Source organism: Pseudomonas fluorescens (assembly GCF_902497785.1).
Lineage (GTDB): Bacteria > Pseudomonadota > Gammaproteobacteria > Pseudomonadales > Pseudomonadaceae > Aquipseudomonas > Aquipseudomonas fluorescens_BO.
This window is the reverse complement of record NZ_CABVHK010000020.1, coordinates 1-57,671: the sequence shown is the minus strand read 5'-3', so window position 1 is coordinate 57,671 and position 57,671 is coordinate 1. Positions and strand designations below refer to the sequence as shown.

General features: G+C 58.8%; 42 protein-coding genes, 3 tRNA genes and 2 pseudogenes. 36 read left to right on the top strand and 11 right to left on the bottom strand.

Annotated elements, in window-relative coordinates; translation table 11 throughout:
- Positions 1–37 precede the first annotated feature (37 nt).
- From dnaK to F8N62_RS25845, 7 genes are all read left to right on the top strand, one after another.
- Positions 38–1,954: a molecular chaperone DnaK gene (gene dnaK, locus F8N62_RS25875; RefSeq protein ID WP_150713333.1), complete on the top strand. Its 1,917-nt coding sequence runs from the start codon at positions 38–40 to the stop codon at positions 1,952–1,954.
- Between the two features lie 297 nt (positions 1,955–2,251).
- The gene (dnaJ, locus tag F8N62_RS25870) at positions 2,252–3,376 is read left to right on the top strand and encodes a molecular chaperone DnaJ (protein ID WP_019651071.1); all 1,125 of its coding nucleotides are present in this window, start codon (positions 2,252–2,254) and stop codon (positions 3,374–3,376) included.
- Positions 3,377–3,385: 9 nt separating this feature from the next.
- Complete coding sequence (gene dapB / locus F8N62_RS25865) at positions 3,386–4,192, top strand: 4-hydroxy-tetrahydrodipicolinate reductase (RefSeq protein ID WP_150713332.1); 807 nt, start codon at positions 3,386–3,388, stop codon at positions 4,190–4,192.
- Positions 4,193–4,450: 258 nt separating this feature from the next.
- The gene (gene carA / locus F8N62_RS25860) at positions 4,451–5,587 is read left to right on the top strand and encodes a glutamine-hydrolyzing carbamoyl-phosphate synthase small subunit (RefSeq protein ID WP_150713331.1); all 1,137 of its coding nucleotides are present in this window, start codon (positions 4,451–4,453) and stop codon (positions 5,585–5,587) included.
- Positions 5,588–5,705: 118 nt separating this feature from the next.
- Positions 5,706–8,927 (top strand): carbamoyl-phosphate synthase large subunit, encoded by a 3,222-nt coding sequence (carB, locus tag F8N62_RS25855; protein WP_045060049.1) that lies wholly within the window; start codon positions 5,706–5,708, stop codon positions 8,925–8,927.
- Positions 8,924–9,400, top strand: coding sequence for a transcription elongation factor GreA (gene greA / locus F8N62_RS25850; RefSeq protein ID WP_150713330.1), 477 nt, complete (start codon positions 8,924–8,926; stop codon positions 9,398–9,400). The genes carB and greA overlap by 4 nt, the downstream gene beginning before the upstream one ends.
- 28 nt (positions 9,401–9,428) lie before the next feature.
- Entirely contained in the window at positions 9,429–9,833 is a 405-nt protein-coding gene (locus F8N62_RS25845; protein WP_150713329.1) for an MFS transporter, read from the top strand.
- Positions 9,834–9,842: 9 nt separating this feature from the next.
- Here the strand turns inward: F8N62_RS25845 and F8N62_RS25840 are convergent, their stop codons facing one another.
- The gene (locus F8N62_RS25840; protein ID WP_059403182.1) at positions 9,843–10,151 is read right to left on the bottom strand and encodes a YhbY family RNA-binding protein; all 309 of its coding nucleotides are present in this window, start codon (positions 10,149–10,151) and stop codon (positions 9,843–9,845) included.
- Between the two features lie 101 nt (positions 10,152–10,252).
- Between F8N62_RS25840 and rlmE the strand changes: the two genes are divergently transcribed.
- The 17 genes from rlmE to F8N62_RS25755 all read left to right on the top strand — a co-directional run bounded on the left by rlmE (position 10,253) and on the right by F8N62_RS25755 (position 26,315).
- Positions 10,253–10,882 carry a 23S rRNA (uridine(2552)-2'-O)-methyltransferase RlmE gene (gene rlmE / locus F8N62_RS25835; RefSeq protein ID WP_007900501.1) on the top strand — a complete coding sequence of 210 codons (630 nt, stop codon included), beginning with the start codon at positions 10,253–10,255 and terminating at the stop codon, positions 10,880–10,882.
- A 203-nt stretch (positions 10,883–11,085) separates the two neighbouring features.
- Positions 11,086–12,996, top strand: a complete 1,911-nt coding sequence (gene ftsH, locus F8N62_RS25830) for an ATP-dependent zinc metalloprotease FtsH (protein WP_150713328.1) — start codon at positions 11,086–11,088, stop codon at positions 12,994–12,996.
- A gap of 8 nt (positions 12,997–13,004) precedes the next feature.
- Positions 13,005–13,856, top strand: coding sequence for a dihydropteroate synthase (gene folP / locus F8N62_RS25825; protein ID WP_150713327.1), 852 nt, complete (start codon positions 13,005–13,007; stop codon positions 13,854–13,856).
- Positions 13,857–13,872: 16 nt separating this feature from the next.
- Positions 13,873–15,210 (top strand): phosphoglucosamine mutase, encoded by a 1,338-nt coding sequence (glmM, locus tag F8N62_RS25820; protein WP_150713326.1) that lies wholly within the window; start codon positions 13,873–13,875, stop codon positions 15,208–15,210.
- Positions 15,211–15,276: 66 nt separating this feature from the next.
- Positions 15,277–16,032 (top strand): triose-phosphate isomerase, encoded by a 756-nt coding sequence (gene tpiA, locus F8N62_RS25815; RefSeq protein ID WP_150713325.1) that lies wholly within the window; start codon positions 15,277–15,279, stop codon positions 16,030–16,032.
- 4 nt (positions 16,033–16,036) lie between these two features.
- Entirely contained in the window at positions 16,037–16,420 is a 384-nt protein-coding gene (gene secG, locus F8N62_RS25810; protein WP_017336473.1) for a preprotein translocase subunit SecG, read from the top strand.
- Positions 16,421–16,442: 22 nt separating this feature from the next.
- Positions 16,443–16,528 (top strand) — tRNA-Leu (locus F8N62_RS25805).
- 96 nt (positions 16,529–16,624) lie between these two features.
- Positions 16,625–16,701, top strand: a tRNA-Met gene (locus F8N62_RS25800).
- Positions 16,702–16,839: 138 nt separating this feature from the next.
- Positions 16,840–17,298, top strand: a complete 459-nt coding sequence (gene rimP / locus F8N62_RS25795; RefSeq protein WP_010463487.1) for a ribosome maturation factor RimP — start codon at positions 16,840–16,842, stop codon at positions 17,296–17,298.
- 59 nt (positions 17,299–17,357) lie between these two features.
- The gene (nusA, locus tag F8N62_RS25790) at positions 17,358–18,839 is read left to right on the top strand and encodes a transcription termination factor NusA (RefSeq protein WP_045060041.1); all 1,482 of its coding nucleotides are present in this window, start codon (positions 17,358–17,360) and stop codon (positions 18,837–18,839) included.
- A 27-nt stretch (positions 18,840–18,866) separates the two neighbouring features.
- Positions 18,867–21,398, top strand: coding sequence for a translation initiation factor IF-2 (gene infB, locus F8N62_RS25785; protein ID WP_150713324.1), 2,532 nt, complete (start codon positions 18,867–18,869; stop codon positions 21,396–21,398).
- Positions 21,399–21,557: 159 nt separating this feature from the next.
- Positions 21,558–21,959: a 30S ribosome-binding factor RbfA gene (gene rbfA / locus F8N62_RS25780; protein ID WP_034148332.1), complete on the top strand. Its 402-nt coding sequence runs from the start codon at positions 21,558–21,560 to the stop codon at positions 21,957–21,959.
- A gap of 3 nt (positions 21,960–21,962) precedes the next feature.
- The gene (truB, locus tag F8N62_RS25775) at positions 21,963–22,880 is read left to right on the top strand and encodes a tRNA pseudouridine(55) synthase TruB (protein ID WP_150713323.1); all 918 of its coding nucleotides are present in this window, start codon (positions 21,963–21,965) and stop codon (positions 22,878–22,880) included.
- A 117-nt stretch (positions 22,881–22,997) separates the two neighbouring features.
- Complete coding sequence (gene rpsO / locus F8N62_RS25770; RefSeq protein ID WP_003176135.1) at positions 22,998–23,267, top strand: 30S ribosomal protein S15; 270 nt, start codon at positions 22,998–23,000, stop codon at positions 23,265–23,267.
- Between the two features lie 195 nt (positions 23,268–23,462).
- On the top strand, positions 23,463–25,568 hold the full coding sequence (gene pnp, locus F8N62_RS25765) for a polyribonucleotide nucleotidyltransferase (protein WP_095169459.1): 2,106 nt from the start codon (positions 23,463–23,465) through the stop codon (positions 25,566–25,568).
- Between the two features lie 230 nt (positions 25,569–25,798).
- Positions 25,799–25,871, top strand: a tRNA-Thr gene (locus F8N62_RS25760).
- A gap of 138 nt (positions 25,872–26,009) precedes the next feature.
- Positions 26,010–26,315, top strand: coding sequence for a DUF6388 family protein (locus tag F8N62_RS25755; RefSeq protein WP_150713322.1), 306 nt, complete (start codon positions 26,010–26,012; stop codon positions 26,313–26,315).
- Between the two features lie 118 nt (positions 26,316–26,433).
- Here F8N62_RS25755 and nadC read toward each other — a convergent pair whose 3' ends face one another.
- The gene (gene nadC / locus F8N62_RS25750; protein WP_150713321.1) at positions 26,434–27,282 is read right to left on the bottom strand and encodes a carboxylating nicotinate-nucleotide diphosphorylase; all 849 of its coding nucleotides are present in this window, start codon (positions 27,280–27,282) and stop codon (positions 26,434–26,436) included.
- A gap of 346 nt (positions 27,283–27,628) precedes the next feature.
- Between nadC and F8N62_RS25745 the strand changes: the two genes are divergently transcribed.
- The 5 genes and pseudogenes from F8N62_RS25745 to F8N62_RS32340 all read left to right on the top strand — a co-directional run bounded on the left by F8N62_RS25745 (position 27,629) and on the right by F8N62_RS32340 (position 33,534).
- Positions 27,629–29,839 (top strand): DUF1631 domain-containing protein, encoded by a 2,211-nt coding sequence (locus F8N62_RS25745; RefSeq protein ID WP_150713320.1) that lies wholly within the window; start codon positions 27,629–27,631, stop codon positions 29,837–29,839.
- Positions 29,840–29,904: 65 nt separating this feature from the next.
- Positions 29,905–30,465: a 1,6-anhydro-N-acetylmuramyl-L-alanine amidase AmpD gene (ampD, locus tag F8N62_RS25740; protein WP_150713319.1), complete on the top strand. Its 561-nt coding sequence runs from the start codon at positions 29,905–29,907 to the stop codon at positions 30,463–30,465.
- The gene (gene ampE / locus F8N62_RS25735; protein WP_150713318.1) at positions 30,462–31,298 is read left to right on the top strand and encodes a regulatory signaling modulator protein AmpE; all 837 of its coding nucleotides are present in this window, start codon (positions 30,462–30,464) and stop codon (positions 31,296–31,298) included. The genes ampD and ampE overlap by 4 nt, the downstream gene beginning before the upstream one ends.
- A 238-nt stretch (positions 31,299–31,536) precedes the next feature.
- Positions 31,537–32,628 (top strand): annotated as a pseudogene (locus F8N62_RS32345) (methyl-accepting chemotaxis protein); the annotation flags it as partial.
- Positions 32,605–33,534, top strand: coding sequence for a methyl-accepting chemotaxis protein (locus tag F8N62_RS32340; RefSeq protein WP_412071986.1), 930 nt, complete (start codon positions 32,605–32,607; stop codon positions 33,532–33,534). The pseudogene F8N62_RS32345 and the gene F8N62_RS32340, both read left to right, overlap by 24 nt.
- A gap of 126 nt (positions 33,535–33,660) precedes the next feature.
- On the opposite strand, the gene F8N62_RS25725 is transcribed toward F8N62_RS32340, so the two are convergent.
- Together F8N62_RS25725 and cra are read right to left on the bottom strand one after the other, a co-directional pair.
- Positions 33,661–34,437 (bottom strand): TatD family hydrolase, encoded by a 777-nt coding sequence (locus tag F8N62_RS25725; protein ID WP_150713316.1) that lies wholly within the window; start codon positions 34,435–34,437, stop codon positions 33,661–33,663.
- A 3-nt stretch (positions 34,438–34,440) separates the two neighbouring features.
- The gene (gene cra / locus F8N62_RS25720) at positions 34,441–35,436 is read right to left on the bottom strand and encodes a catabolite repressor/activator (protein WP_150713401.1); all 996 of its coding nucleotides are present in this window, start codon (positions 35,434–35,436) and stop codon (positions 34,441–34,443) included.
- Between the two features lie 281 nt (positions 35,437–35,717).
- Between cra and ptsP the strand changes: the two genes are divergently transcribed.
- From ptsP to F8N62_RS25705, 3 genes are read left to right on the top strand one after another with little or no spacing between them, the layout of a single operon-like run.
- Entirely contained in the window at positions 35,718–38,579 is a 2,862-nt protein-coding gene (gene ptsP / locus F8N62_RS25715; protein ID WP_150713315.1) for a phosphoenolpyruvate--protein phosphotransferase, read from the top strand.
- Positions 38,579–39,520 carry a 1-phosphofructokinase gene (gene pfkB / locus F8N62_RS25710; protein ID WP_150713314.1) on the top strand — a complete coding sequence of 314 codons (942 nt, stop codon included), beginning with the start codon at positions 38,579–38,581 and terminating at the stop codon, positions 39,518–39,520. The genes ptsP and pfkB overlap by 1 nt, the downstream gene beginning before the upstream one ends.
- Before the next feature lie 11 nt (positions 39,521–39,531).
- Positions 39,532–41,271, top strand: coding sequence for a PTS fructose-like transporter subunit IIB (locus F8N62_RS25705; protein WP_150713313.1), 1,740 nt, complete (start codon positions 39,532–39,534; stop codon positions 41,269–41,271).
- Between the two features lie 187 nt (positions 41,272–41,458).
- Here the strand turns inward: F8N62_RS25705 and F8N62_RS25700 are convergent, their stop codons facing one another.
- The 4 genes and pseudogenes from F8N62_RS25700 to F8N62_RS25680 all read right to left on the bottom strand — a co-directional run bounded on the left by F8N62_RS25700 (position 41,459) and on the right by F8N62_RS25680 (position 49,073).
- The gene (locus tag F8N62_RS25700; RefSeq protein ID WP_150713312.1) at positions 41,459–41,758 is read right to left on the bottom strand and encodes a hypothetical protein; all 300 of its coding nucleotides are present in this window, start codon (positions 41,756–41,758) and stop codon (positions 41,459–41,461) included.
- A gap of 844 nt (positions 41,759–42,602) precedes the next feature.
- Positions 42,603–42,904 (bottom strand): annotated as a pseudogene (locus F8N62_RS25690) (hypothetical protein).
- Between the two features lie 1,174 nt (positions 42,905–44,078).
- Positions 44,079–46,607, bottom strand: a complete 2,529-nt coding sequence (locus F8N62_RS25685) for a PepSY domain-containing protein (RefSeq protein WP_150713310.1) — start codon at positions 46,605–46,607, stop codon at positions 44,079–44,081.
- A 207-nt stretch (positions 46,608–46,814) separates the two neighbouring features.
- Complete coding sequence (locus F8N62_RS25680; RefSeq protein WP_150713309.1) at positions 46,815–49,073, bottom strand: TonB-dependent receptor; 2,259 nt, start codon at positions 49,071–49,073, stop codon at positions 46,815–46,817.
- Between the two features lie 205 nt (positions 49,074–49,278).
- Here F8N62_RS25680 and F8N62_RS25675 point away from each other — a divergent pair, with 205 nt between their 5' ends.
- The 4 genes from F8N62_RS25675 to F8N62_RS25660 all read left to right on the top strand — a co-directional run bounded on the left by F8N62_RS25675 (position 49,279) and on the right by F8N62_RS25660 (position 54,165).
- Positions 49,279–49,959, top strand: coding sequence for a Fe2+-dependent dioxygenase (locus F8N62_RS25675; protein WP_150713308.1), 681 nt, complete (start codon positions 49,279–49,281; stop codon positions 49,957–49,959).
- Positions 49,956–50,714, top strand: coding sequence for a tetratricopeptide repeat protein (locus F8N62_RS25670; protein ID WP_150713307.1), 759 nt, complete (start codon positions 49,956–49,958; stop codon positions 50,712–50,714). Before F8N62_RS25675 ends, F8N62_RS25670 begins: the two co-directional genes overlap by 4 nt.
- A 183-nt stretch (positions 50,715–50,897) precedes the next feature.
- On the top strand, positions 50,898–53,156 hold the full coding sequence (locus F8N62_RS25665; RefSeq protein ID WP_150713306.1) for an alpha-xenorhabdolysin family binary toxin subunit A: 2,259 nt from the start codon (positions 50,898–50,900) through the stop codon (positions 53,154–53,156).
- Between the two features lie 109 nt (positions 53,157–53,265).
- A complete protein-coding gene (locus tag F8N62_RS25660; protein ID WP_150713305.1) occupies positions 53,266–54,165 on the top strand; it encodes a hypothetical protein in 900 nt (299 codons plus the stop codon).
- Between the two features lie 52 nt (positions 54,166–54,217).
- Here F8N62_RS25660 and F8N62_RS25655 read toward each other — a convergent pair whose 3' ends face one another.
- From F8N62_RS25655 to F8N62_RS25645, 3 genes are all read right to left on the bottom strand, one after another.
- On the bottom strand, positions 54,218–55,381 hold the full coding sequence (locus F8N62_RS25655) for a type III PLP-dependent enzyme (RefSeq protein WP_150713304.1): 1,164 nt from the start codon (positions 55,379–55,381) through the stop codon (positions 54,218–54,220).
- A gap of 507 nt (positions 55,382–55,888) precedes the next feature.
- A complete protein-coding gene (locus F8N62_RS25650; protein ID WP_150710259.1) occupies positions 55,889–57,046 on the bottom strand; it encodes a betaine/proline/choline family ABC transporter ATP-binding protein in 1,158 nt (385 codons plus the stop codon).
- Positions 57,043–57,671: ABC transporter permease (locus F8N62_RS25645; protein WP_224791414.1), on the bottom strand; the 629-nt coding region annotated here is incomplete at its 5' end. The genes F8N62_RS25650 and F8N62_RS25645, both read right to left, overlap by 4 nt.

The window sequence follows — 57,671 nt, the reverse complement described above, 5'->3', positions numbered from 1 at the left end:
CTGCGGCAACCAAATCCAAAGTTTCGGGAGAGTTAACATGGGCAAAATCATCGGTATCGACCTGGGGACTACCAACTCCTGCGTCTCCGTCATGGAAAATGGCGCACCTAAAGTTATTGAGAACGCCGAAGGCGCGCGTACCACGCCATCGATCATCGCGTATGCCAACGACGGCGAAATCCTCGTCGGCCAATCGGCCAAGCGTCAGGCTGTGACCAATCCGCACAACACCCTGTATGCGGTGAAGCGTCTGATCGGTCGTAAGTTCGACGAAGAAGTCGTGCAGAAAGACATCAAGATGGTCCCTTACAAAATCGCCAAGGCTGACAACGGCGACGCGTGGGTAGAAGTGAACGGCCAGAAAATGTCGCCGCCACAGATCTCGGCTGAGATTCTGAAGAAGATGAAGAAGACCGCCGAAGACTACCTCGGCGAGCCAGTGACTGAAGCGGTGATCACCGTTCCGGCCTACTTCAACGACAGCCAGCGTCAAGCCACCAAAGACGCCGGCCGTATTGCTGGTCTGGACGTAAAACGCATCATCAACGAACCCACCGCGGCCGCTCTGGCTTACGGCATGGACAAGGCGAAGGGCGATCACACCGTGATCGTTTACGACTTGGGCGGCGGTACTTTCGACGTTTCCGTGATCGAAATCGCTGAAGTCGATGGCGAGCACCAGTTCGAAGTATTGGCCACCAACGGTGACACGTTCCTGGGCGGTGAAGACTTTGACATTCGTCTGATCGACTACCTCGTCGACGAATTCAAGAAAGAAAGCGGCATGAACCTCAAAGGTGACCCGCTGGCGATGCAGCGCCTGAAAGAAGCCGCTGAAAAAGCCAAGATCGAGCTGTCCTCGAGCATGTCGACCGACGTAAACCTGCCGTACATTACTGCAGACGCCACCGGTCCTAAGCACTTGAACGTGAAAATCTCCCGCGCCAAGCTCGAAGCGCTGGTAGAAGACCTGGTTCAGCGCACCATCGAACCTTGCCGCATCGCTCTGAAAGACTCCGGCATCGACGTTGGCGCTATCAACGACGTGATCCTGGTCGGCGGTCAGACCCGTATGCCACTGGTTCAGAAGCTGGTGACCGAGTTCTTCGGTAAAGAACCTCGTAAAGACGTGAACCCGGATGAAGCCGTTGCCGTGGGTGCTGCGATCCAGGGTGCCGTACTGGCCGGTGACGTGAAAGACGTCTTGCTGCTCGACGTCAGCCCGCTGACCCTGGGTATCGAAACCATGGGTGGCGTGATGACTGCGCTGATCGAGAAAAACACCACGATTCCTACCAAGAAATCGCAAGTGTTCTCGACGGCCGACGACAACCAGGGCGCTGTGACCATTCACGTCCTGCAAGGTGAGCGTAAGCAAGCGGCCCAGAACAAGTCCCTGGGCAAGTTCGACCTGGCCGAGATTCCACCAGCACCACGTGGCGTGCCACAAATCGAAGTGACCTTCGACATCGACGCCAACGGCATCCTGCACGTAGGCGCCAAAGACAAGGCCACCGGCAAGACTCAGTCGATCGTGATCAAGGCCAACTCCGGTCTGTCCGAGGAAGAAATTCAGCAGATGATTCGCGATGCTGAAGCCAACGCCGAGGAAGACAGCAAGTTCGCAGAGCTGGCAGCAGCCCGTAACCAGGGTGATGCACTGGTTCACTCGACGCGCAAAATGGTCGCAGACGCTGGCGATAAAGTGACCGCTGAAGAGAAGACTGCAATCGAAGCTGCTGTTGTAGCCCTGGAAGCCGCTGTCAAAGGCGACGACAAGGATGCCATCGAAGCCAAGGTTGAAGAGCTGTCGAAAGTCTCCGCTCCAGTGGCGCAGAAGATGTACGCCGAACAGGCCCAGCCTGCTGAAGGCGCTGCACCGCAAGGCGAATCGGCTGAGAAGGCTGACGACGTTGTCGATGCCGAGTTCGAAGAAGTCAAAGACCACAAGTAAGTTAGTGGTCGCCCGGTTGACTGCCTCAAGGCGGTGACTGGTAGGATGTCGCCGCGCGGGAGCTTGCTCCCGCGTTGGCGTGTCTGGAGCAAGTGAATTTTTACAGCATGCGACAACGCTCGAATGCTGGTGGTATGGCCGAAGATGCTCCTGCTTTTCGAGCCGAAAGTACCGCAATGAATCAAAGACCAGGATCGTTGAATTGACGTGAGTTGGGTCCGGGCCTGTATTGGGGCTCAACGAGTTTGGCGAGGCTCAGGAGAGGTTTGCCGAACGTCCTCAAGAGTGCAAAGACTTATGGCAAAGCGTGACTATTACGAAGTATTGGGTGTTGAGCGTGGCTCAAGCGAAGCAGACCTGAAAAAGGCCTACCGTCGCCTGGCGATGAAGCACCACCCGGACCGTAATCCCGATGACAAAGCGTCGGAAGAGATGTTCAAGGAGGCCAACGAGGCCTACGAAGTGCTGTCCGATTCCAGCAAGCGCGCGGCGTACGACCAATACGGTCATGCCGGTGTCGACCCGAGCATGGGTGGCGGCGGTGCCGGGTTTGGCGGTCAGAACTTCTCCGACATTTTCGGCGATGTCTTCAGTGACTTCTTCGGTGGCGGCCGTGGCGGTTCCCGTGGCGGCGCTCAGCGCGGCAGTGACCTGCGCTACACCCTGGAGCTGAATCTGGAAGAAGCGGTGCGCGGCACGACCGTGAATATCCGCGTTCCGACACTGGTCAATTGCAAGCCGTGCGATGGTTCGGGTGCCAAGAAAGGCTCCTCGCCGGTGACGTGCCCGACGTGTGGCGGTATCGGTCAGGTGCGCATGCAGCAAGGCTTCTTCTCGGTGCAGCAAACCTGCCCGCGTTGCCATGGACAAGGCAAGATCATTTCCGATCCGTGCGATTCCTGCCACGGTGAAGGTCGTGTCGAAGAGTACAAAACCCTTTCCGTGAAAGTGCCGGCCGGCGTCGATACCGGTGACCGCATTCGTCTGTCTGGCGAAGGCGAGGCGGGTGCTCAGGGTGGGCCGACTGGCGACCTGTACGTGGTGATCAACGTGCGCGAGCATGCGATCTTCCAGCGTGACGGCAAACACCTGTTCTGCGAAGTGCCGATCAGCTTTGTCGATGCGGCGCTGGGTGGCGAGCTGGAGATTCCGACGCTTGATGGGCGGGTCAAGCTGAAAATCCCCGAGGGGACGCAGACTGGCAAGCAATTCCGTGTTCGCGGCAAGGGTGTCGCGCCCGTGCGCGGCGGCGGTGCCGGCGACTTGATGTGCCGCGTGGCGGTGGAAACCCCGGTCAATCTGGGTCGTCGTCAGCGCGAATTGCTCGAGGAGTTCCGTAGTTCACTGGCGGACGACAACAGCCATTCGCCGAAAACCACCGGTTGGTTCGAAGGCGTGAAGCGTTTCTTCGGCGATCTGTAAGGAGTGAGCATGCGACGTATAGCTGTGATGGGCGCCGCTGGCCGCATGGGCAAGATTCTGGTTGAGGCGGTGCAGCAACGCGCACCGCTGACCGGTCTGACCGCCGCCATCGTGCGCCCCGGCAGCACGCTGATCGGTGTGGATGCCGGTGAGCTGGCTTCGCTCGGGCGAATTGGCGTGCCGCTGTCCGGTCATGTGGAAGCGGTGGCTGATGAGTTCGACGTGCTGATCGACTTCACGCTCCCGGAAGTCATGCTGAAAAACCTGGCGTTCTGCCGCAAGGCGGGCAAAGCCATGGTGATCGGCACGACGGGGCTCGATGCCGCGCAGAAGCAGTTGCTGGCCGAGGCGGGCAAGGACATTCCAATCGTGTTCGCCGCCAATTTCAGTGTCGGCGTGAACCTGTCGCTGAAGTTGCTCGACATGGCGGCGCGGGTGTTGGGTGATGATGCGGATATCGAGATCATCGAGGCTCATCATCGGCACAAGATCGACGCGCCTTCAGGCACGGCCCTGCGTATGGGTGAAGTGATTGCCAGTGCGCTGGATCGTGATCTGCAGAAAGTTGCGGTCTATGGGCGCGAAGGCCATACCGGTGCGCGTGAGCGTGAAACGATCGGGTTTGCCACGGTGCGCGGCGGTGATGTGGTCGGTGATCACACGGTGCTGTTTGCCTGTGAAGGCGAGCGCCTGGAGATCACCCATAAAGCCTCCAGTCGCATGACGTTTGCCAAGGGCGCGGTGCGGGCGGCGTTGTGGCTGGACGGTCGTGACCCTGGCCTTTACGACATGCAAGACGTGCTCGACCTGCATTAAGATGCAGCCGAAACCGGGTTTGGACACAGCGTTCGGGCCCGGTTTTATTACGCCAAGCGACGTCCTGTCGCATTCTCCGGCCTTTAGGGCTCATTGGCGGTAGACCAAAAAAGCCTTTTTCTGTAAGCTACAGCTTTAGTGTGTTCACTAAAAGCGCGCAGAATAATTCAGTGAATGAGCGGGGTGACGTGTCCATACGTCACTCCGCTTTTTTACACCTGCGATCGCCCTTTCAGGCTTTACTTACGGGAGGTCTTCTTGACTAAGCCAGCCATACTCGCCCTTGCTGATGGCAGCATTTTTCGCGGCGAAGCCATTGGAGCCGACGGTCAAACCGTTGGAGAGGTGGTGTTCAACACCGCCATGACCGGCTATCAGGAAATCCTTACCGATCCTTCCTACGCCCAACAGATCGTTACCCTGACGTACCCGCACATCGGCAACACCGGCACCACGCCGGAAGATGCCGAGTCCGACCGCGTCTGGTCCGCTGGCCTGGTCATCCGTGACCTGCCACTGGTTGCGAGCAACTGGCGTAACACGATGTCCCTGTCCGATTACCTGAAAGCCAACAACGTTGTGGCTATCGCGGGTATCGACACCCGCCGCCTGACGCGCATCCTGCGTGAGAAAGGCGCGCAGAACGGCTGCATCGTGGCCGGTGACAACATTTCCGAAGAAGCCGCCATCGCCGCCGCCCAGGGTTTCCCTGGCCTCAAGGGCATGGACCTGGCAAAAGTCGTCAGCACCAAAGAACAGTACGAATGGCGCTCGACGGTCTGGGACTTGAAAACCGACAGCCACGCGACGATCGACGCTTGCGACTTGCCGTACCACGTTGTTGCCTACGACTACGGCGTCAAGCTGAACATCCTGCGCATGCTGGTCGAGCGCGGTTGCCGCGTTACCGTAGTGCCGGCTCAAACACCTGCCGCCGACGTGCTGGCGATGAAGCCGGACGGCGTGTTCCTGTCCAACGGCCCGGGTGATCCGGAGCCTTGCGACTACGCGATCCAGGCGATCAAGGACGTGCTGGAAACCGAAATTCCGGTATTCGGCATCTGCCTCGGCCACCAACTGCTGGCCCTGGCTTCCGGCGCCAAGACCCTGAAAATGGGTCACGGTCACCACGGTGCCAACCACCCGGTTCAGGATCTGGACAGCGGTGTGGTGATGATCACCAGCCAGAACCACGGTTTTGCGGTCGACGAAGCGACCTTGCCAGCCAACGTGCGCGCGATTCACAAATCGCTGTTCGACGGCACCCTGCAAGGCATCGAGCGTACCGACAAGAGCGCCTTCAGCTTCCAGGGTCACCCGGAAGCCAGCCCTGGCCCGAACGACGTAGCGCCATTGTTCGATCGCTTCATCAACGAAATGGCCAAGCGACGCTGATCGCTCGCCTTGATGCAGCAAAGCTTGAGGGTGGTCCCGCAACCGGCGACCCCCTCAAGGCTTCACAGATTGAACAAGACGGCTTGCCGACTGACCTGCGGATTTGAGTGACAAACCCATGCCAAAACGTACAGACATAAAAAGCATCCTGATTCTCGGCGCTGGCCCGATCGTTATCGGCCAGGCCTGCGAATTCGACTACTCCGGCGCCCAGGCCTGCAAAGCCCTGCGCGAAGAGGGTTACCGCGTCATCCTGGTGAACTCCAACCCGGCGACCATCATGACCGACCCGGACATGGCCGACGCCACCTACATCGAGCCGATCAAATGGCAGACCGTTGCCAAGATCATCGAGAAGGAGCGTCCGGACGCGCTGCTGCCAACGATGGGTGGCCAGACCGCTCTGAACTGCGCACTGGACCTGGAGCGCGAAGGCGTTCTGGAGAAGTTCGGCGTAGAAATGATCGGCGCCAACGCTGACACCATCGACAAGGCTGAAGATCGTTCGCGCTTCGACAAGGCGATGAAGTCCATCGGTCTGGACTGCCCGCGTTCGGGTATCGCCCACAGCATGGAAGAGGCCAACGCAGTGCTCGAGAAGCTTGGCTTCCCGTGCATCATCCGTCCGTCCTTCACCATGGGCGGCACTGGCGGCGGTATCGCTTATAACCGTGAAGAATTCGAAGAAATCTGCGCCCGTGGCCTGGACCTGTCGCCGACCAAAGAGCTGCTGATCGACGAATCCCTGATCGGCTGGAAAGAATACGAGATGGAGGTTGTCCGCGATAAGAAGGACAACTGCATCATCGTCTGCTCCATCGAAAACTTTGACCCGATGGGCGTGCACACCGGTGACTCGATCACGGTTGCGCCAGCGCAGACCCTGACGGACAAGGAATACCAGATCATGCGTAACGCCTCCCTGGCGGTACTGCGTGAGATCGGCGTGGAAACCGGCGGCTCCAACGTCCAGTTCGGCATCTGCCCGGATACTGGCCGCATGGTGGTCATCGAGATGAATCCGCGTGTTTCCCGCTCTTCGGCGCTGGCCTCGAAAGCCACCGGCTTCCCGATTGCGCGTATCGCTGCCAAGCTGGCGATCGGCTACACGCTGGACGAGCTGCAGAACGAAATCACCGGCGGCGCTACTCCTGCTTCCTTCGAGCCGTCGATCGACTACGTCGTGACCAAGCTGCCACGCTTCGCCTTCGAGAAATTCCCGAAAGCCGACGCACGTTTGACCACTCAAATGAAGTCGGTGGGTGAAGTCATGGCCATCGGCCGGACTTTCCAGGAATCCCTGCAGAAAGCCCTGCGCGGTCTGGAAGTGGGCGTTTGCGGCCTGGACGAGAAGCTCGACCTGAGCAACCCGGAAAGCATGAGCATCCTCAAGCGCGAACTGACGGTGCCGGGTGCCGAGCGTATCTGGTACGTCGCTGACGCGTTCCGCGCCGGTCTGTCGGTCGAAGACATTTTCGGCATGAACATGATCGACCCGTGGTTCCTGGTGCAGATCGAAGATCTGATCAAGGAAGAAGAGAAGGTCAAGACCCTGGGTCTGGCCAGCATCGACCGCGACCTGATGTTCAAGCTCAAGCGCAAAGGCTTCTCCGACATGCGTCTGGCCAAGCTGCTGGGCGTGACCGAAAAAGCATTGCGTCGCCACCGTCACAAGCTCGAGATCTTCCCGGTCTACAAGCGCGTTGACACCTGCGCGGCCGAGTTCGCCACCGACACCGCCTACATGTACTCGACTTACGAGGAAGAGTGCGAAGCCGCGCCGTCGGGCCGCGACAAGATCATGATCCTTGGCGGCGGTCCTAACCGTATCGGCCAAGGCATCGAGTTCGACTACTGCTGCGTACACGCGGCATTGGCTCTGCGCGAAGACGGTTACGAGACCATCATGGTCAACTGCAACCCGGAAACCGTATCCACCGACTACGACACCTCCGATCGACTGTACTTCGAACCAGTGACCCTGGAAGACGTGCTGGAAATCTGCCGGGTCGAGAAGCCGAAAGGCGTGATCGTCCAGTACGGCGGCCAGACCCCGCTGAAACTGGCTCGTGCCCTGGAAGAAGCGGGTGTGCCGATCATCGGCACCAGCCCGGACGCCATCGACCGTGCCGAAGACCGTGAGCGCTTCCAGCAGATGGTCGAGCGCCTGAACCTGCGTCAGCCGCCAAACGCCACCGTGCGCAGCGAAGACGAAGCGATTCGTGCCGCCAGCAAGATCGGTTACCCGCTGGTGGTGCGTCCGTCCTACGTACTGGGCGGCCGCGCGATGGAAATCGTTTACGAAGAAGAAGAGCTGAAGCGCTACCTGCGTGACGCGGTGAAAGTGTCCAACGACAGCCCGGTGCTGCTCGATCACTTCCTCAACTGCGCCATCGAAATGGACGTGGACGCGGTTTGCGACGGCACTGACGTGGTGATCGGCGCGATCATGCAGCACATCGAGCAGGCCGGCGTTCACTCCGGTGACTCCGCGTGCTCCCTGCCGCCTTACTCGCTGCCAGCGCACATCCAGGACGAGATGCGCGAACAGGTCAAGAAAATGGCCCTGGAGCTGGGCGTGGTCGGCCTGATGAACGTGCAGTTGGCGCTGCAGGGCGAAGACATCTACGTCATCGAAGTCAACCCGCGCGCTTCCCGAACCGTACCTTTCGTGTCCAAGTGCATCGGTGTTTCCCTGGCAATGATCGCGGCTCGCGTCATGGCCGGTAAAACCCTGAAGGAAATCGGCTTCACCAAGGAAATCATTCCGAACTTCTACAGCGTGAAAGAGGCGGTGTTCCCATTCGCCAAATTCCCTGGTGTGGACCCGATCCTGGGCCCTGAGATGAAGTCCACCGGTGAAGTGATGGGCGTGGGCGACACCTTCGGCGAAGCATTTGCCAAAGCCCAGATGGGCGCCAGCGAAGTGCTGCCGACCGGCGGTACTGCGTTCATCAGCGTGCGTGATGACGACAAGCCACTGGTTGCAGGCGTGGCCCGTGATCTGATCAACTTGGGCTTCGAAGTGGTGGCGACTGCCGGTACTGCCAAGCTGATCGAAGCCGCAGGCCTGAAAGTGCGCCGTGTGAACAAGGTCACTGAAGGCCGTCCACATGTGGTCGACATGATCAAGAATGACGAAGTCACTCTGATCATCAACACCACTGAAGGTCGTCAGTCGATCGCTGACTCGTACTCCATTCGTCGTAATGCCTTGCAGCACAAGATCTACTGCACCACGACTATTGCTGCTGGCGAAGCCATCTGCGAGGCGCTGAAGTTCGGTCCCGAGAAGACCGTGCGCCGCTTGCAGGATCTACACGCAGGATTGAAGGCATGATCAAGTACCCAATGACTGTCCAGGGCGCAAAAGCCCTGGAAGAAGAACACGCTCACCTGACCAAGGTCGTCCGTCCGAAGCTCAGCCAGGACATCGGCACCGCCCGCGAACTGGGTGACTTGAAAGAAAACGCCGAGTACCACGCGGCCCGCGAGCAGCAAGGTATGGTCGAAGCGCGGATTCGTGACATCGAAGGCCGGATTCAGAATCAGGTCATCATCGACGTCACGAGCATTCCTCACACCGGCAAAGTGATTTTCGGCACCACCGTTGAAATCGCCAACGTCGAGACTGACGAGCGCGTCACTTACCACATCGTGGGTGAGGATGAGGCGGACTTCAAACTCGGCAAGATTTCGGTCGGTTCACCATTGGCCCGCGCCTTGATTGCCAAGGAAGAGGGAGATGTGGTCGCCGTCAAAACGCCGAGTGGCGTTATCGAGTACGAGATTGTCGAAGTACGCCACGTCTAAACGCAGGCGCCCGCTTCGCGCGGGCGCGATGCTTTGGCAGCTGACTCAGATGTTGTGGGTTGGCGGCTTGTGGTTGTTGCATATCGGTCTGGTGCCGGTGCTGGGCCAAATTGGCCTGGCGCCGCTGCTGATCGACGAGATTGCAGGCATGCTGAATGCGCTGATGGTGGGTTTCGCCGCAGCGTGTGTGGTTTTTCAGGCTTTGGTGCTGGTACAGGCCGAGGGCCGTGCCAGTCTATGGCGAGATATTCGCGGGCAAATGCTTTTGATAGCGCTGTATGCGTGCGGGATGTTTTTTGCCGTGCGGTTCGGCTGGCCGGACGCTGTGCGTTGGCAGGTGTTCAGCTATCTGATTCTGGGATTTTCCGGGCTGGTCCTGGTGTTGCAACCGGTGCCTGGATGGAGCGGCAGGGTGCGCGAAGCACACCCTTGACCCTTGTCATCACTTGAAGCGATGAACGTTCGACAGTTGCTTGTTGACGCTGAAGTTCTTGCGGTAAATCAGTGCCATCTTGCCAATGACCTGAACCAGATCCGCCTTGCCGACCTTGCAGAGCTCTGCAACGGACGCCAGGCGCGATTCGCGATCGAGGATGTTGAGCTTGATTTTGATCAGCTCGTGATCCGCCAAAGCGCGTTCAAGTTCGGCTAACACACCTTCAGTCAAACCGTTGTCAGCCACAATCAAAACTGGTTTCAGATGGTGGCCAATGGATTTGTACTGTTTCTTCTGCTCTTGAGTGAGCGGCATAATCTGACCCTTTCGTCTGTATTCTGTAAAATGGCGGCCATTTTATACGAGGGTTCGTGGATCCGCCCAATTAATCACGACCCTAATCATCGAGGTGCCCAGTGGCGCGTTCCAAGACAAGCCTTGGTTGGCTGAAAAGACATGTCAATGATCCCTATGTGAAGCAGGCGCAGAAGGATGGTTACCGCTCGCGTGCGAGTTACAAGCTTCTGGAGGTCCAGGAGAAATACAAGCTGATCCGTCCGGGTATGAGTGTTGTCGACCTGGGTGCGGCGCCCGGCGGCTGGTCGCAGGTCACTAGTCGGCTGATTGGCGGTCAGGGGCGTCTGATCGCCTCGGACATCCTGGAAATGGACAGCATTCCGGACGTGACTTTCATCCAGGGTGACTTCACCCAGGACGAAGTGCTCGCTCAGATCCTTGAAGCCGTGGGTAATTCGCAGGTGGACCTTGTGATTTCCGATATGGCCCCCAATATGAGTGGTACACCTGAGGTTGACATGCCAAAAGCCATGTTCCTATGTGAGCTGGCTCTTGATCTGGCGGCTCGGATACTCAAGCCGGGTGGTAATTTCGTGATCAAGGTGTTTCAGGGCGAAGGGTTTGATGCTTACGTGAAGGACGCTCGTCAGAAATTCGACAAGGTCCAGATGATCAAGCCGGACTCTTCCCGTGGCAGTTCCCGCGAGCAATACATGCTGGCTTGGGGCTACCGCGGCCGTAGTGAGTAAATCGCGGCTTTTTTTGCGGGTCGATAGGATTTTCGTATTTCGCCCGGTGGGCATAAGCGAATATTGTGTAGAAAGTGTTTCACAAAGGGTTACAGACGGCGCCTGCCAGAGCCGTAGGTAATGTAGTAAGTTAGGCCGGTGAATATCATGCGAAGCACGCGCCACTAGCGGAGCTTGCTTCAGAGGGTAGTTAATTGAACGATATGGCAAAGAATCTGATCCTGTGGTTGATCATCGCGGCTGTCCTGGTGACAGTGATGAACAACTTCTCCAGCCCTAACGAGCCGCAGACCCTCAACTATTCCGACTTCATCCAGCAGGTCAAGGATGGCAAGGTCGAACGCGTAGCGGTTGACGGCTATGTGATTACCGGCAAACGCAGTGATGGCGACAGCTTCAAGACCATCCGTCCTGCCATTCAGGACAACGGTCTGATCGGCGACCTCGTGGACAACCACGTCGTGGTTGAAGGCAAGCAGCCCGAGCAGCAAAGCATCTGGACTCAACTCCTGGTCGCGAGCTTCCCGATCCTGGTGATCATTGCCGTGTTCATGTTCTTCATGCGGCAGATGCAGGGCGGTGCCGGCGGCAAGGGCGGGCCGATGAGCTTCGGCAAGAGCAAGGCACGCCTGCTCTCCGAAGACCAGGTGAAAACCACCCTGGGTGACGTTGCCGGTTGCGACGAAGCCAAGGAAGAGGTCGGCGAGCTGGTTGAATTCCTGCGCGATCCGGGCAAGTTCCAGCGTCTGGGCGGTCGTATTCCTCGCGGCGTGCTGATGGTGGGTCCTCCGGGTACCGGTAAAACCTTGCTGGCCAAGGCGATTGCCGGCGAAGCCAAAGTGCCGTTCTTCACCATTTCCGGTTCCGATTTCGTCGAAATGTTCGTCGGTGTGGGTGCCAGTCGCGTTCGCGATATGTTCGAGCAGGCCAAGAAGCACGCGCCGTGCATCATCTTCATCGATGAAATCGACGCCGTCGGTCGCCACCGTGGCGCCGGCATGGGTGGCGGTCACGATGAGCGCGAGCAGACGCTCAACCAGTTGCTGGTTGAGATGGACGGTTTTGAAATGAATGACGGCATCATCGTCATTGCTGCAACCAACCGTCCTGACGTGCTCGACCCTGCGTTGCTGCGTCCAGGCCGTTTCGACCGTCAGGTCGTGGTCGGTCTGCCGGACATCCGTGGTCGCGAACAGATTCTCAAAGTTCACATGCGCAAGGTGCCAATGGGTGACGACGTCGCACCCGCGGTGATCGCTCGTGGTACGCCGGGCTTCTCCGGTGCCGACCTGGCCAACCTGGTCAACGAGGCGTCGTTGTTCGCTGCCCGTGCGGGTAAACGCATCGTCGAAATGAAAGAGTTCGAGCTGGCGAAAGACAAGATCATGATGGGCGCCGAGCGCAAATCCATGGTCATGTCCGAGAAAGAGAAACAGAACACCGCTTACCATGAAGCAGGCCACGCCATTGTCGGTCGAGTCGTGCCTGAGCATGATCCGGTCTACAAAGTGTCGATCATTCCACGCGGTCGTGCGTTGGGTGTGACGATGTTCCTGCCGGAAGAAGATCGCTACAGCCTTTCCAAGCGCGCACTGATCAGCCAGATCTGCTCGCTGTACGGTGGCCGTATTGCGGAAGAAATGACCCTTGGCTTCGACGGTGTGACCACCGGCGCGTCCAACGACATCATGCGTGCCAGCCAGATTGCGCGGAACATGGTGACCAAGTGGGGCCTGTCGGAAAAACTCGGTCCGCTGATGTATGCCGAAGAAGAGGGTGAAGTATTCCTTGGTCGCGGCGGCGGTGGTCAGGGTGCAAGCTTCTCTGGCGAGACAGCCAAGCTGATCGACTCCGAAGTGCGCAGCATCATTGATCAGTGCTACGGCACGGCCAAGCAGATTCTCACGGACAACCGTGACAAACTCGACGCCATGGCTGATGCCCTGATGAAGTATGAAACGATCGACGCTGAACAGATCGACGACATCATGGCCGGTCGTACCCCTCGCGAACCTCGCGACTGGTCGGGTGGCACCGGTACTTCCGGGACACCTCCGCCAGTGCAGGATCCGCGTCCGGAAACACCGATTGGCGGTCCGGCTGCTGACGTTTAAGGTTTGAAATGACTTTTGTTCAGTCCTCAACCCGGTTGCCTTGCGGCAACCGGGTTCTTGATTTGGCCCAGACGCATGTCATGGGTATTCTCAATGTCACTCCTGATTCCTTCTCTGATGGTGGCCAATACAGCCAGCTCGATGCGGCCATGCGCCACGCCGAAGCCATGGTCCTGGCTGGCGCGACGCTGATCGATGTCGGTGGCGAATCAACCCGACCCGGTGCCAGGGCGGTTTCACCGCTTGAAGAGCTGGAGCGGGTAGCGCCCATTGTCGAGCGCATCAGCCGCGAGCTGGACGTGATTATCTCGGTTGATACCTCCACGCCATCCGTCATGCGGGAAACCGCGCGGCTGGGGGCTGGCTTGATCAATGACGTCCGGGCGCTCCGTCGTGAGGGTGCCCTGGATGCGGCGGCGGACACCGGTTTGCCGGTCTGTCTGATGCATATGCTGGGTGAGCCCGGCGACATGCAGGACAATCCGCACTATCAGGACGTTACGAAAGAGGTGGGCGAGTTTCTCGCCGAGCGCATGGCGCAATGCGCATTAGTCGGCATTCCCGCCGAGCGGATCATTCTCGATCCGGGTTTTGGCTTCGCGAAAAACTTGCAGCACAATCTAAGCTTGTTCAAACATATGGAAGCCTTGCATGTCTTCGGTCGACCCCTGCTGGTCGGGGTTTCGCGCAAAAGCATGATAGGTCAGGCCTTGAATCGCCCGGTCGGAGAGCGATTGCAGGGTGGCCTTGCGCTCGCCGCGCTGGCGTCATTCAAAGGGGCGCGTATATTGCGCGTCCATGATGTGGCCGAAACCGTCGACGTGGTGCGGATGATCGCTGCTGTAGAATCAGCCGAATAAGAATGATGGAGCACTTATGACTAAAAAATACTTTGGCACCGACGGGATTCGTGGTCGGGTCGGCGAATATCCGATTACTCCTGAATTCATGCTCAAGCTCGGTTGGGCTGCGGGCATGGCATTTCGCAAAATGGGCGCCTGCAAGGTGCTCGTTGGCAAGGACACCCGTATTTCCGGGTACATGTTCGAATCGGCGCTCGAGGCCGGGCTGACGTCGGCGGGTGCCGATGTAATGCTCCTGGGCCCGATGCCGACGCCGGCCATTGCCTATCTCACGCGTACTTTTCATGCCGAAGCCGGCATCGTGATCAGTGCCTCGCACAATCCTCACGATGACAACGGTATCAAGTTCTTCTCCGGCAAGGGCACCAAGCTGCCGGATGAAGTCGAGCACATGATCGAAGAATTGCTCGATACGCCGATGACAGTGGTCGATTCGAGCAAGATCGGCAAAGTATCGCGAATCAACGACGCCTCGGGCCGCTATATCGAATTCTGCAAAAGCAGCGTTCCGACCGGTACCAGTTTTGCGGGGCTGAGGATCGTGATCGACTGTGCTCATGGCGCAACCTACAAGGTAGCGCCTAGCGTATTCCGTGAATTGGGCGCCGACGTCGTAGTACTTTCCGCTCAGCCGAACGGTTTGAACATCAACGAAAACTGCGGCTCGACTCACATGGGGCCGTTGCAGGCTGCCGTGCTGGCCGAGCACGCCGATCTGGGTATTGCGTTCGACGGTGATGGCGACCGGGTTCTGATGGTTGATCACACCGGCGCTGTCGTTGATGGTGACGATCTGTTGTTCATCATTGCCCGTGACCTGCATGAGCGCGGCCAGTTGAAAGGTGGCGTGGTCGGGACGTTAATGAGCAACCTGGGCCTGGAACTGGCTCTTGCGGATCTGTCGATCCCGTTTGTGCGGGCCAATGTCGGTGATCGTTACGTGATTGCGGACCTGCTGGAGCGCAATTGGTTGGTGGGCGGTGAGAATTCCGGCCATATCGTCTGCTTCAATCACACCACTACGGGTGATGCGATTATCGCAGCGTTGCAGGTACTGATGGCCTTGAAGACCCGCTCGGAAGGGCTGGCTCAGGCCCGGCAGTCGTTGCGCAAGTGCCCTCAGGTGCTGATCAACGTGCGTTTCGGTGGTGGTGCGAGCCCGCTGGATCATCCTTCGGTCAAAGAGGCCAGCGAGCGCGTGACCAACGCGATGGCCGGTCGTGGGCGCGTGCTGTTGCGCAAGTCTGGTACGGAGCCGTTGGTGCGTGTCATGGTCGAAGGCGAGGACGAAACCCAGGTTCGCGGCTACGCCGAAGAGCTGGCAAAACTGGTTACTGAAGTTTCTGCCTGAATTCGGCTTGCCAGCCATGATTGTGTTGGGTAACATCTGCGCCCACTTTGACCGACGAGGTACAGCATGCGTCGCCCTATGGTAGCTGGTAACTGGAAGATGCACGGTACCCGCGCCAGCGTCGCTGAGCTGATCAACGGCCTAAGTCATTTGGCCTTGCCGAGCGGTGTTGATGTCGCGGTATTCCCGCCTTGCTTGCATATCAATCAAGTGATTGATGGCCTGGAAGGCAAGTCGATTTCGGTCGGCGCGCAGAATTCTGCGGTGGAAGCCATGCAAGGTGCGTTGACTGGTGAAGTTGCGCCGAGTCAGTTGGTGGATGCAGGTTGTTCCCTGGTGCTTGTCGGGCATTCCGAGCGCCGCCAGATAATGGGCGAGCAGGACGGGATGCTGATCCGCAAGTTCGCAGCGGCGCAGGCATCTGGCTTGATTCCGGTGTTGTGCATAGGGGAAACCCTGGAGCAGCGCGAAGCCGGGAAAACGCTTGAGGTTGTCGGGCGTCAGCTGGGCAGCATCATCGATGAGCTGGGTGTTGGTGTTTTTGCAAAGGCAGTAATCGCTTACGAGCCGGTCTGGGCCATTGGCACCGGGCTGACTGCTTCGCCGCAACAGGCGCAGGATGTGCATGCAGCCATTCGCGCTCAGTTGGCGGCAGAGAATTCTGAAGTCGCACAAGGTGTGCGGCTTCTATACGGCGGCAGCGTGAAGGCGGCCAATGCGGTCGAACTGTTCGGCATGCCGGATATCGATGGGGGGCTCATTGGTGGAGCTTCCCTGAATGCAGATGAGTTCGGTGCGATCTGTCGCGCCGCGGGAAACTGAAAAAATGCTGGAAACAGTCGTAGTCGTTTTTCATCTGCTGGGTGCATTGGGCGTAGTTGCTCTGGTATTGCTGCAGCAGGGTAAAGGTGCGGATGCTGGCGCGTCTTTCGGAGCAGGTGCTTCAAATACTGTGTTCGGAAGCCAAGGTTCCTCTACCTTTCTTAGTAAGTTTACTGCTATACTTGCCGCCGGTTTCTTCATAACCAGCTTAGGGTTAGGTTACTTTGCTAAAGAGAAAGCTCACCAGCTGACTCAAGTAGGTTTGCCAAACCCGGCAGTGTTGGAAGTTCCAAAGCAACAACCGGCTTCTGATGATGTCCCGGTGCTTCAAGAGCAAAAGTCGGCTACTCCAGCGACTGACGTGCCTCCAGCTCAAGAGCAAAAGTAAGAAGGGTTTCAAACGTAGTATTGCCGAGGTGGTGGAATTGGTAGACACGCAACCTTGAGGTGGTTGTGCCCATAGGGTGTAGGGGTTCGAGTCCCCTTCTCGGTACCAATTATCAGGAAAGCCCGCTGTTGCGGGCTTTCTTGTAGGTGGAAGGTTACATTGACCCTGTCAGGGATCGGTCGTATACTTCCGCCCCAGCTTTGTCGCGGGGTGGAGCAGTCTGGTAGCTCGTCGGGCTCATAACCCGAAGGTCGTCGGTTCAAATCCGGCCCCCGCAACCAGTTTAAAGAGCCCCTTTTAAGGGGCTTTTTGTTAGCTGGACACTTTCTACGCCGCTATTCGACGGCGTTTCAAGGATGGGCGTTTCGCCCATTTTTTTATTTTGCAAAGCATGCACATACATGCACGAGGGGGTTCAGGTGTCGAGCAAGCTAGAAGAGTTGCAGGCCTTGTTGGCCCCGGTGGTCGTGGCCCTGGGCTATGAATGCTGGGGTATTGAGTTTTCGGCTCAAGGTCGCCACTCAATGTTGCGCGTTTATATTGATAAAGAAGGCGGCGTGCTGGTGGACGATTGCGCCATCGTCAGCCGTCAGATCAGCGGTGTCCTGGATGTTGAAGATCCAATCGCCGTTGAATACACCCTTGAGGTTTCCTCGCCTGGCATGGAACGCCCACTGTTCACTATTGAGCAGTTTGCAAAATTTGCCGGTGAACAAGTGAAGATCAAGCTGCGCTCGCCTTTTGAAGGTCGACGCAACTTTCAGGGCCTTCTGCGCGGTGTAGAAGAGCAGGACGTCGTGGTGCAGGTTGAAGACCATGAATTCCTGTTGCCGATCGATATGATCGACAAGGCCAACATTATTCCCAGTTTTGACTGAGACGTGCCAGAAACTGCGGATCCCGCGGATCCAATGGCTTGCGAAAGGCGAGGCGTACGATGAGCAAAGAAGTACTGCTGGTTGTTGAGTCGGTATCCAATGAAAAGGGCGTACCGGCTAACGTAATTTTTGAAGCGCTGGAGCTTGCTCTGGCCACTGCTACCAAAAAGCGGTTTGAAGACGAAGTCGACCTTCGTGTGGAAATCAATCGCCACACCGGTGCCTACGAGACATTCCGTCGCTGGACGGTCGTCGAAGAAGCAGACCTGGATGACCCGGCCATCGAAACCTGGCCGAGCAAGGTTGCTGAAACGCATCCCGGTGCTCAGGTCGGTGACGTAGTCGAAGAAAAAATCGAATCCATCGAGTTCGGTCGCATCGCTGCACAGACTGCCAAGCAAGTGATTGTGCAGAAAGTCCGCGAAGCCGAGCGCGCTCAAGTCGTTGACGCCTATCGCGAGCGCCTGGGGGAAATCATCTCCGGCACTGTGAAGAAAGTCACCCGCGACAATGTGATCGTCGATCTGGGCAACAACGCTGAGGCGTTGCTGGCTCGTGAAGACATCATCTCTCGCGAAACCTTCCGGGTTGGCGTGCGTCTGCGTGCGCTGCTCAAGGAAATCCGCACCGAGAACCGCGGCCCGCAGCTGATCCTGTCGCGTACCGCGCCGGAAATGCTGATCGAGTTGTTCCGCATCGAAGTGCCGGAAATTGCTGAAGGCCTGATCGAAGTGATGGCTGCATCCCGTGACCCGGGTTCGCGCGCCAAGATCGCGGTCCGCTCCAAAGACAAACGCATCGACCCGCAAGGCGCTTGCATTGGTATGCGCGGTTCGCGCGTCCAGGCTGTGTCGGGTGAGTTGGGCGGTGAGCGTGTGGACATCGTCCTGTGGGACGATAACCCGGCTCAGTTCGTAATCAACGCCATGTCCCCGGCTGAGGTTGCGGCAATTATCGTTGACGAAGATGCCCATGCAATGGACATCGCCGTTGGCGCAGACAATCTGGCTCAGGCCATCGGTCGCGGTGGTCAGAACGTGCGTCTGGCTAGCCAGTTGACTGGCTGGACCCTGAACGTGATGACCGAATCGGACATCCAGGCTAAGCAGCAAGCAGAAACCGGCGACATCCTGCGCAACTTCATCGACGAGCTGGAAGTCGACGAAGACCTTGCACAGGTGCTGGTAGATGAAGGCTTCACCAGCCTGGAAGAGATTGCCTACGTACCGGTGGAAGAGATGCTCAACATCGACGGCTTTGACGAGGAAACCGTCAACGAGCTTCGTGCTCGCGCCAAGGATCGTTTGTTGACCAAAGCTATCGCTACTGAGGAAAAGCTGGCAGACGCCCATCCGGCCGAAGACCTGCTCTCGCTTGAGGGTATGGACAAGGATTTGGCGATGGAACTGGCGGTGCGCGGCGTAATTACCCGCGAAGACCTGGCCGAGCAGTCTATTGACGATCTGCTCGACATCGACGGCATTGACGATGATCGTGCCGGCAAGTTGATCATGGCCGCCCGAGCCCACTGGTTCGAGTAATTAGGCGCGGCCTGAGGAGAGAAGTGCATGACGCAAGTCACGGTGAAACAACTGGCCGATGAGGTCAAAACACCGGTAGAGCGCCTGTTGCAGCAGATGCGTGAGGCAGGTCTGCCGCACACCGCCGCCGAAGAACATGTGACTGACAGTGAGAAGCAATCTTTGCTGACTCACTTGAAAAGCAGCCACAAGGCGAAAGTGGAAGAACCACGCAAGATTACACTGCAGCGTAAAACCACCAGCACCCTGCGTGTTGCTGGCAGCAAAAGCATCAGTGTTGAAGTCCGTAAAAAGAAAGTTTTCGTACAACGCAGCCCGGAAGAAATCGAAGCCGAGCGCAAACGCGAACTGGATGAACGTCGCGCAGTAGAAAATGCTGCTCGTCAGAAGGCTGAAGAAGAAGCCAAGCGTCGCGCCGAAGAAGAAGCGCGTCGCCAGCCTGCTGGTGCGCAAACCGCTACCAACGACGCTGTTGCAGCGCCGGCTGCAGTTGCAGAACCTGTACGCGAAAGCGCGCCGGTAGTTGCCGCTGCTCCAGCACCGTCTGCTGACGTTCGCAACAAGCAGAACGAACAGCGCCGTCCCGACAAACCACGCGCCGACGATAACAATCGTCGCAGCGGCGGTGGCGACGGCGAGCGTAAAAACGCTCCGCATCGTGCCTCGGTCAAAGAGAAAGCGCCTGCTCCACGTGTTGCGCCACGTACTACCGACGAAGAAAGCGATGGCTTCCGTCGTGGTGGTCGCGGCAAGGCCAAGCTGAAAAAACGCAATGCTCACGGTTTCCAGAGCCCAACCGGCCCTGTCGTGCGTGATGTGCAGATCGGCGAGACCATCACTGTTGGCGATCTCGCCAATCAGATGTCGGTCAAGGCTGCTGAAATCATCAAGTTCATGTTCAAACTGGGCACTCCAGCGACCATCAACCAGGTGCTTGATCAGGAAACTGCTCAGCTCGTTGCCGAAGAACTGGGCCACAAAGTGACCCTGGTCAGCGACACCGCCCTGGAAGATTCCCTGGCTGAGTCCCTGAAGTTTGAAGGTGAGACGTTCTCCCGTGCTCCGGTTGTGACCGTAATGGGCCACGTTGACCACGGTAAAACTTCGCTGCTCGACTATATCCGTCGTGCCAAGGTAGCTGCTGGCGAAGCCGGCGGTATCACCCAGCACATCGGTGCGTACCACGTTGAAACCGAACGCGGCATGGTCACCTTCCTCGACACCCCTGGTCACGCCGCGTTTACCGCCATGCGTGCTCGTGGTGCCAAGGCGACTGACATCGTGATCCTGGTAGTTGCAGCGGACGACGGCGTAATGCCGCAGACCATTGAAGCTGTCCAGCACGCCAAGGCCGCTGGTGTTCCACTGGTTGTTGCAGTGAACAAAATCGACAAGCCGGGCGCCGATCTTGATCGCATCCGTAGCGAGCTGTCGGTTCACGGCGTGACTTCCGAAGAGTGGGGCGGTGATACGCCATTCGTCTCGGTCTCGGCGAAAGTCGGTACTGGTGTAGACGAACTGCTCGAAGCGGTCCTGCTGCAAGCTGAAGTACTCGAACTGAAAGCAACCCCATCGGCCCCAGGTCGCGGTGTTGTGGTTGAATCGCGTCTCGACAAAGGTCGTGGCCCGGTTGCTACCGTTCTGGTTCAAGACGGTACCCTGCGCCAAGGCGACATGGTGCTGGTTGGTTCGAACTATGGCCGTGTACGTGCCATGCTCGACGAGAACGGCAAGCCAATCAAGGAAGCCGGTCCTTCCATCCCTGTCGAGATCCTCGGCCTGGACGGTACCCCGGACGCTGGCGATGAGATGAGCGTGCTGTCGGACGAGAAGAAAGCCCGTGAAGTGGCTCTGTTCCGTCAAGGCAAGTTCCGCGAAGTCAAGCTGGCCCGTGCTCACGCTGGCAAGCTGGAAAACATCTTCGAGAACATGGGCCAGGCAGAGAAGAAGACGCTTAACATCGTCCTCAAATCCGACGTCCGTGGTTCGCTGGAAGCGTTGAACGGTGCCTTGAACGGCCTGGGTAACGACGAAGTGCAAGTGCGTGTTGTCGGTGGCGGTGTCGGTGGTATCACCGAGTCCGACGCCAACCTGGCACTGGCTTCCAACGCTGTACTGTTCGGCTTCAACGTGCGTGCCGATGCTGGCGCTCGCAAGATCGTCGAGCAGGAAGGCCTGGATATGCGTTACTACAACGTAATCTACGACATCATCGAAGACGTCAAGAAGGCCCTCACCGGCATGCTTGGCAGCGACGTTCGGGAGAACATCCTGGGTATCGCCGAGGTGCGTGACGTGTTCCGCTCGCCGAAATTCGGCGCGATCGCCGGTTGCATGGTTATTGAAGGTGTTGTGCACCGTAACCGTCCAATCCGTGTACTGCGTGAAGACATCGTTATCTTCGAAGGCGAGCTGGAATCCCTGCGCCGCTTCAAGGATGACGCTTCCGAAGTACGTGCCGGCATGGAATGCGGTATCGGCGTCAAGAGCTACAACGACGTCAAACCTGGCGACAAAATCGAAGTCTACGAGAAGGTTCAGGTTGCTCGCAGCCTCTAACTCGCGCACTTCAAGGGCCACGCCAAGCCGCTGCATGCAGATGCGCGGCAAGGTGTCAGGACTCTAAATGCAACGCCCGGTCTGGCTTTTGTCAGGCCGGGCGTTTGCCGCTTTCAGACCCCACGGGTTTCACCGTGAGGCAGTAACAGGTAACAAGACATGGCAAAAGAATACAGCCGTACCCAACGTATCGGCGATCAGATGCAGCGTGAGCTGGCACAGCTGATCCGTCGTGAAGTCAAAGACCCGCGCGTCGGCCTGGTCACCATTACCGCTGTTGAAGTCAGCCGTGACGTCGGTCACGCCAAGATCTTCATCACCGTGATGGGGCAGGACAGCGCCGAAGACATCGCGCAAAGCATCAAGGTGCTCAACTCCGCCGCCGGTTTCCTGCGCATGCAGTTGGCCCGCGAAATGAAGTTGCGCAGCGTTCCGCAGTTGCACTTCCATTACGACGAAAGCGTCGTACGTGGCGCGCACCTGTCGGCCCTGATCGAGCGTGCGGTGGCTGAAGACAATCAGCACCCGGTTGCGGCAGAAGCCGAAGACACCAAGGAGTAATCGGTGGCTCAGGTCAAACGTATCCGTCGTAACGTCAGCGGCATTATTCTGCTCGACAAGCCGCTGGGGTTCACCTCCAACGCAGCGTTGCAGAAGGTTCGCTGGTTGCTGAATGCCGAGAAGGCCGGGCACACCGGCAGTCTCGATCCGCTGGCCACTGGCGTGCTGCCGTTGTGCTTCGGTGAGGCCACCAAGTTTTCGCAGTACCTGCTCGATTCCGACAAGGCTTATGAAACCCTGGCGCAACTCGGCAAGACCACCACCACGGCGGATGCCGAAGGTGAAGTTTTGCAGGAGCGCCCGGTGACCGTTGGTCGCGCCGATGTCGAAGCGGCGCTGCCTAAATTTCGTGGGCAAATCAGCCAGATACCGCCGATGTACTCGGCACTCAAGCGTGATGGCCAGCCGCTGTACAAGCTGGCGCGTGCAGGCGAAGTAGTGGAGCGCGAACCGCGTTCTGTTACTATTGCGCGCTTGGAATTGCTGGCCTTCGAAGGTGATACTGCGCGGCTTGCGGTGGATTGCACCAAAGGCACCTATATCCGCACCCTGGTGGAGGATATCGGTGAAGAACTCGGTTGTGGCGCTTACGTTGCAGAATTGCGACGTACCCAGGCCGGGCCTTTTACCTTGGCGCAGACGGTCACTCTCGAAGAGCTGGAAGCGGTACATGCCGAAGGCGGCAACGAAGCGGTCGACCGCTTTCTGATGCCATCGGACAGCGGCCTGCTGGATTGGCCACTGTTGCAGTTCTCGGAGCACAGCTCGTTCTACTGGCTCAACGGCCAGCCGGTACGCGCCCCCGATGCACCGAAGTTCGGCATGGTACGGGTACAGGATCACAACGGTCGCTTCATCGGTATCGGTGAAGTGAGCGAAGACGGGCGCATCGCGCCGCGTCGACTGATTCGGTCAGAATGACCGGACGAGGGTGGCTGTTAACAGGCACGGTCACTACTCATTTTTAGATACAGGGATTTGTCCCTGGCCTGTTGAAGCTGTTTCTTTGAAACAGTTTCCTGATAAAAGGATTGCCTCATGGCTCTCGACGTTCAAGAAAAAGCTCAAATCGTAGCTGACTACCAGCAAGCTGTTGGTGACACTGGTTCGCCAGAAGTGCAAGTTGCACTGCTGACCCACAACATCAACAAGCTGCAAGGTCACTTCAAGGCCAACGGTAAAGATCACCACTCCCGTCGTGGTCTGATCCGCATGGTAAACCAGCGCCGTAAGCTGCTGGACTACCTGAAAGGTAAAGATCTGGGCCGTTACCAGGCTCTGATCGGTCGCCTGGGTCTGCGTCGCTAATCAGCGATTGCGCTAGAGGTTGGTTGTCTGTCGTACGTCAGTGGGTTTCCCGCTGGCGCATGGCAGGCTCCCAGCCTCAAGTTTTATCTGGATACACGTTTTACCCTGGACAGGCGTTGGGCCGATTCCCGACATTGCCCAAGAATTTCGCAAGAAGACAAGTTCCCCAAGAGCCACAAAAGAAGGTAGGACACCGTGAACCCGGTAATCAAAAAATTCCAGTTCGGTCAGTCGACCGTTACCCTCGAGACTGGCCGTATCGCCCGTCAGGCCTCCGGCGCAGTATTGGTCACCGTTGACGACGACGTCAGCGTATTGGTGACCGTAGTCGGTGCCAAACAAGCCGATCCAGGCAAGGGCTTCTTCCCTCTGTCCGTTCACTACCAGGAAAAGACTTACGCTGCCGGTAAGATCCCTGGCGGTTTCTTCAAGCGCGAAGGCCGTCCTTCCGAGAAAGAAACCCTGACTTCCCGACTGATCGACCGTCCGATCCGTCCGCTGTTCCCTGAAGGCTTCATGAACGAAGTGCAGGTTGTCTGCACCGTCGTTTCCACCAGCAAGAAGACCGATCCGGACATCGCTGCGATGATCGGTACCTCGGCTGCGCTGGCAATCTCCGGTATTCCTTTCGATGGCCCGATCGGCGCTGCCCGCGTTGCGTTCCACGAAAGCACTGGCTACCTGCTGAACCCGACTTACGAACAACAGAAAGCTTCGAGCCTGGACATGGTCGTTGCCGGTACTTCGGAAGCCGTTCTGATGGTTGAATCGGAAGCCAAAGAGCTGACCGAAGACCAGATGCTGGGCGCGGTACTGTTTGCTCACGACGAGTTCCAGGTGGTGATCAACGCCGTTAAAGAACTGGCTGCCGAAGCTGCCAAGCCAACCTGGACCTGGGCTCCTCAGCCAGAAGCCACCGCTCTGCTGGGCGCGATCCGTGCCGAGTTCGGCGACGCGATCTCCCAGGCTTACGCCATCACCGTCAAAGCCGACCGTTATGCACGTCTGGGCGAGCTGAAAGACCAGGTTGTGGCCAAGCTGTCCGGTGAAGAAGGCCAGCCTTCTTCCAGCGAAGTCAAAGCCGCTTTCGGCGAAATCGAATACCGCACCGTTCGCGAAAACATCGTCAACGGCAAGCCACGTATCGACGGCCGCGACACCAAGACCGTCCGTCCGTTGAACATCGAAGTCGGTGTTCTGCCAAAGACCCACGGTTCGGCACTGTTCACCCGTGGCGAAACCCAGGCGCTGGTCGTTGCAACACTGGGTACCGCCCGTGACGCACAGTTGCTGGACACCCTGGAAGGCGAGAAAAAAGACCCGTTCATGCTGCACTACAACTTCCCTCCGTTCTCGGTAGGTGAGTGTGGTCGCATGGGTGGCGCTGGTCGTCGCGAAATCGGTCACGGCCGTCTGGCCCGTCGTTCGATTGCAGCCATGCTGCCTGCTGCTGACGTGTTCCCGTACACCATTCGTGTTGTATCGGAAATCACCGAGTCCAACGGTTCGAGCTCCATGGCTTCGGTCTGCGGCGCTTCCCTGGCCCTGATGGACGCCGGCGTTCCGATGAAGGCACCGGTTGCCGGTATCGCCATGGGTCTGGTTAAAGAAGGCGAGAAGTTCGCCGTACTGACCGACATCCTGGGCGACGAAGACCACCTGGGCGACATGGACTTCAAAGTAGCCGGTACCGCCAAAGGTGTGACCGCGCTGCAGATGGACATCAAGATCAAAGGCATCACCGAAGAAATCATGGAGATCGCTCTGGGCCAAGCCCTGGAAGCGCGCCTGAACATCCTCGGTCAGATGAACCAGATCATTGGCCAGTCGCGTACCGAACTGTCGGAAAACGCTCCGACCATGATCGCGATGAAAATCGACACCGACAAAATCCGTGATGTCATCGGTAAAGGCGGCGCGACCATTCGTGCGATCTGTGAAGAGACCAAGGCTTCGATCGACATCGAAGACGACGGCTCGATCAAGATCTTCGGCGAAACCAAGGAAGCGGCTGAAGCAGCACGTCAGCGCGTTCTGGGCATCACCGCAGAAGCTGAAATCGGCAAGATCTACGTCGGCAAGGTTGAGCGCATCGTCGACTTCGGCGCATTCGTCAACATCCTGCCGGGCAAAGACGGTCTGGTTCACATCTCGATGCTGAGCGACGCTCGCGTTGAGAAAGTGACCGACATCCTGAAAGAAGGCCAGGAAGTGGAAGTACTGGTACTGGACGTGGACAACCGCGGCCGTATCAAGCTGTCCATCAAAGACGTAGCAGCGGCCAAGGCTTCGGGCGTGTAATCACGCGCATTGCCTGACCGTTACAACGTTGTAAAAATGCCCCGCAGTGAAAGCTGCGGGGCATTTTTTTGTTGGTGTACCGAAAGATCAAAAGATCGTCCGAACGCGGCCCGAGCCTGCGGCAACTCCTACGCGTATTCCATGTAGGAGCTGCCGCAGGCTGCGATCTTTTGCTTTTAAAGGTTGGCGAAGTTGCCTGACCCCGAAGTCAGTGCTAGGTTTAGCCCACCGCCCGTGTAGCTCAGTTGGTAGAGCATCGCACTCGTAACGCGAAGGTCGCAGGTTCAATTCCTGTCTCGGGCAAAAGCGACACCGTGTTTTCAAATGATCCACGAATGGTTCTGAAGGCCAGACAAACCGGGCTCCACGCGGTTTTTTTGCGTCAGAGAGATCCTTGATGATCCAGATCCATCTTCCATTCCCCCGATCAGCGAGAACGACATGACCGTTAAAGAATTGACCCAGGAAGCCAGGCACGAAGAAGCACTGAAAAAGTACGTGCTCGACACGCCCCAGCTAGCTGAAGAGATCAAAGACCTGCCCGCCGACGATCAGAAAGACCAGATCCAGTGGGCGTTCGAAGACGAGGCGGAAGCCCAGGGTTTGCAGCCGTGGGAGCTGACGCTCAAGTACACCTCGAGCCCCGAAGAATTCGAGGCGGCGCGCATCGTGCTGCACAAGGAGGCGGCCGAAGTATTGGGCGTCGAGTGGGAAGAGTACTGCGAGATGAACAATCTGGTGGTCTGATTTGTAGGAGCGAGCTTGCTCGCGATGGACGTTAACGGAGACGCGGGATTCTTTGGAAAAACGCGGCGCTACAGAGTCCATCGCGAGCAAGCTCGCTCCTACAGTTTTTCATTTTCTGTCAGAGGCTGAGCCGCATCGATAGGTCCACAGCCTTCAGATCCTTGGTCATCGTACCAATCGAAATGTAATCCACACCCGTTTCCGCGATGGGCAGCAGCGTGCTTTCGTTGATACCGCCGCTGGCTTCCAGTTTGGCCTTGCCACCGTTCAGGCGCACGGCCTCGCGCATGTCATCCAGGCTCAGCTCGTCGAGCATGATGATATCGGCGCCGGCCGCCAGGGCTTCTTTCAGTTCCGCCAGACTCTCTACTTCAATCTCCACCGGTTTGCCCGGGGCGATCTTGTGCGCGGCGTTGATCGCTTCAGGAATGCCCCCACAGGCAGCAATGTGGTTTTCCTTGATGAGGAAGGCGTCGTAGAGGCCGATGCGGTGGTTGTGGCAACCGCCGCAGGTCACGGCGTACTTTTGCGCCAGACGCAGCCCCGGCAACGTTTTGCGGGTGTCGAGCAGCTTCACTTGGGTTTGGGCAACGAAATCCGCCAGGTATTGCGCGCGAGTGGCGACACCGGACAGCAGTTGCAGGAAATTCAGCGCACTGCGTTCGCCCGTCAGCAGCGAGCGCGCCGGACCTTCGAGGTGGAACAGCGGCTGATTGGGCTTCACCCGTTCGCCGTCGCGCACCTGCCAGTGCACCGCCACTCGCGGGTCCAGTTGCCGGAATACCGTGTCTACCCAGGCAGTGCCGGCAATGACAGCGGCGTCGCGGGTGATGATGGTGGCTTTGGCCAGGCGTTCGGCAGGGATCAGCTGCGCAGTGATGTCGCCGCTGCCGATGTCTTCGAGCAACGCACGGCGTACGTTGGCTTCGATTTCGGCGGTCAAATCGGCGAGACGTAGATTCGGCATAACGGACTCCACAAACAAAGTGGCTCGATTATAGGGCCATGGCGTGGAGCAACCCAAGGCGTGTAAAGCCTTGCACACGCTCTGAATCGTGCATTCGGTCGATTCTCTTTAAGCAATCGTCGTTTAACGAAGGTCAATTGGAAACGTCTATCTCAATGAGATGCACAGAGTCCTCTGGTGCGCGGGACATCTTTTGCAAGATAATCCGCCTTGCATTTGACGTCATGGCTTTGACGTCCATTTGAATCCCGATAGTTGAATGACAGCGGGTGGTCATCGTTCCCCGTTGAGCGTGGCTGTGAGGCTTGCGTATCGAACCGAAGAATCATCGTTCCAGGAGGTCAGGATGCACAACGACGGCAAGGTAGTGCCTTTGCGCAAGTGGGCAACGGATCAGACGACAACGTCGCCGCTCAGCCGCGTGCCTGTGATTCTGCTTCAGGTTCGTGACAATGCCGTGCTACAGCTCAGGCATGGTTTGCAGGAGCTGTTTGATAACGCCGACGACACCCTGTTCGAAATGGCTGATCGCGCTCGTGACGACGTCGAGCAGAACATTTTTTTCGAAGCCATGCGCGACTTGCGTCTCAAGCGCAAAAATATCGAGCGAGGGTTTCTCGAACACTTCCTCCAGGCCTTCGTCAGCCTCACCGAGAGCGCCCGGACAGCATTGCCACAGGCCCTTAACCTGGAGGCTGGTGCGGCGCAGTTCGGCGATGATCTCGAACGTCGCCTGGCGGTGGAGGGCATGGTCAACAAGGTGCTGAATCGCGACGGTTTTGCACTCGACCAACTCACCGCCCGACTCAGTATGTTGTTGGCCAAAAAACTGGTGACGCAACACAATCCACTGGGCCCGGCGATGCTTTGTGAATACTTCATGCAAGCCGGACGCGACCTCGGGGTAGAGATCAAGGTCAAGTTGATCATCCTCAAGCTGTTCGAACGCTATGTGCTCAGTGACGCCGATCAGCTGTATGCCGAAGCCAATCAACTGCTGATGGCGACGGGCATTTTGCCTGACCTCCAACCGGCTCCGGCGCGACGGCTTACCGATCGCGCGCAAGCCAGTGTCGATGCCGACCCTGTCGAAAACCCTGCCTGCGTCGGTGCCACGCAGATCGACGACAGTGTGCAGGAAGTGTTCGCGGCCTTGCAGGAGCTGCTTGTCCAGATGCGCGCAAGCGTCACGCCGATGCCGGACGCCAGTGCTCCGGCGCAGCCGATCTCCACGCGCGATTTGCTGCGCCTGCTCTCGCACTTGCAGCAGTACGTGCCGGCGTCAGTGACCCGGGACGACTTCGATCTGCGTCACCAACTCGAATTGCTGGTGACTCGGGTCAGCGTCAAAACCGGTAAATCGCGCAGAGTGGATGTAGCTGACGAAGACGTGATCAACCTGATCGCTATGCTGTTCGAGTGCATCCTCGATGACCGCAACCTGCCGGATTCCCTCAAGGCGTTGATCGGCCGCCTGCAGATCCCGATGCTGAAAGTGGCGGTGCTCGACAAAAGTTTCTTTAGCCGCAGCAGCCACCCGGCGCGTCGGCTACTCAACGAAATTGCCGACGCCGCCTTGGGCTGGGGCGAGTGCGATGACCATCAGCGCGACAATCTGTACTTGCGCATCGAGCAAGTGGTGCAGCGCCTGTTGAACGACTTTGTCGACGATCCCGCGATTTTCTCCGAATTGCTGGCGGACTTTCTCGCCTTCACCAGCGATGAGCGCCGTCGCAGCGAGTTGCTGGAGCAACGGACCCGCGACGCCGAGGAAGGCCGTGCCAGGACCGAACTGGCCCGTCAGCGCGTCGAGCAGGCGCTGAACCACGTGTTGTTGGGCAAAGTGCTGCCGCAACGGGTGGTGGCATTTGTTCAGGACGCCTGGAGCCAGGTGCTGCTGTTGACCTGCCTCAAACACGGCGATCAGTCAGATGAATGGCAAGCCGATGTGCACACTCTGGAGCAACTGGTCTGGAGCGTGCAGGTCCATGACGAACCCGGCGCGAGCCTGCGACTTTTGTCGTTGGTGCCGGGGCTGCTCAAGTCCTTGCGCGAAGGATTGAACCGCTGCGCTTTCGATCCGTTCGCCACCGGGGAGTTTTTCGGCGAGCTGGAGGGGTTGCACCTTCAGTTGTTCGAACGCCCGGACCAGACGCCGACAGCCACACACCCGGTCGAGGCGCCGCAGCGGGTGTTGGTGCAGAAGGAAATCGTTCTGCGCAGTGCCGACGAAGGGGCGGTCGAGGCGGTCTCGGTTCGCTTGCCGGCGGATGATCCGGGTTTACTGCTGGTCGATCAATTGCAGTTGGGCAGTTGGGTCGAGTTTCAGGAGGACGAGGAAAACACCTTGCGTTGCAAACTGGCGGCGATCATCGATGCCTCAGGCAAGTACATTTTCGTCGACCGCACCGGGACGAAAGTGCTTGAACGCAGTCGTACCGGTCTTGCCCTGGATTTTCATAGTGGCGCGGTGCGCACCCTGGACAACACGTTGCTGTTCGATCGCGCCCTGGAGTCGGTCATCGGTAACCTGCGGCGTCTCAATCATGGCAAGTGATCGCGCGCCAAGGGGCTATCGCGTCATACTGGGCACCCCTTACCGTCGACGTTGAAGGAACCTGTATGCAGCTGGACCCCGCGAGCGGTTGGTGTCAGGGCGTGAATGTCTGCCCCTCGCCCAACTTCAATGCGCGCCCCTCGGGCGAAATTTCCCTGCTGGTGATCCACAACATCAGTCTGCCCCCGGCGCAGTTTGCCACCGGCAAGGTGCAGGAATTTTTCCAGAATCGTCTGGATGTCACGGAGCATCCCTACTTTGAAGGGATCGCTGACCTACGGGTGTCTGCGCATTTTCTGATCGAACGTGACGGCACTGTCACTCAGTTTGTCTCTTGTCTTGAACGCGCCTGGCATGCCGGTGTGTCGTGTTTCGACGGTCGGGAAACCTGTAACGATTTTTCCGTGGGCATCGAGCTCGAAGGCACGGATGATCTGCCGTTCACCGACGCTCAATATGACGCGTTGACCGCCCTGACCGTGCAACTGCAAAGCACGTTCACGGCCATCACCGCGCAGCGCATCTGCGGGCACAGTGACATTGCACCCGGGCGCAAAACCGATCCGGGGCCGGCGTTTGACTGGGCGCGCTATCGCGCGGCCCTGGCTAAAGAGGAACAACGATGAGTTTTCTGGTGTTGCTGTTGGCGGTGTGGATCGAGAAGTTCTCGGCCCTGCGCCATCGGATTCAACGTGACGGCGGCTGGGTGCGCGAGCTGCACAAGCTTGAACTCAGCCCGCGTCTGGTCGAACGTCCGTGGTTGATATTGGTGATTCTGGTGTTGCTGCCGGTGGCGTTGCTGGGGCTGTTGCTGCTGGTGCTGGAGCCGGTGGCTTACGGTTTGCTGGCACTGCCCGTGCATTTGCTGGTGGTAATTTACAGCCTGGGTCGCGGTGATCTGCTGGCCGGCCTCGGGCCGTTTCGCGATGCCTGGCGCCGGGAAGACCTGCAAGCCGCCGCTCACGTGGCCCAGCGCGACCTGGATATCTGCGCCGACAATGGCGAACAATTGCTGGAGCGAGTTCAAGGGCATTTGCTGTGGGAGGCGTATCAGAGCTTTTTCGCCGTGATTTTCTGGTACTTCCTGCTCGGCCCCGTGGCGGCATTGAGCTATCGATTGCTCGCCCTGGCCGAAGAGCACGGGCAGAACCCGGCCGTCGTCGAACGCGCCGCACAGTTGCGTCACGCGTTTGACTGGGTGCCGGTGCGCCTGCTGGCAGCGAGCTTCGCGCTGGTCGGCAACTTTGTCGCGGTCAGCCGGGTGATGCTGCACGAGTTGCTGAACTGGAACATCAGCGCTGCTCAATTGATTGAAAAGGTCGGGCTGGTAGCGGGTGAGATTCCGGCGCCGGTGGTCGGCCCGGACGGCATCAACAGTCTCGACCGGATCTGGGAACTGCTGCTGCGCGCGGCGGTGCTCTGGTATGCCGGGTTTGCGTTGTGGACGGTGTTGCCCTGATACCTGCTTGACGCGTTAAAAAGATCGCAGCCTTCGGCAGCTCCTACGGGTCTACGCCATCCCCGCAGGCTGCGATCCTTTCCATTTACCTTAAGTTACAAAACCTCCCGCCGATTTAAGTTATACAGACACAGCACCGAGATAGTGGCTATCTGCTGCCTGTCTGTGCCTGCCAATAAAAATAAGAATCAAAGGGAGACTTCCAGTGAAGAGCTTGCTCTATCCCGCTGTTGCGCTGATGAACCGCCTGAGCTTCGGCATGAAATTCAGCCTGATCAGCGTTCTGTTCCTGGTGCCCATGCTGGTGACCAACTTTTACCTGGTGCGCGATTCCTACCGCGAATTCCAGGGCACCCGGGTTGAACTGCAGAGCCTCGACCTGCTAGGCAGTAGCCTGACCCTGCGGCGCGATCTGGAAACCCTGAACAACCTGGTGTTGATCAACGTCACCCTCGGTCAGTCCGGCAAGGCGGGCAATGTCGAATCACAAATCGCGGCCCTGGAACAAAGCGCACTGGCCCGCCTGGAAGCGCTGGAGGCGATGACCACCGATCCGGAGCAGATCACGGTTTTCGATGGCAAACGCGATGAAATGATCGCTGCGTTAAAGGCCCAGCAAACAGAAAACTCCCTGCAAAGCAAAAGTGCGCTGATCGGCAAGTTGCTCGGCAATGCCCAGATTTTCAGCCAGATTATCGCCAGTCAGGCCGGTCTGAGCCGTGACAGTCAGATCGACATGCGTCAGCTCACCGAACTCATTACTAACGTCACGCCACCCGTCACCCAGGCCTTGGGCGATGGCCGCGCTTTGGGCGCCTATTCGCTGGGCCAGGGGTTTCTCAACTCTTCGTCGAGCACCCGGTTCGATGAGTTGCTGGCACAGCTTGAAAAGCTGCAGTCCGAGTACGGCCTGAAGTTGCAGGATGCGCTGGGCTCAAGCAAAGCGGCGCGTGAAACCCTCAGCGCCCAGGCGGAGAGCAGCAGGGCGTCGCTGAAAAAGGCCAGCGAGCTGTTCGAAGAACAGGTGGTAATGGCCGACACGCTCGATGCACCGTGGCAGGCCTTTTTTGATCAGGTCACCGGCCTGATGGTTCAGACCTACCAGCTCAACGAGGCCACCCTGAAATTCCTCGACACGCAGTTGCAGCAGCGGTTGATACAGAACCGGAACCACATGGTCTTGCAGGCGGTCGCGTTGTCGGTGGTGTTTGTGCTGATCTTCTACCTTTACGGCGGTTTCTACGCCTCGACCCGCACCACCCTCAAGCGTCTTGGGGCGATGATGGACAAGGTGGCGGCGGGCGACATGACCGTGACCTTCAATGCCGACAGCCGCGATGAACTGGGCGAATTGGGCGAAGTGTTCAACGGCACCGTGAAAAAAATCCATGACTTGATCGAGCGTGTCGGCCAGACCGTCGGTGAAGTCGAACGCCAGGCCGGCCAGGTCGAAAACGTCTCGGCCCAAAGCAACCTGGCAGTGGCGGGGCAGCGTTCGCAGATCGAACAAGTCGCCACGGCGATGAACCAGATGTCGGCCACTTCACTGGAGGTCGCGCGCAGTGCGGCCGCAGCGGTCAGCAGTGCCCACAGCGTCAATGACGAGACCCTCAGCGGTCGTGGGCTGGTGCAATCGCAACAAGGCAGCATTGCCGCGTTGGCGAGTGAGATTGATCAGTCGGTGTTGGTGATCAATCAACTGGCCAGTGACAGCCAGTCGATCAGCCGCGTACTGGAAGTGATCAAAAGCATCGCCGAACAGACCAACCTGCTGGCGCTCAATGCGGCCATCGAGGCGGCGCGGGCGGGTGAGCAGGGGCGTGGTTTTGCGGTGGTGGCGGACGAGGTCCGGACCTTGGCCAAGCGCACTCAGCAATCGACCGAGGAAATCGAACAGATGATCGCCAAGTTGCACAGCGGCGTCGGCGCGGCGGTGAAGGCCATGGGCAGCAGCCATCAAATGGCCAATGGCACCGTAGGGCAGTCGGAAAAGGTCCAGCAGGCGCTGGAAAATATCCTTGGTGCGGTGGGCATGATCGTCGATCAGAACCAGCAGATTGCCGCCGCCGTGGAACAGCAGACTGCCGTGGCGCACGACATCGACCAGAACATCGTCGAGATCAACCGCGCCGGCGAACGCACCGCCGAAGGTGCGCACCAGACCGAAGACGCCAGCCGGGCGTTATCGGCGCAGGTGGTCGAGCTCAAACAGCTGATCAGCGCGTTCCGGGTCTGATGCTGAAACCGTACCCTGTAGGAGCGAGCTTGCTCGCGATGAACGTCAACGATGGCGCGTGTTGCCTGGATGAACGCGTCGCCCGGACGTTTTTCGCGAGCAAGCTCGCTCCTACAGGCAAGCGGGTTACCAGTTGAATATTTCACAGGCATTGGCGGTGCTGGCGGCCGCCAATTGCTCAGGACTTATCGCCATCATCCCCGCCAGCGCTTCGCAGATCGCCGGCAAATGCGCCGGGCTGTTGCGTTGGCCGGGAAACATTGCGGGCGCCATGTCCGGTGAATCGGTTTCCAGCACCACCGACGCCAGCGGCAATTGGGCCAGCACCCGGTGCATGCGCAACGCCTGCGGCCAGGTCGGCGCGCCGCCGAGGCCCAGTTTGAAACCGAGCTTGATGTACTCGCGAGCCTCTTCCTGGCTGCCGGCGAAGGCGTGAATGATCCCGGCGCGTTGCAACTTGAAGCGCTTGAGCGTGGCGATCACCGCCGCATGGCTGCGCCGCACGTGAATCAGCGCCGGCAGATTAAAGTCCGCCGCCAATTGCAGTTGTGCATCGAACAACGCCTGTTGGCGCTCGCGGTCGAGGGTTTCGATGAAATAATCGAGGCCGATCTCACCCACCGCGCACAGCTGCCGATGCCCCGCCAGGCGACTCAGCCAGTCACCGAGGGCGGTTAAATCTTCAGGCTGATGCTGGTCCAGGTACACCGGATGCAAACCGAACGCCGCGTGCAAATCGGCATCGCTCAAGACCAGATCCCAGACGCGCTGCCAATTGCCTTCATGAACGCCCAGCACCACCATCCGCCGCACCCCGAGGGCGCGGCTTGCAGCCAATAATGCCGCGCGGTCGAGATCGAAGTCCGGAAAATCCAGATGAGTGTGGGTGTCGATCAGCTCCACGGTTCAGTCCTGGCGAATACGCTGCTTGAAGGTCCGCGCGATGGCTTGCACGCCGGGCTGGTAGTCGGACTGCTCGATGGCGGCGAGGGCCAGTTGCAGGGCTTTGTCGGCGATCAATTGATGCTGCTGGGCCATGGCGTTGACGGGCAGCGGCAGGAAGTCCAGCAACTGCGTGTCGCCGAAAGTGCCGAGGCGCAGTGGGCGTGTTTTCAAAGGGTAGTCATGCAACGCATCGAACACGCCCTGAAGCAGCACGTAGGAGGTTGTCACCAACGCATCGGGCAAGTGTCCCAGGCGCTGGAGCATGTCTTCCATCAATTGCTTGCCGCACTCGCGACTGAACGCTTCGCCGTGTTCGATCAGGATTTCACCTTTGAACCCGGTCAGCGCCTCCTTGAAACCGGTGGCCCGCTCCTGGCTGATGCTTAGGTCGGGGCGTGCGCCAATCAGGGCAATCTGCTTGGGCAGCGGGTTCAACAGGCTGCGGGTCAATTGCAGGCTGGCTTCGCGATCATCGCTGATCACCGAGCAAAAATGCTCGGGTTCCATGACCCGGTCGATGGCGATGATCGGCGTGCCCTTGGCCTGCAATTGGCGGTAACTGTCGTCACCGACCGGCAGACAACTGGCGACGATCAACGCGTCGCAACGGCGGGCGCGAAACAGCTTGAGCAGTTGTCGCTCACTGTCCGGCGCATCGTCGGAACTGGCGATGAGCAATTGATAGCCACGCGCCCGGGCGCCTTGTTCCAGCAATTTGGCAATCCGCGCGTAACTGGGGTTTTCCAGGTCCGGCAGAATGAAGCCCAGCGTGCGCGTATGCCGACTGCGCAGCCCGGCCGCTTGCGGGTTTGGCGTAAAGCCATGCTGTTCGACAACCGCGCGCACGCGCTCGACGGTGGCGCTGCTGATGCGTTGCTGTTCGGCCTTGCCATTGATGACATAACTGGCGGTGGTCACGGACACACCGGCCAGTTGGGCGATATCACTGAGTTTCACCTCGGGATTTCCTTGTTCTTCAGCCGACATTTTGGCCAATCCTACCCGATTCAGGCAGACGACTATTGTCACAACGTATCCGACCGTTGGACTTCAAGGATGGGACATAATCGAGTAACGTGCCAATCATTCTAGATTAAACGTTTCAGCAAGCGTATTTTCTACGTTAAAGGTGCCTTTGGCCGGTTCTGCCGTGAAACTGCCAAAAGTGATCAACAAGCGCCTAAGCTGATTCATTCAAAACAATACCTGGCGTCCTCAGGCGCCAAAAAGGAGAAAGCATGCTCGAGCTCACTGTTGAGCAGATTTCCATGGGCCAATCCGCCGTGGACAAGTCCACCGCACTGCACTTGCTGGCCCAGCATTTGGTCGCTGACGGCCTGGTGGCCGAGGGATACCTCGCCGGCCTGCAGGCGCGTGAAGCCCAGGGTTCGACCTTTCTCGGTCAAGGTATTGCCATCCCTCACGGTACGCCGGAAACCCGCGATCAGGTGTTTTCCACCGGTGTGCGCCTGATGCAGTTTCCCGACGGCGTGGATTGGGGCGATGGCCAGATCGTCTATCTGGCGATTGGCATTGCGGCCAAATCCGACGAACACCTGCGACTCCTGCAACTGCTGACCCGCGCCCTCGGCGAGACTGATCTGGGCCAGGCCCTGCGTCGCGCCGGTTCCGCCGAAGCGTTGTTGAAACTGTTGCAAGGCGCGCCGCAGGAACTGGCACTGGATGCGCAGATGATCGGCCTCGGTGTGTCTGCCGATGACTTTGAAGAATTGGTCTGGCGCGGTGCGCGCTTGCTGCGACAGGCCGATTGTGTGAGCAATGGTTTTTCCGCGGTATTGCAGCAAGTCGAAGCGTTGCCGCTGGGCGATGGCTTGTGGTGGTTGCACAGCGAGCAAACGGTCAAGCGCCCGGGGCTGGCCTTCGTCACGCCGGATAAACCGATGCGCTACCTCGGTCAGCCGCTCAGCGGTCTGTTCTGCCTGGCCAGCATCGGCGAGGCGCATCAGGCCTTGCTCGAACGCCTGTGTGCGTTGCTGATCGAAGGCCGCGGCCATGAACTGGGCCGGGCCACCAGCAGCCGTAAAGTCCTTGAAGTGCTCGGCGGTGAAGTGCCGGCGGACTGGCCGAGTGCGCGTATCGCGTTGGCCAACGCTCACGGCTTGCATGCACGCCCGGCGAAAATCCTCGCGCAACTGGCGAAGCAATTTGCAGGCGAAATCCGCGTGCGCATTGTCGACGGCCAGGACAGTGCGGTGTCGGTGAAGAGCTTGAGCAAACTGCTGAGCCTGGGCGCCCGTCGTGGTCAGGTGCTGGAATTCATCGCCGAACCAGGTGTTGCCGCCGACGCGTTGCCGGCGTTGTTGGCCGCCATCGAAGAAGGCCTCGGTGAAGACATCGAGCCGTTGCCGGCGGTGAGCCAGCAACGTGAAGTCATTGCCGATATCGCCGAAGTGCTGCTCGCCCCGGCGTCCGGCAGTGTGATTCAGGCTATCGCTGCCGCGCCGGGCATTGCCATCGGTCCGGCGCATATTCAAGTGCTGCAACACATCGATTACCCGATGCGTGGTGAGTCTGCCGCCGTCGAGCGCGAGCGTCTCAAGCAAGCGCTGGCGGACGTGCGTCGCGACATCCAGGGCTTGATCGAGCGCAGCAAATCGAAAGCCATTCGCGAGATCTTCATCACCCACCAGGAAATGCTCGACGACCCGGAATTGACCGACGAAGTCGAGACCCGCCTCAAGCAGGGCGAAAGCGCTGAAGCGGCGTGGATGGCCGTGATCGAAGCCGCCGCGAAACAACAGGAAGCGTTGCAGGACGCCTTGCTCGCCGAACGTGCCGCCGATTTGCGTGACATCGGTCGTCGCGTGCTGGCGCAACTGAGCGGCGTCGAGACCCCGAGCGAACCCGAGCAACCGTACATTCTGGTGATGGACGAAGTCGGTCCGTCCGATGTCGCGCGCCTCGATCCGGCCCGTGTCGCCGGAATTCTCACCGCCCGTGGCGGCGCCACCGCGCACAGCGCCATCGTCGCCCGTGCGCTGGGGATTCCGGCATTGGTCGGCGCAGGCGCGGCGGTGTTGCTGCTGGCGCCGGGCACGCCGTTGCTGCTCGATGGCCAGCGCGGTCGCCTGCACGTGGACGCCGACACAGCGACCTTGCAGCGCGCCACTGAAGAGCGCGACACCCGCGAACAGCGCTTGCAAGCGGCGTCCGAACAACGTCATCAACCGGCGCTGACCACTGACGGCCACGCGGTCGAAGTGTTCGCCAACATCGGCGAAAGCGCCGGCGTCACTAGCGCGGTGGAGCAGGGCGCGGAAGGCATCGGCTTGCTGCGCACCGAATTGATTTTCATGGCTCACTCGCAAGCGCCGGACGAGGCGACGCAGGAAGTCGAATATCGCCGCGTGCTCGACGGCCTCGCCGGTCGACCGCTGGTGGTGCGCACCCTCGACGTCGGTGGCGACAAACCGCTGCCGTATTGGCCGATTGCCAAGGAAGAAAATCCGTTCCTCGGCGTGCGCGGTATTCGCCTGACCTTACAGCGGCCACAGATCATGGAAGCGCAATTGCGCGCCTTGTTGCGGGCCGCCGACAACCGTCCGCTGCGCATCATGTTCCCGATGGTCGGCAGCGTTGACGAGTGGCGGCAAGCGCGGGACATGACCGAACGTTTGCGTCTGGAAATTCCGGTCGCCGACCTGCAACTGGGGATCATGATCGAAGTGCCGTCGGCGGCACTGCTCGCGCCGGTGCTGGCCAAAGAGGTCGACTTCTTCAGCGTCGGTACCAATGACCTGACCCAATACACTCTCGCCATCGACCGTGGTCATCCGACCTTGTCGGCTCAGGCTGACGGCTTGCACCCGGCGGTGCTGCAACTGATCGACATCACCGTGCGAGCGGCCCACGCCCATGGCAAATGGGTCGGCGTGTGCGGCGAACTGGCGGCCGATCCGCTGGCGGTGCCGGTGCTGGTCGGCCTCGGCGTGGACGAGTTGAGCGTGTCCGGGCGCAGCATTGCCGAGGTCAAGGCGCGCATTCGCGAACTCAGCCTGACCCAGACCCAAACCCTCGCCCAACAGGCCCTGGCCGTGGGCAGCGCGAATGAAGTGCGCGCATTAGTGGAGGCCCTGTAATGGCCAAGATCCTGACCCTGACCCTCAACCCGGCGCTGGACCTGACGGTGCAGTTGCCGCGACTTGAGCCCGGTCAAGTCAATCGCAGCGACGAGATGCACACCCACGCCGCCGGTAAAGGCGTGAACGTGGCGCAGGTGCTGGCAGACCTCGGGCATCAGCTCACCGTCAGCGGTTTTCTCGGCGAAGACAATCTGCAAGCGTTCGAAACCCTGTTCGCCAAGCGCGGTTTTGTCGACGCCTTTATCCGCGTCCCCGGCGAGACCCGCAGCAATCTCAAACTGGCGGAAAGCGACGGGCGCATTACCGACATCAACGGCCCGGGGCCGATGGTCAGTGAGGCGGCGCAGCAGGCTTTGCTGGAGCGACTGGAGCAGATTGCGCCGGGGCATGACGCGGTGGTCGTGGCTGGCAGCCTGCCTCAAGGCGTCAGTCCCGAGTGGTTGCAGGCGTTGATCACGCGTCTGAAAAATCTCGGTTTGAACGTGGCGCTGGACAGCAGTGGCGAAGCGCTGCGGGCAGCGCTGAAGGCCGGTCCATGGCTGATCAAACCCAATACCGAAGAGCTGGCGGATGCGCTCGGTTGCGAAGTGGTTTCGGTCGCGGCCCAGGCCGAAGCCGCGAGCCGCTTGCACGCGCAAGGCATCGAACACGTGGTGATTTCCCACGGCGCCGACGGCGTGAACTGGTTCAGTGTCGGCTCGGCGCTGCATGCCACGCCACCCAAGGTCAGCGTCGCCAGCACGGTAGGCGCCGGGGATTCGTTGTTGGCGGGCATGCTCCACGGTTTGCTCAAACCCGATACGCCGGAGCAGACCCTGCGAACCGCCACCGCGATTGCCGCGATGGCGGTGACCCAGATCGGTTTCGGCATCGGCGACGCGGCGCAATTGGCGCAGCTCGAACAGGGGGTACGCATCCGTCCCCTGACAGAACAATAAGAGGGTTTGTCATGAAGTTAGCCATTGTTACGGCCTGTCCGAACGGCATGGTCACCAGTGTGCTGTGCGCCCGTTTGCTCGATGCCGCCGCGCAGCGTCAGGGCTGGAGCACCAGTGTTGAAGTGGCGGATGCAGTGCACCCGGAGCGCCAGTTGTCGGCGGCTACCATCGAGTCGGCCGAGTGGGTGTTGCTGGTGACCAGCGCGCCGGTGGACCTGTCGCGATTCGTCGGCAAACGCGTGTTCCAGAGCACCCCGGCGCAGGCGCTGCAAGATGTCGAAGCGGTGTTGCGTCGAGGGGCTGAAGAGGCGCAGGTTTATATCGCGCCCGAAGTAGCCGCCGAACCTGCAGCCATCGTAAAAAACGCTCCGCGCCTGGTCGCGATCACGGCGTGCCCGACCGGCGTTGCGCATACCTTTATGGCGGCCGAAGCCCTGCAGCAAGCAGCCAAGCGTTTAGGTTACGACTTGCAGATCGAAACCCAAGGCTCGGTCGGCGCGCGCAATCCGTTGAGTGCTGCCGCGATTGCCGATGCCGATGTGGTATTGCTGGCGTGCGACATCGAAGTCGCCACCGAGCGTTTTGCCGGCAAGAAAATCTACCGCTGCGGCACAGGCATCGCGTTGAAGCAGGCTGAAGCGACGCTGAACAAAGCACTGGCCGAAGGTAAGCAGGAAAGCGCTGCCACGGGTGGCCAGGGTCCGATCAAACAAGAGAAGACGGGCGTCTACAAACACCTGCTGACCGGCGTGTCGTTCATGCTGCCGATGGTGGTGGCGGGCGGTCTGATGATCGCGCTGTCGTTCGTGTTCGGCATCACAGCGTTCAAGGAGGAAGGCACCCTTGCCGCCGCCCTGATGCAGATCGGCGGCGAGACCGCGTTCAAGTTGATGGTGCCGCTGCTGGCGGGCTACATCGCCTACTCGATCGCCGACCGTCCGGGCCTCGCGCCGGGCATGATTGGCGGCTTGCTGGCGAGCACCTTGGGCGCCGGATTTATCGGCGGGATCATTGCCGGTTTCATCGCCGGTTACGCGGCGCAGGCGATCAACCGATATGCGCGGTTGCCGCAGAGCCTCGAGGCGCTGAAACCGATCCTGATCATTCCTTTGCTGGCGAGTCTGTTCACCGGTCTGGTGATGATTTACGTGGTCGGCAAACCGGTGGCGGGGATGCTCGCCGGGCTCACGCACTTCCTTGACAGCATGGGCACCACCAACGCGATTCTGCTGGGTGTGCTGCTGGGCGGCATGATGTGCGTCGACCTCGGCGGGCCGATCAACAAAGCCGCGTACGCGTTCTCGGTGGGGCTGCTGGCGTCGCAGAGTTACGCGCCGATGGCCGCGACCATGGCCGCCGGCATGGTGCCGCCGATTGGCCTGGGCATCGCCACGTTCATCGCCCGGCGCAAATTCGCCCAGACCGAACGCGAGGCGGGCAAAGCGGCGTTGGTGCTGGGGCTGTGCTTCATCTCCGAGGGCGCGATTCCGTTTGCGGCAAAGGATCCGTTGCGAGTCATTCCGGCGAGCATTGCCGGGGGGGCGCTGACGGGGGCGTTGTCGATGTATTTCGGCTGCAAACTGATGGCGCCGCACGGTGGGTTGTTTGTGCTGGCGATCCCGAATGCGATCAACCATGCGCTGTTGTATCTGCTGGCGATTGTGGCGGGGAGTTTGCTGACGGCGGTGGCGTACGCGTTGCTCAAGCGGCCCGAAGTGGTTGAGCTGGCGGTAGAGCCCGTCAACGCCTGACACCCAACCCCTGTGGGAGCGAGCTTGCTCGCGATGGCGGTTTAACATTCAACAAAGTTGTTGGCTGATCCACCGTCTTCGCGGGCAAGCCCGCTCCCACAGTGATCTCGGGCGTACACAAGATTTGTGTCCAGCGCCGTAACCTGTGGGAGCGGGCTTGCCCGCGAAGGCGTCAGCAGCAACGCCATTAAATCGTGGTTGTGTATCCCGCCTCCCGCTGCAACGCCCGCGCCTGAACTACATCCATCACCGCACAGCCCTCGCGCATCAGCAGATGCACTGCGCGGGTGATGTGTGCCAGGTCACTGCCGGACGTGTTTTTCAAATTTAGGCTGGAGAAGGTGTCGGCCAGATCGCGAACCACGGTGAAGCGATGCTGGGCGCAGGCGCTGAGTTCGCTGAGTTCTTTTTGGGTGTTGACGAAGAGCACCGGTGTTTCGGCGTCGTAGGTGTCGATGGGGAGGTAACGTGGCATGACGTTGAACATGATGGATCCTCGGATTGAGCTACCACCCCTCGCGGCCACGCGAAGATAAGGTGACAGCCGTGTGCAGGTTGGCCGACCGGTATCCGAAACCCGGCACACCCGAAGGTGTCCCGCACACAGCCGCCATAACATGAGCAACTATTGCGTTTCGGATATGCGACCGGCCAAGGTCGTTCGCGGTGTTTTTCCGCGAGCCCGAACTATGGAGTCGATCCCGAAACGCGGCAACAAGATACGTTGTAGGAAACGTCTTGAAAAGTTGTGCGCCTGGTTTTGGTCGTTTGGATTGGGATGGTGTACATATCCGTTTCTACGGTCACGGCGGCTATTGGTTTCGCCCTTACGGCGAGTCACTTTTGAAAAGCGCAAAAGTAACCCAAACGCTCTTGCCCCACCACTCGGCACCTCGCCTGGGCTCGGTGTGCCCTCACTCCGGCATTGCTCCGCGGGTCGCCGCGAAGGGCCATCCCTGGCCCAGCGCGGCTAAACCGGCATCCTTGCCGGTTTACCCGCTACGCAATGCCTGCGTTCGGCCAGCGTGGTTTAACGGGGCGCCTCAGATCAAGATCAACATCAAAACCGCGGCGGCCTTCGGGCCGACCGTGGCGTCAAGCGGGCGCGCCTCGCTTGTTTGATCGTGCACAACCTCTGGCCTGATGCAAATCCCTGTGGGAGCGAGCTTGCTCGCGATTGCGGTGTGTCAGCCAACATCAATGTTGAATTTGAATCCGCATTCGCGAGCAGGCTCGCTCCCACCTTTGATTGGCGTCGTACACGAGTTTGCCGGTCGCCGAAGACCACTGTGGGAGCGAGCCTGCTCGCGAAGATGTCTGCAGCAACGCCATCAAACCGTGGTTTTGTATCCCGCCTCGCGCTGCAACGCCCGCGCCTGAATCACATCCATCACGGCACAGCCCTCGCGCATCAGCAGGTGCACCGCGCGAGTGATGTGCGCCAGGTCACTGCCGGACGTGTTTTTCAGATTCAGGCTGGAGAAGGTGTCGGCCAGATCGCGAACCACGGTGAAGCGATGCTGGGCCAGGCGCTGAGTTCGCTGAGTTCTTTTTGGGTGTTGATGAAGAGCACCGGTGTTTCGGCGTCGTAGGTGTCGATGGGGAGGTAGCGCGGCATGACTTGGAACATGATGTAACTCCTGTAATTAGAGCTACCTCCCATTCGCGGCCAAACGAGGAGGGTGGCAGCCGTACGCGGGTTGGCCGACCGGGCACAGGAACCGGCACACCCGAAGGTGTCCCACGTACAGCTGCCATAACACAATGCCTCAGGCATAAAGTGCCTGAGGCGCAGATGGTGTGCTGTAGCGTTCCTGCACCGACCGGCCAAGGTCGTTCGCGGTGTATTCCGCGAGTCCGAACTATGGAGTCGATACCGAAACGCGGCAACAAGATACGTTGTAGGAAACGTCCTGAAAAGTTGTGCGCCTGGTTTTGGTCGTTTGGATTGGGATGGTGTACATATCCGTTTCTGCGGTCACGGCTGCTATTGGTTTCGCCCTTACGGCGAGTCACTTTTGAAAAGCGCAAAAGTAACCCAAACGCTCTTGCCCCACCACTTGGCACCTCGCCTGGGCTCGGTGTGCCCTCACTCCGGCATTGCTCCGCGGGTCGCCGCGAAGGGCCATCCCTGGCCCAGCGCGGCTAAACCGGCATCCATGCCGGTTTCCCCGCTGCGCAATGCCTGCGTTCGGCCAGCGTGGTTTTATGGGGCGCTCAGATCAAAATCAACATCAAAACCGCGGCGGCCTTCGGGCCGACCGGGGCATCAAGCGGACGCGCTTCGCTTATTTGATCGTGCACAACCTCTGGCCTGATGCAAATCCCTGTGGGAGCGAGCTTGCTCGCGATTGCGGACTCACATCCAACATTGATGTTGGCTAACACAACGCCATCGCGAGCAAGCTCGCTCCCACAGGGATTGTTGTTGGCCGTGGAATTGGTGTTCAGCGCCGATGGCCTGGACGGACTAACCGTCAGGTCGGCTCTCAGGCCGCCTCGGTTTTGATTTTGATCTTAGGCGCCCCGTAAAACCACGCTGGCCGAACGGAGGTATTGCGCAGCGGGGAAACCGGCAAGGATGCCGGTTTAGCCGCGCTGGGCCAGGGATGGCCCTTCGCGGCGACCCGCGGAGCAATGCCGGAGTGAGGGCACACCGAGCCCAGGCGAGGTGCCGAGTGGTGGGGCAAGAGCGCTTTGGTTACTTTCGCGCTTTTCGAAAGTGACTCGCTGTAAGAGCGAAACCAATATCAGCCACAACCGAAGAAACGGATATACACCCAGCACAAACAACAGCCCCGGCGGCGTCAGTAAACATCCCGCCGATATCGCCCCTGCTCAATCAGCCGATCAACCTCTTCAATCCCAAGCACTTCGTTAAGCACGTGATCCACCCCCGAAGCCATCCCCTGCAAACTCCCGCAGATGTAAATCACCGCACCATCAGCCAACCATTCCTTGAGCAAATCCGCCGATTCACGCAACCGATCCTGCACATAAACCTTCTCAGCCTGATCCCGCGAAAACGCCAGATCCAGGCGCTCCAGATCCCCCGAAATCAACCACTCTTCAAGCTCCGCGCGACACAGGTAGTCATGCTCGCGATGACGCTCGCCAAACAACAACCAGTGACGCGTCTGCCCATCGGCAATCCGCGCCTTGAGCAAACTGCGCAACCCGGCCAGCCCCGTGCCGTTGCCCAAAAGGATCATCGGCACCGGCTCCACCGGCAGATGAAAACCGCTGTTGCGGCGCACGCGCAGGCTGATGGAGCTGCCCACCGGCGCGTGCTCGGTCAGCCATCCGGAACCGATACCGAGGCTGCCGTCAGGATGCAGTTCCTGACGCACGATCAATTCCAGCACGCCATCCGCTGCAATCGATGCAATGGAATATTCGCGCATGGCCAACGGTACCAGCGCATCCACCAGCGCTTGCGCGTGCAGGCCGACCAGGTGTGTGCGGTTCTCCGGCAATTGACGAGTGGCGAGCGCTTGTTCCAGGGGCTGCGACAAGTCATCGAGGATGACCGTGGCCCGACCATCAATCCCCAGACCATCGAGAAAATGCTCGATGGCCCACGGGCAATTGCGCGGCAACACGTCCACCAGATCACCGGCCAGCCAACTGCTGGTGGTCGGGGCGCTAAGGCCGAGCAGGTACACCGGCGAGCCGCTGCTGTCCGGGTTCATCAGTTCACGGCGGGTCAGCGTCCAGTGGTCGTAGCTCGGCGCTTGCCAGGTGTCCACAGGCGCTTGTCCGGTCAATAGCCCGAGTTGCTGCTGCCAGTGACGCAAGGCGTAGGGGTCGCCGCAGTCGACTTCCACAGGCGCAAACAGGTGCTTGCCGCCATGCTCGCCGAGCCAGGTGTGCAAACGCCGGGCGAAGCCGCAGAAGTGTTGATACTGGCGGTCACCGAGCCCGAGCACCGCATAGTTCAGGCTCTCCAGGCTCGACGCCCTGCCCAGCACTTTGCGTTCGAAGCCGCGGGCGCTGTCCGGTGCTTCGCCGTCGCCGAAGGTGCTGACGACGAACAGCGCATTGTCCGAATCGCGCAAGTCCTGTTCGCTGACACTGGCCAGCGGCTGAACCTTCACCGGCAACCCGGCCGCTTGCAATTGTCCGGCGGTCTGCCACGCCAGTTGTTCGGCGAAGCCGCTCTGGCTGGCGAAACCGATCAACCACGCCGGTGCATCGCTGGCCGGTTGTTCGAGGCCTTTGCGGGCGTCCTTGATCTGTTTTTTCTTGCGCCGACGATCGAGGTACAGCAACCAGCCGGTGACGAAAAACAGCGGCATGGTCAGCGCACTGATCGTCAGGATGATCCGGCCGATGATGCCGAAGTAACTGCCGACATGCAGCGCGTAGATACTGGTCAGCAGTTGCGCCTTGAGACTCTTGTCGCTGTAACGATCATGGCGTTTGACGCTGCCGGTGGCCGGGTCGAGGCTGATCTGGTTCAGTGCGCGGTCGTGCGGCGACGTGTTCAGCAGGTAGAACACCGTCGCCGGTTGGCCGGCCACGGGCGGCATACGAATGTTGTAGGCACTCAGTGCCGGGCCGGCGGCGCTGTAGATGCTGCTCCACATCGCTGCGTAGTCGGCGGTCGGCGCGGGACCGCTTGGCGCCGGGCCGCGACCACCGCGAACGCGCTCGTTCTGCGGTGAATCGGAGAGCAATCGGGTCAGGCCTTTGTTGTACCACTCATACGACCAGGACAACCCGGTCAGCGCCGCCAGAAGGTAAAACACCAGGCACCAGGTGCCGGCCACCGAGTGCAGATCCCAGTTGAAGCTGCGGCCCTTTTTCTTCCAGTCGAGGGTCAGCCAGGTGCGCCAGCTTTTCCACTGGCGCGGCCAGCGCAGATAGAGGCCCGACAGGCAGAAAAAAACCAGAATCAGCGTACATGCGCCGGTGATCTGTCGACCGGTGTCGCCCATGGCGAGGAAGCGGTGCAGTTTCAGCATCAGGCCGAAAAAATCCTGGCCGGTGGCGTCGCCCATGAACTCGGCGGTGTACGGATCGAAATAGCGCATCTCGCCGCGGCGCTCGCCCGGCGGCGGGGTGAAGATCACCCGCGCGGCGTTGCCGCTGTCAGTCTCGACCCACAACATCGAGACTTTTTTACCCGACGCACCTTCGATTTTTTCCACCAGTTCGACGGGCGGCAGTACACCGGCGACCTGCTTCTGCACCTGCAACACTGACGGATTCAGGGCGCGCAGGATTTCATCCTGAAACGACACCGTCGCCCCGGTGATGCCCATCAAAGCCAGGACCAGCCCGGCGCTGATGCCGAAAAACCAGTGCAACTGGAACAGGGTTTTCTTCAACACGTCACTCGCCTTGTTCGTTCGAAATTGTCATCACGGCGCGCATTATGCCGTGGGTTGTCGGGTAGCCTGGTTTTTTACACACGAAAGCCCCGTTCAAAAAGATGAACGGGGCTCTGCCTTATGTAGGAGCTGGCGAAGCCTGCGATCTTTTGATCTTCGCAGCGAAGCTGAAAGATCGCAGCCTTCGGCAGCTCCTACAGGGCCAGGTCAGAAGTGGAAGTTGGTGCTCAACAGCGCGGTACGACCCGCCGCCACGTGGGCGTAGTGCGTCTGAAACACCTGGTCGAAGTAACGCTTGTCGGTCAGGTTTTGCACGTTGAGTTGCAGGTCGACATTCTTGGTCAGGCGATAGCTCGCCATCGCGTCGTAACGCCAGTAGGACGGGATCTCCACCGAGTTGGCGACGTTGCCGAACTGCGAGTCAACGAAGGTGGCTCCGGCGCCAATCGTCAACTTGTCGGGTACCAGGTCATAGGTCGACCACAGGGTGAAGTTGTTCCGGGGAGTGCTCGGCATATGGTTGCCTTCATCGGCGGAGAGAGTGGTTTTGACCACTTCGCTTTCCATGTAGGTGTAGCCACCATAGACCTTCCAGTTACGGGTCAGCTTGCCGGTGTACGTCAGTTCCAGGCCATTGACCTGCTGCTCGCCATCCAGCACTTGCGTGGTGGCGCCGTCGGGATCATCGATACGGGCGTTGGTTTTTTCGGTGCGGAACAGCGCGGCGGTCAACGACAGGTCGTCACCGAAGAAGTCCCACTTGGTGCCGATTTCGTAGTTGCGGTTCTTTTCCGGATCGAGATCGCTGTTGTTGGCTGCCAGTTCCAGGCTGCCGTTACCGCTGGATTCGCCCGCCGGGTTGCTCGAGGTCGAGTAGGCCGCGTAGATGCTGCCGTTCGGCAATGGGTTGTAGACCACACCGACCTGGTAGTTGACCAGATCGCTGGTGTTCTCCCGGGAAAAATTACCCGCGACGGCACCACGACCACCCGTACTGTAACCGCTGGACTTGGTCTTGTAGTTGTCATAACGCAGGCCCAGGTTCAGGGACCATTGTTCGTTGAACTTCAACGTGTCGAAGACGTACGCGGCGCCGGTTTTCGTATCGGTGTCGGTGAACGCGACGCTGTCGGTGATTGAGCCGTTCCAGTTATCCCCAGGCGTCGGGTTGTACAGACTGGTGCAATCGCCCGAGCCGAAGAGTGCGGGGTTGCAGGTGGTACCGCTGGCCGCCGAGGTCAGGACGTACGGGCGGTTATGCGTGTCCTGATAAGAAAACTCGATACCGGTCACCAGGCTGTGTTCGATGGCACCGGTGTTGAATTTGGCGCTCAGGTCGGTCTGGTTGACCCAGCCGCTGGAGGTCGAATTGCGGTTTTTGGTGCCCCGATACACGCTGCCTCTGGCGACGTTGCCCTTGCTGTCGTCCGGGTTGGTGACGATGTAGTCCAGCGTCGAACGGGACATGCGGAAGCTGTTGGACAGGGTCAGGTCTTCATTCAGGTCGTGCTCGATCCTGAAGGTGCCGCTGTCATTAGTGGTTTCGCGATAGTCACGGTTGGTGACGCCGTAGAAGTTGTCGCGATCGACATTCACCGGCTTGTCGACGTTGTACTTGCTGCGAGCAGGGTTCAGCGTCAGCGGAATGCCGTAATCCGGCATGTCGTCAGTCTCGACGTGGTAATAACCGAGGGTCACACGGGTATCGGTGCCCAGGCCGAAGGCGAATGTCGGCGCCACGCCCCAGCGGCTGACGTCAACGGTGTCGCGGCCGGCGACGTTGGCTTCGTGCTTCATCAGGTTCAGGCGGAAGGCCGAGGTATCGGTCATCTGCTGGTTCAGGTCGAGGGTGGTGCGCTTGGTCTGATCCGAGCCCCAGGTGAATCCGCCGTTATAGAAACTGCCCAGTTTGGCGCTCTTGCTGACCAGATTCAGGCTGCCGCCGGTGGAGCCGGCGCCGGTGAAGGCCGAGCCCGGGCCCTTGCTGACTTCGATCGATTCTACGTTGAAGATTTCGCGGCTCTGGGACGCCGGGTCGCGCATGCCGTCGACGAAGGTGTCGCTTTCCGCGTTGAAGCCGCGAATGATCGGGCGGTCGCCAGCGGGGTTGCCGCCTTCGCCTGCGCCGAAGGTGATGCCCGGTGTTGTGCGCAAGGCATCAACGAGGCTGGTAGCGCCCGTGTCGCGGATCACCTGCTGCGGAATCACGGTGACACTCTTCGGTGTTTCGCGCAGCGGTGCGGTGTATTTTTTCGACGCCGAGGTATCGGTCTTGTAGGAGGAGTCGTCCTGCTCACCGACAACACTGGTGGCATCCAGGGAAATCGCGCCATTCGGGGCTTTTTCGTCAGTCTTCTCGGCGGCGAATACCATGTGGCCCGCCGAGCCGGCGGTGATGGCCACGCCAATCGCAGAAGCGAGCAAACGCGGTGAACTGACTGGTAACTGTGATGGTTGGCGCGACATGTGAATTCCCCTCCCCAAGGATTTGAGGACGCGGAATATAGGGTAGACGCGTATTTGTATCAATTGCGAAACGTTACTATTTGCATCAAATTTACATTCTTTACAATTTGCCCTTACGGTTTTCGCCGTTTCATTCGTCGCAGGGGTTTTACACAGGCAATAAGAATCAATACCATCGGCGCTCTTTTGTTTTCAGGTGGTTGCCATGCTGCTGCACATCCCGGGCTTGTTCGCCAAAGAAGAAGTGCAGCGCATCCGCGAGGCACTGGAGCAGGCCGATTGGGCCGATGGAAAAATCACCGCTGGCTACCAGTCGGCGAAGGCCAAGCACAATTTGCAGTTGCCTGAAGGTCATCCACTGGCCAAGGAAGTCGGCGCGGCGATGCTGGAACGTTTGTGGAAAAATCCGCAGTTCATGTCGGCGGCATTACCGCACAAAGTCTTCCCGCCCTTGCTGAACTGTTACACGGCGGGCGGCAGTTTCGACTTTCACATCGACAACGCCGTGCGTCAGCCCAAAGGCAGCATCGAGCGCGTGCGCACAGACCTGTCGGCCACGCTGTTCTTCAGCGAGCCAGAGGATTACGACGGCGGTGAACTGGAAATCCAGGACACCTACGGCACACAACGCGTGAAGTTGCCCGCCGGTGACATGGTCTTGTACCCCGGCACCAGCCTGCACAAGGTCAATGCCGTCACCCGTGGCACTCGCTATGCGTCGTTCTTCTGGACGCAAAGCCTGGTCCGCGAAGACAGCCAGCGAGCCTTGCTGTTCGAGATGGACGGGGCCATCCAGCAACTGACACACGACATGCCCGACCATCCTTCGCTGATCCGCCTGACCGGCACTTATCACAACCTGTTGCGCCGTTGGGTCGAGGTATGAGTTTTCAACTGCGCCGCGAGGAAGTGCTCGACGGTGACCGGCTCAAAGCCATGCTGGAGGAAAGCCCCGCGCGGGCAGCTCAGGCGATCCTGATCGCCGCGCGTGAAAATGTGCTCGAAGCTCAGGCTTTGCTTGGGCAAATTCTGCTGGATGGGCGAGGGATCGAGCAGGATATGGCGCTGGCGGTGCGATGGTTCGAGATTGCCGCGCGGCGGGGGCATTTGATGGCGCGCAACATGCTTGGCCGGTGCCAGGAGCATGGTTGGGGCTGTGACGCTGACGCCGCGAGTGCAGCGCGCCATTACCGACACGCGGCTGACGCAGGTCTGGATTGGGCGATGTATAACTACGCCAATCTGCTGGCCACTGGGCGTGGTGTCGCCGTGGATGAGTTGAAGGCGCTGAGTCTTTATCGCTGCGCTGCAGAGCTGGGTCACGCGAAGTCGATGAACCTGCTCGGTCGGTGCCTGGAAGAGGGCCGCGTCTGCCCGGCCGACCTCTCGTCCGCGCGCGAGTGGTATCGACGTTCGGCCGAAGCAGGCGATTTTCGCGGTCAGTTCAGTCATGGCGCCGTACTGGTGGAGCAGGGCAGAACCAAAGAGGGGCTGGTTTGGCTGCGCCGGGCAATGAGTAACGGCAATCAGTGCTTCCTGCAGCTTAGCGCTCAAAGATTGCAGGAAGCGTCCGAACCGGTGCTGAGGGCGCTGGCCGAAGATTACGCCTGTCAGGAAAAATACCAAGCGGGTAAAGTTTAAACAAAAACACGCTTTAAACATTGGCTAGTTGGAATTATTTTTTTATACATGCCTTTTAGCGTTTCTTTGACATCGCTTTTATAAGTAGATTAATCTTTTTTCAGTGTAACCCGGATTGAGTTATATACTTTCGATCAGCGCGAAGTTGGTCGGTAATTCATGTCCATGATTAAAGGATTAATTATGAGTAATAAAGAACTGTGGGGTGGTGCGTTAGTTGGTGCGAGCTACGAGGCAGTAACAGAGTTTGCAACAGAAGTTCCAAAGATCCTCTCGGATGCTTCAAAAGCGACAGCGGACAATGTGACCCGTGAAACCGGTCTGTTGTTAACAAAACAACAAATAATCGATTTGAGGAGGTATGAAGCTGCAGGCCTGGCGCTTCCTTACACGTTGAAAGATGTCACCGACTATTTGCGTTTCGGTGCAGGACAGGACGGCGGCGACGGTCTCAGAGCGGGTGATTTTCTGAAGACGTTTAGTGAAACCCGTAGTCACGCCATGCGTTGGTCACCCCTGCGTGAGCGCATCATGATAACGGGTACCGACTTGAAACTGTTTGGCGCGAGTATGCAGCGTTATGGTCAGGATATGGAGGAGATTTACCTTGATCTGAAGTCCGGCCCGCTGCTCGAAAAATTTAACATCAAAACACTGGAAGATCTTAAAAAATTACAGCTTGAGCTAGGCGACAAGTTTCCGGGTATCGAGTTGCAGGCTGACACCGTTCCGGATATGCAGTTCTATTTAGCGAAGATATTCGACGCTGTTTCCGCTAATCTGAGGACGGTTGGAGGGATCAAAGATGACCTGGATAAGTTTGGTTATGATCTGCGAGAAACGATAGTTCCAGGTATCAAGCTGAGGCTGGCGCTGATTAAAACCAACGCCTATCCTGCGCAAGTCAAAAAACTCGATGAAGTAATCACTGTTCGTGCCGCAGAGATTCAGGAAAAGAACACGCAATATAAAGCCTTGGTGGATAAAGCACTAAGCTCAGCGGCAGGGTTGAATCTGTTCGGGTTGGGTATGGCCATTTACTACGGCGTAGAAGCTGAAAATGTCAGGGCCGCGCGCAAAGAGCTGAATGCATTGCAGGACAAGGATATTCAAATTCTGGCCAACATGAACCAGACCCTCGGTTCCCTGAAACGCGTCGAGCAGGACTTGCAAAACCTGACGGTCATTGCTGTCGATGCTGATCTGGCCACGCAGAACCTCATGCATGTATGGAACGTCATGCATCGATATGTGTATGAATCCGCGAACGCCGTCTCCCAGATTGAAGATGCGCTGAGTCTACGACGATTCATGTCGGCATTCCGCGAAGTCGTTGGCCCGTGGGTGAACATCCAGAACGATGCAGACCTGCTGATCGAAGTGTTCAAACAAGCCGATATGGATTACGGCCAACCACAACAAACGGTGCTCCCCAAAATGACATCCTTTTCCACTCGAAACAGCTACCCGGCGTTCAATCCGCAAGCCCTGAAAGACGGTCTTTACTCAATGCGCGACGACGCCGTGGCTGCTGAGGCATTGTTTATCAGGATCAATTACCTGCCGGGTATTTTCGATCGTTTTAAAAGGCTGCTTGGCGATGTCAGTCGCGCAGCCCAGGGTTTGCGAGAGTCCAGCCTTAACAGCAAGATGGACCTCGAATCCAAGGTCCGTAAACTGGTTGCTCTTGAAAAAGAACTGGCCGGGGCGATGGAAGGCACCGAGGAGTATGAAGAGATCAGGGACGATCTCGCGGCGGGCCTGAAGAAAATGCTCGCCATTACTCGCAATGAGTCGAGCAAAGTAAGCATCCTCCTGGTCAACATAAGTGCTGCTTATGATCAGCGTGCGACGTTGGGTTACATCGCCGGTCTCGAAAAAGACCAACTGGATGTCGGGGGGAGCCGGCAGGTGCTGAAGGAGGCCATGGTCAAACGTCAAGTCGAACTCAAGGCTTTAGCAGATGCAATCAGCATTATTGAACAAAACGGCATCGAGAAAATCGGCAAAGACGTTTCGTTGAGCATCGATAAGTTAACTGCCCTGGGCTTGGCGCCCGCGCAAGTTGTGGTCGTGAAGTTTGCCCTCGATGAACTGAAAAAAGCCATGGACGATATCAGCGAAGGTATCACCTTCCTCACCATGATCAAGGAGAGCGACAAGCTACAACAACAGGTACATGAGCTGACTCGCAAGATTGCGCTAACGGACAGGGAGATTGGCCTGTCGATAAACAAGGTCGAGTTTATTCACTTGATCCATGCTCTGGAAGAGCAACGTAAATTGTTCGCAGGCGAGTACAGGCAGGCCGATGCAGCATTCAAGCAATTTCTGGCTGCTGTAGAGGGTAACCAGGGTGGTGATGTTGTGATGCGCAGTGCCGAAGCCATTGAGGAGGCGCTTCGGTTTATCGGCTTCCTGACGCCGGTGTCAGTGCCGTAACGGCCGCGTTCACAGATGGCCGAGGTGGCTCGCCCAGCAAGGGGGGTACCCCGGCCTATCGGTCGCTTTTTCCACTCTGGCGTTCGCCAGAGTCATCAGGTTACTGCCCATGTATGAATTTCTGCTTGCGGAGAAACATTTTTTTGCTTTAAGAAAATACTGCAACTTCCTTCGCGCGCTTCCGGCGACGCTGGATCAGTTGAAACACCATTCAGACACGTTGCAACATCAGGGACATAGGCTGACCACCCCGCCCGACATACAGCGCCTGAAAGTGTTGGCTTCGTTCAGCGCGGGTTACCTGGAGCGGCTTGAATCCAATATTTCAGCGTTTGCCAAGGTCTGCAACGAGCATTTGGATCATGTTTCGACGTTCACCGCAGAGTGTCGAAAATTAGCCAACGAAACACCTCGAAACGGCCGAGGTGTTCGTATCTCCTCGGTAGATTTCAAGCGATTCAAGTTGGCAGGTTCGCAATGGTGGATCTGGTTTCCTCCCAAGGATGTACGCGGGCTGACCGACGAACTCTACTTTCGTCTACGCCGCGCCAGTTCGGCACTGATAGATTTCAAGGCTGTGCCGAACGAATTGAACTGGGATATCTATAACGTGTTCGAGCGCTTTTTCCGCTCGCTGACCTTAAAGCCCTGTGAGTGTCACTCGGACTATTCCCGACTTGAATCCTGGTATGTAAGTTCTGGATCAAGTCTGCCCGGCATGACGAACTCCTCTGTTCCAGGCGGTTCGCCCCAAGCGCGGCAGGCAAGGGCGAACGAACATCTGCGCGAATTGTTCGCCATCAAAACAGACGCCTGTTCAGCCATTCACAACCTCAATGCCTTTCTCTTTGCAATGAGCTACTTTCTGAAAAGTGCGGAAAATGAATTGCTGGCCGTCAAGGGCACCATGAAACTCTCGCAACTGAATTGCGCTTTGGCGAACAGCCAGCAGGCGTTGAATGAGGTCCGAACAATGGTCGCACGGATGTTGCAATGGTATCGGGCATAAAAAAAGTCCATGACATGTCATGGACTTAGGGGTGTATCAGGCGAGGCGGGAGTTAGACGTAAAACGATTTCAGCGGCGGGAAGCCGTTGAATTCAACCGCGCTGTAGCTGGTGGTGTAGGCACCGGTCGACAACCAGTACAAACGATCACCGATGGCCAGGTTCAGCGGCAGGCCGTACTTGTAGTTTTCGTACATGATGTCGGCGCTGTCGCAGGTCGGGCCGGCGATGACCACTTCTTCCATCTCGCCTTTCTTCTCGGTCCAGATCGGGAACTTGATGGCTTCGTCCATGGTTTCGATCAGGCCGGAGAACTTGCCCACGTCCGTGTACACCCAGCGCTCGACGGCGGTACGGGATTTACGCGCCACCAGCACCACTTCGCTGACCAGGATGCCGGCGTTGGCGATCAGCGAACGGCCTGGCTCCAGGATGATTTCCGGCAGCTCGTCACCGAAGTCTTCCTTGAGGAAACGGATGATTTCTTCGGCGTAGGTTTCCAGGCTGTTGGTGCGGGTGATGTAGTTGGCCGGGAAGCCGCCGCCCATGTTGATCAGCTTGAGGTGGATATTGTCTTCTTCTTTCAAGCGCTCGAAGATCACTTTGACCTTGGCGATGGCCGCATCCCAGACGCTGATGTCGCGCTGTTGCGAGCCGACGTGGAACGAAATGCCGTAAGGCACCAGGCCCAGGTCACGGGCGAGGATCAGCAGGTCCATGGCCATGTCGGTCTGGCAGCCGAATTTGCGCGACAGCGGCCAGTCAGCCGTGGTCGAGCCTTCGGTGAGGATGCGCACGTAGACTTTCGAACCCGGCGCAGCCTTGGCGATGTTGCGCAGGTCGGCTTCGGAGTCGGTGGAGTACAGACGCACGCCCTTCTCGTAGAAGTAGCGGATGTCCTTGGATTTCTTGATGGTGTTGCCGTAGCTGATACGGTCGGCGCTGACGCCACGGTCCATGACTTTGTCCAGCTCGTAGATCGAGGCGATGTCGAAGCTCGAGCCTTTCTCTTTGAGCAGGTCAATGATTTCCACGGCCGGGTTGGCCTTGACTGCGTAGTAGACCTTGGCGAATTCGAAACCGGCGCGCAAGTCGTCGTAGGCCTTACTGATCATCGCGGTGTCGATGACCACGAACGGGGTTTCTTGCGTGTCGGCGAACGCCTTCAATTTATTGAAGGTATCGCGCGCGTAATAGTCTTCGACGTTGATCGACATGCTGGGATCTCCTGCTGGCAAACGTTAATAATCAATGGGCGCAAATGAACGTCCTCCGTATCCCCACTTTGGTTCGCCTACTTCCCAAGGCATGTCGCCGAAAGCAAAAAGGCCACGGGAGGCGTTGCTTCCCTTGGCCTTGCTGTCTCGTCGTCAGTACTTGAGCCGGATGGATCGTTTCCAGCATGGACGTTCGGCGCGAACTTTAGGGCGTGAGGGGCTTGAGATCAACAAAAAATGTCGCGTTTTTGCACGCTTCCGTCGTGCGGTCCTGAAGGGTTACTGGTGTAACCGACCTGCGTGACAGTGTGATGTTCCCCGGATGGGGATTTTTGAGGGACCGTGCATGGCGTTTGTGGCGAGGGGATTTATCCCCGTTGGGCTGCGCAGCAGCCCCAAAACCGGCAAGCGCGGTGTACCTGGCACACCGCACGTGCTGCTTTACGACTGCTCCGCAGCCGGACGGGGATAAATCCCCTCACCACAGGTTTTTCCAAGCCTCTGAACTCAGGCCAATGCTGTTTCGGCAGGCGAAACAATGCTGGTCTTGCCGCCTCGGGACTTGCCGGAGCTCAAATACTCGGCAATCGATTCCTGCGTCACCTCCCCGAGGAATACCCGCTCGGCATCCATCACCGGCAACCACGAGCGATTGAACTCGTACATCCGCGACAACAGAATGCGCAAATGCTCGTCGTACGCCGCCGTGGCGTTGAACTCGCGCAGGTATTGCACGCAGGTGCCGGTCTGACGGAGCAAGTCGCGACGTCGTACATAACCGAGGGCCTTGTTCTCGGCATCGGTAACCACCACGTAACGGCGGTCATGCTCATCCATCAACTCCATGGCCTCGGCCACCGGGGTTTCCGGGCTGACGGACGGCGCGTTGTCCGCCGCGTCTTCGGCCTTCACCAGCAACAGACGCTTGAGCGTGCTGTCCTGGCCAACGAAGTTGCTGACAAAGTCGTCCGCCGGGTGCGCCAGCAGGGTGTCCGGGTGATCGATCTGCAACAGCTTGCCGGCACGGAAGATCGCGATCTTGTCGCCCAGCTTGATGGCTTCGTCGATGTCGTGGCTGACCATGATCACGGTCTTGTTCAGCGCGCGCTGCATCTCGAAGAATTCGTTCTGGATCATCTCGCGGTTGATCGGGTCGACCGCGCCGAACGGCTCATCCATCAACAGCAACGGCGCATCTGCCGCCAGGGCACGAATCACGCCGATCCGCTGTTGCTGGCCGCCGGACAGTTCACGCGGGTAGCGCGTCAGGTACTGCTTGGGCTCAAGCTTGATCATGCTCATCAACTCGCGGGCGCGGTCGTGGCATTTCTGTTTATCCCAGCCCAGCAGGCGCGGAACGATGGTGATGTTTTCCTCGATGGTCATGTTCGGGAACAGACCGATCTGCTGGATCACATAACCGATGTTGCGCCGCAGGGTCACTTCGTCGAGGTCGGTGGTGTCTTCGCCGTTGATCAGAATTTTGCCCGAGGTCGGTTTGATCAGGCGGTTGATCATTTTCAGCGTGGTGCTTTTGCCGCAACCCGATGGCCCGAGGAACACACAGATTTCGCCTTCGTTGACGGTCAGGCTGACCGAGTCCACGGCTTTCACGTCTTTGCCGTTGCTTTGGAAGGTCTTGCTGAGGTTTTGAAGTTCGATCATTTCAGGAGTCCTTTTGGAGTCAGCGTGCGTTGCAGCCATTGCAGAAGCAGGTCGGCGAAGATGGCCAGGAGACTGACCAGCACGGCGCCGACGATCAGCATCGACATGTCGCTGCGGCTGATGGAAGCGAGAATGAGTACACCGAGGCCACCGGCGCCGATGGTCGCGGCGATGGTCATGACACCAATGTTCATGACCACGGCGGTGCGCACGCCGGCGAGGATCACCGGCACGGCGATTGGCAGTTCGACCATGCGCAGGCGCTGGCCGAAGGTCATGCCGATGCCGCGTGCGGCTTCGCGAATGCCCGGTTCGACGCCGGTCAGCGCGAGGTAGGTATTACGCATGATCGGCAGCAGCGAATAGAGAAACACTGCAGTGATGGCCGGCATCGGGCCGAGGCCCTGGCCGAATTTCGAGTAGAACGGCAGCAGCAGGCCGAACAGGGCAATCGACGGCACGGTCAGCAGCACCGTGGCGCTGGCCTGCAACGGGCCGGCGAGGGTCGGAAAGCGCGTCATCAAAATGCCGAGCGGCACGCCGACCAGAATCGCCAGCGTCACGGCGATGCCGACCAGCGTGATGTGCTGCCACGTCAGGTGCAGCACCAGCGGCCAGTCGAGAT

Bases quoted from the DNA above. Each gene is read 5' to 3' on its own strand.
- dnaJ (WP_019651071.1), top strand. From the start codon at position 2,252: ATGGCAAAGCGTGACTATTACGAAGTATTGGGTGTTGAGCGTGGCTCA.
- F8N62_RS25845 (WP_150713329.1), top strand. From the start codon at position 9,429: ATGCTTTGGCAGCTGACTCAGATGTTGTGGGTTGGCGGCTTGTGGTTG.
- pfkB (WP_150713314.1), top strand. From the start codon at position 38,579: ATGGCCAAGATCCTGACCCTGACCCTCAACCCGGCGCTGGACCTGACG.
- dnaK (WP_150713333.1), top strand. From the start codon at position 38: ATGGGCAAAATCATCGGTATCGACCTGGGGACTACCAACTCCTGCGTC.
- secG (WP_017336473.1), top strand. From the start codon at position 16,037: ATGCTGGAAACAGTCGTAGTCGTTTTTCATCTGCTGGGTGCATTGGGC.
- rpsO (WP_003176135.1), top strand. From the start codon at position 22,998: ATGGCTCTCGACGTTCAAGAAAAAGCTCAAATCGTAGCTGACTACCAG.
- F8N62_RS25660 (WP_150713305.1), top strand. From the start codon at position 53,266: ATGTATGAATTTCTGCTTGCGGAGAAACATTTTTTTGCTTTAAGAAAA.
- nusA (WP_045060041.1), top strand. From the start codon at position 17,358: ATGAGCAAAGAAGTACTGCTGGTTGTTGAGTCGGTATCCAATGAAAAG.
- ftsH (WP_150713328.1), top strand. From the start codon at position 11,086: ATGGCAAAGAATCTGATCCTGTGGTTGATCATCGCGGCTGTCCTGGTG.
- F8N62_RS25755 (WP_150713322.1), top strand. From the start codon at position 26,010: ATGACCGTTAAAGAATTGACCCAGGAAGCCAGGCACGAAGAAGCACTG.
- F8N62_RS32340 (WP_412071986.1), top strand. From the start codon at position 32,605: ATGACCGTGACCTTCAATGCCGACAGCCGCGATGAACTGGGCGAATTG.
- F8N62_RS25745 (WP_150713320.1), top strand. From the start codon at position 27,629: ATGCACAACGACGGCAAGGTAGTGCCTTTGCGCAAGTGGGCAACGGAT.
- F8N62_RS25675 (WP_150713308.1), top strand. From the start codon at position 49,279: ATGCTGCTGCACATCCCGGGCTTGTTCGCCAAAGAAGAAGTGCAGCGC.
- ampE (WP_150713318.1), top strand. From the start codon at position 30,462: ATGAGTTTTCTGGTGTTGCTGTTGGCGGTGTGGATCGAGAAGTTCTCG.
- tpiA (WP_150713325.1), top strand. From the start codon at position 15,277: ATGCGTCGCCCTATGGTAGCTGGTAACTGGAAGATGCACGGTACCCGC.
- F8N62_RS25650 (WP_150710259.1), bottom strand. From the start codon at position 57,046: ATGATCGAACTTCAAAACCTCAGCAAGACCTTCCAAAGCAACGGCAAA.
- rbfA (WP_034148332.1), top strand. From the start codon at position 21,558: ATGGCAAAAGAATACAGCCGTACCCAACGTATCGGCGATCAGATGCAG.
- F8N62_RS25705 (WP_150713313.1), top strand. From the start codon at position 39,532: ATGAAGTTAGCCATTGTTACGGCCTGTCCGAACGGCATGGTCACCAGT.
- F8N62_RS25840 (WP_059403182.1), bottom strand. From the start codon at position 10,151: ATGCCGCTCACTCAAGAGCAGAAGAAACAGTACAAATCCATTGGCCAC.
- F8N62_RS25655 (WP_150713304.1), bottom strand. From the start codon at position 55,381: ATGTCGATCAACGTCGAAGACTATTACGCGCGCGATACCTTCAATAAA.
- F8N62_RS25665 (WP_150713306.1), top strand. From the start codon at position 50,898: ATGAGTAATAAAGAACTGTGGGGTGGTGCGTTAGTTGGTGCGAGCTAC.
- ptsP (WP_150713315.1), top strand. From the start codon at position 35,718: ATGCTCGAGCTCACTGTTGAGCAGATTTCCATGGGCCAATCCGCCGTG.
- glmM (WP_150713326.1), top strand. From the start codon at position 13,873: ATGACTAAAAAATACTTTGGCACCGACGGGATTCGTGGTCGGGTCGGC.
- F8N62_RS25700 (WP_150713312.1), bottom strand. From the start codon at position 41,758: ATGTTCAACGTCATGCCACGTTACCTCCCCATCGACACCTACGACGCC.
- ampD (WP_150713319.1), top strand. From the start codon at position 29,905: ATGCAGCTGGACCCCGCGAGCGGTTGGTGTCAGGGCGTGAATGTCTGC.
- F8N62_RS25680 (WP_150713309.1), bottom strand. From the start codon at position 49,073: ATGTCGCGCCAACCATCACAGTTACCAGTCAGTTCACCGCGTTTGCTC.
- F8N62_RS25670 (WP_150713307.1), top strand. From the start codon at position 49,956: ATGAGTTTTCAACTGCGCCGCGAGGAAGTGCTCGACGGTGACCGGCTC.
- dapB (WP_150713332.1), top strand. From the start codon at position 3,386: ATGCGACGTATAGCTGTGATGGGCGCCGCTGGCCGCATGGGCAAGATT.
- nadC (WP_150713321.1), bottom strand. From the start codon at position 27,282: ATGCCGAATCTACGTCTCGCCGATTTGACCGCCGAAATCGAAGCCAAC.
- greA (WP_150713330.1), top strand. From the start codon at position 8,924: ATGATCAAGTACCCAATGACTGTCCAGGGCGCAAAAGCCCTGGAAGAA.
- folP (WP_150713327.1), top strand. From the start codon at position 13,005: ATGACTTTTGTTCAGTCCTCAACCCGGTTGCCTTGCGGCAACCGGGTT.
- carB (WP_045060049.1), top strand. From the start codon at position 5,706: ATGCCAAAACGTACAGACATAAAAAGCATCCTGATTCTCGGCGCTGGC.
- infB (WP_150713324.1), top strand. From the start codon at position 18,867: ATGACGCAAGTCACGGTGAAACAACTGGCCGATGAGGTCAAAACACCG.